This window comes from Lactococcus garvieae (assembly GCF_016027715.1).
GTDB classification, from domain to species: domain Bacteria; phylum Bacillota; class Bacilli; order Lactobacillales; family Streptococcaceae; genus Lactococcus; species Lactococcus garvieae_A.
In genome coordinates this window covers 634385-692055 of record NZ_CP065691.1, presented here as the reverse complement: position 1 = coordinate 692055, position 57671 = coordinate 634385, and the positions used below count along the sequence as shown (strand labels likewise).

Below are 57671 nucleotides of genomic sequence, written 5' to 3'. Positions count from 1 at the left end.
CCGTTGTGTTAAAGTCTGAAGTTTAAATATTTTCGAGACACTGAGAACACGCCACAATATCATCGTTGACATCCAGGGGCCTAAGCCAAGAGAAAATAAAGAAAGTCTATTAATGGAGAAACCAGTTGCACTTAATGCTAGAGAGAGACCTGGGGTATTTGAGAGTAAGTTCACCAGACTTGTGGAGTCTATTCCAGGCAAAACTATGTTGCTCCCAATAATATAAATTAAAATAATAAAGAGACTGAAAAACACTCTATCTATAGCTGAGCGTTTATAGAAGTTCGACGCCTGTGAGATTTTCATTTCTATTCACCTTCTCTCTTAGTTACATACTCAGTATAATTCGAGCTAAACCAACTATAATACCTAAAAGAAGTAATGTAGAGGTACATACCACGAGGACATTTACCGTTTTTGACTTTTTCTTAAGCCTAACTTCACTCATGATTTTAACCTCTTGTTCTTCTATCTTTTGTAATACAGGGTCCTTTTCTTCTATCATTTTATAATCTCCTTATAATCTTCAATTGTAGATTCTCCTGCTTCCCAAAGTTGTTGGCCTAAAGCTTTATGATAGTCTTTTTTTGTTTCTGTAGATGCTTTCACTTTTTTTATGAACTCAAGATACTTGTCAGATTCAAAAATATTACTTTTACTCATAAATTTTGACTGATGCACTGTATTTTTAAATGCAAATATGAGTAAGTGATATTCAAATGCCTTCCTGATTATTTGGTTCACCTCTGTTCCGTGGTTAATATCAAAGTAAAGACTACTTTTTAAAAGTAAACTTTCTAACTCTTCAGTAGTAACAGTAGGAAATAACTGGACATTGGAATAGTGGTCAAACTTCATTAATTTTGCTGACATTTCTGTACGCGCAGCAATATTTATCTCAAAATTAGGAAGTTGTTCTACAATATCTTGAAGTTTCTCAATCTGATCGGAATGGGTGACAATTAATACAGATTTCTTTAGAGTCATATCTTTTTTAAATTCGTAAAGATATCCTAAATAATTAAGGTTTACTTTAGTATTTAGAGGGAGTTGATTTTTAATACATAAATATTCTTCTCGATCTTGAATGATAATATTTTTAGTCATAGTTTTAGAATCATTCAAAATTGCTTTCATATTTCCAGGAATAATACCCAATTTTTCTTGCCAAAATAATGTATGAGCATAGGAAGTTTCTGGTTTTTCTTTGCCTAAAGCAAGTGTTATAAAGAAAGGAAGACCTAAAGAGTTATAATTAATTTTCGAAGAATCGATTTGGGCGCATTTGAAATAAAATAAAACAAATTCTACATATGACGTAAAAATAAAATATTTCTTGTTGTAAAAGAGCTGGATGGTATTAGTAATATGGTTGAAGAGAATAACTTCATGTCCTCCATCGTTCAAAAATGTTGTAAGTACAAGCGCTCCATCACTAAAAGTTTTTTTTCCAAACAAGCTTCCATTCTGATTATAAAGGTCAGTCATTCTCAATCGGCCTTCATCATTGAACCAGTCTACAGATTGAACAATTCTATAGTCATCTTTTCTATCGCTATAATGAATTTCGCCTCTTTTTTTATACCCTTCATATATCTCTGCCTTATGATTATCTCCTCTTATTTCCCAATAATTTGGAATGTCAACCTCATTGAAAAATTTTGGAGATGTTGAGGATAATCTTTCTCCCTCATTTGCTAAGAAAAATTTTAAAGGAGTTTGAACATGAGGTGGTAAAAAGCCATTATCGTTGATTACTACTGTTTCAAGCTTATAACCCGCGCGTACTAAAGAATATTCCAAATCAATTGCAAGTTGAGAGTAATTTTCAAATAGATTTATCATGATGCAAGTCTCCTTCAAGTTCTAACCATTTTTGTTGTATATTCTTTGTCAAATATTTAGAAGCAATCTTATAAGAATAGTGCTGCACAGTCTCTAAGTTCCTCTTTTCTTTTCTCTGAAGTTGGACTATAGCACGCGTTAAATTTAAGATATTTTGTTCTCTGTCATTTTTTACAAAGTCAGCTAAATATCCATTCTTACCTTCTTTTATGAAGGTTTGATTACCATAACGAACATCAAATCCTACCATCCCTAAACCTGAACCAACTGCTTCGAGAAGAGTAAGCCCAAATCCTTCACTAGTTGATGCAGAAACATACGATGTATAGTTTTTATAAACTTCTTTAAGTTGTTGCTGTCCTTTTAGTACAATATATTCTTGTGCTCCTAATTCTGTAATTAAATCTTTTAGTTTTTGCTCTTCTCCTCCACGGCCATAGATATCTAATGTAAGGTTAGGTATATATTTTTTTGCGTTTACCACTGCTTGAACTAGCCAATCAAGATGCTTTTCTCCAGCCAAACGTGAAGCAGTAATCAAAGAATTCTCTTGACGCTTTACTTGCTTTTTCAACTCATCAAGGCTTCCCACGGGAATTTCATAAACATTTATCTTACGGTTTTTATATTTTGAAAACTGATCTTCTAAAATAGTTTTTTGTGTATTTGTTGCTACGACAAAAAAATCAATACTAGTTTCATTTTTAAACTGATATTCGTAATAATTATTCCAAAGAATCTTCTCTTTATTAGTGAGGGACTCATTAAAATGTTCCGCGTGGATGACTACTCCAATTTTAGCCCTTCCTTTTTCTTTTAAGATTTCGGGTCCTATATGAGTAGAACGGTCTAAAATGACGGTATCATTTTCACTTAATTCAAGTAATTGCATAAAATATAAAAGCAAGTTTTCCTTAGAATATATTGTCTTATCTGGGAAAATAAACAAGCTCTCTTTTCCATTCAAAAGCTCCTCATACGCTATTGAACCGTCTTCATTAAAAAAACGCCTTTGATAGAGATTAGCTTGATTATTTACTGGTTTGAAATATTCTGTAAAAACCTTAGTAGAAGTGTAATAATCTTTCTGAATCAAGTTGCCATTAACTACCATCTCCGTTTTATAAACCATTTTGGGATTATATTTATCTAAATAAGCAGTTAATCGCATATGCGGTTTCTCAAAATAATACACGATTTCACATTGCTTATTTTCTACGCGAGAAATAGCCCCAGAAAAACTTTCTTTTAATTTCTCAATGCTAAATGTATTAGGACCAATGGTAATATTAGTAAAATACTGATAAAACCAAATGATTTCGTCATCTTTGAATCCCATATTTTTTGTCATTGGCTCAATATTTTCATGAAACATATCCATAAAAATAAATTTGGCTTTTTGACCATTTTCCCGAAAAATATTGGCACGGTATGCTTGGGCATACTCAACTCCACTGCTTGCCCAGCCAATACCTAAATTAAAGTTATAGATTGTCATAACTTGCTCCCCTATAGAAATAACTCTTTCTGAATATCAAGGAGTAATTGTTTAGTAAAGTACCCCTCTTTGATTAAATATGAAACCTTCCTCACATTTGTTATATAAGCTTGATATTCTCTTGGTGTCATAGTTTTTACGTGATTTATTGCCTCTTCTAAGTTTTCCACTACTAAACCTAAGCCATACTTCCTTACAAATTCTTCCTTTGCAAGTCCTTTATTTACTATGATTGGTAAACCAGCTGCTAGATATGTGCTAAATTTATGAGAAACATTCATTTCAGAATATTCCCTTTCATATTGATTCTCAATATTTTCACTCCATACTAAGCCAAAACCACCTCTATTAAGCTCTCTCAACAATTGATCATCAGGTAACCATCCTTTCAATGTTAAAAACCCATCTGCTTTTATATTTCCTTGACTAAATACTTCTAGTTCTAAATCACTTTTCCAATTTCCTACAAACGGAAACCTTGAACTATTCCCAATAAATTTAATCTTACGGTAAAATTGAGGATAGTGATCCAGTTGTAAAGAAACAATATGATCCCAAATACTTTGAATTATTGTCACTGTGTTAAGCCCTCGTCCACGTAGAATTTCTTCCATTTTTTTAGAGGGAACAATCACTAAATCTGCAAAATTATAAGCAAGTAAATAACGCTCAAATAAATATTCATTATTTACAAACATGAGTGGGACAAAATCATGGATGAAAATAACGAGATGATTTGTTTTTTCTCTAGCTTTTTTTAAAAACACTTCATCAAAAGCAATACCGTTCCACGTAGGCAGTTGTACAATAAGTAAACTTTCTTTTGGGATACCTGATAAAATTCCTTCAATACGTTTTTCTTTTTCTACTTCTGTATCACTTTCTTGCACTGGATAAGCTTGAATACGAATCTCAGAGTATCCATCATTTTCCGCAATTTTTGTTACTGTATTTTGTGCTAGCATCGCTGTGCTACTCTCACTCTGTCCATACAAATTCGTAATATACTTTTTCAACACACTTAATCCTCTTTCTATGGAAAAGTAACCACTAATTCACTATTTTTAATATCTAATAAGCTCAAACTTACGTTTTTCAAAATCAGCTTGGTTATTTCATTCCGCATCAAATCATAACTTCTCATCGCTTCCTGCTCGTATTCTAAAATGGGATGTTTTTGTGCGCTTGTTCTAGATTGAACGATAAAGCGTAATTGATTGAGCGCATCGACTTGTTGGCTCCATGAAACATCAATAGCTTTCAAAATTGAAATTTTTAAATATTGCAAAAAAGCTTCATCATCTCTAATTCTTATTTTCTTTTTCTTAATATTATTTTTAAATACTTCATTGATAACTATTGAAACTTCTTCAACCGAACTGGTATGTTTTTCATTCTCACCTTTGAAATTATAATCAATATTATCTAGGATAAATCGCTTTATTTCTCTATAAGTATTTAATTTCTCCTCAACTATACTTTTATTAATAACAATTTCGAGTACCCTTGATACTATGCTTAAGGCAGTGGAAACATCCTCTAATTCTATGATTTTTCTTCGTGCTTGATCTATCTGCCTTTTTTGTAATCTTAATACTTCATCATATTGTAAAGCCTTCTTCCGCTCAGTATAAGCTCTGTCTTCAGACAGTTTTTGTGCTCGTTCCAGATAGCGTTTAATGCGTCTACTCTTTATTTGCTTATTGCTCTTCCAATGATGATCGTAATATCGCTGAACACTTTCTTGTACATAAAGCTTTACAATCTCATCTTCTAGCGATTCAAAAGAGTAACTAGATCCTGGTTCTCCCTGACGTCCTGCACGTCCTCTAGCTTGCATTTCTATTCGTTTATTAGGCATTCGTTCGCTAATTATAACTGCTAACCCTCCTCTTTGAATAGCACCTGAGGTCATTTGTATATCTGTTCCTCGGCCTGCCATGGCTGTTGAAACAGTGACTGCATTAATTTTCCCAGCTTCTTTTATAATTTGTGCTTCTTTAACGCTGCTTTTTGCATTTAGTATATTATGGGGAATTCCGAGATTTAATAGATGGGTTGAAATCAATTCTGATGCATCCAAAGAACCTGTTATAACTAAGACAGGACGTCCTTCACTGTAAAGTTCTTGTATTTTCGCAAGAACAGCTTCAGTTTTTGATTTAAAATTGGGATATATTTGAGAAGGATAATCAATTCTTATATTTTTTTTGTGTGTATTTACTTTTTTCACAGGTAAATTATAGGTTTCAATAAATTCGCCTTCTGAAACTTTAGCTGTACCAGACATACCTGATATTTGCTTAAATTGTCTAAATAAATTTTGGTATGTAATAGAAGAAATCGTTTGGGTTTCAGGAGTAATCTCTACCCTCTCTTTAGCTTGAACCGCTTGATGTAAACCACTCTGTAAGTTAGTTCCCTTTAAAATCCGTCCATCTTTTCTATCTAAGAGCTTTACTTTTCCATCTTCCACGAGATAATCTCGCTCTTTTTTTAAAATACGATGCGCTTTTAAAGCTAAAATAATATGCTGATATATTTGATAGTTTTCTACTTCTAACAGATTTGGAATTGAAAAATAGTGTTTCGCTTTTTCGATTCCTTTTTCTGTGAGCCATACATTAGTTGACTCTTCATCTAAAGAATAGTCAATTTCTTCTTGTAGTATCTCTATAAAATCATTAGAAATTTGAAAATAATTTGATTGTACCTTTGGGGCACCAGAGATAATTAAAGGCATTTGAGCACTATCTAATAAAATCTCATCTACTTCATCTAAAAGTGCAAATTTTAGCTCAGGAAGGAAGGTATCTTCTTGCCTTTCAACAAGACCATTAATCAAAAAGTCAAATCCAAAAGTTGAGTTAGAAAGATATACAATATCTGCTGAGTATATTTGCTTTTTTCTCGTAAAATTAAATTCTGCTTCTTCAGCCTCATTAGTCCCATCCGCCGCCTTTAAACCAAGGTATTCATATACTTTGCAAAACTTCAAAAAATCTCGTTTAGCTAAATAATCATTTGTAGTAATTAAAAATACAGTTCCTTCATAAAGAGCTTTCAAATACAAGGGCATTGTTGCTACTAAGCTTTTCCCTTCACCCGTTTTCATCTCAACTATATTTCCAAAATAAATTGCAATAGCTGCGTAAACTTGTTCGTTTGTTGGATAAAGTCCCAAAATTCTTTTATCTACTTCCCTTACTAAAGCAAATGCTTCAATCATTACTTTATCCCGTTTTTCTTTTAATTCAGTAGATTTTTTTATTGACAAAGCAATCTCTTCTAATTGACTATCTGTTTTACCAGCCATCACGGGAGATAGTTGATTCACTTTTTTTAATATTTTAGTGTATCTCATTTTATTCATTTCTATTTATTTATAATATGTCAGTAAAATTTAGGTTTTTCGGAGATTATAACGAGAAACATCTACTAATTCCCCCTAAATATGTGAATAAAATTTTATTTTTTTATGATAAAATAAAATAAGTCGAATTACTTGACTTGAAAATTAAATAAGTATATTATAGAAACGTTCTTTTTTGTACATAGTAATTGAATATGTATAAAAACATCAGGTATTCTATATAAAATACTCTAGGATATGTCCGAAAAACCTAAATTTTATTGACAAACATTTGATAGATTAAACTACCTTTTAGTCTCATTTTAGCCTTTTTATTTTTGTATAAAAGGTACTACTATTTATCTACACATAAAAAGCTCTCCGCAATGTTTGCGGAGAGCTTTTTATGATTTTATTTTTCCAAAATAGTATGTGGTTTTATTCTAGCAGAGACACAACTTTAAGGAGATTTAGGTATTTCACCTCCTATTTATTACTCCAAAAGCTTCGGGGACGATTTTGAAATATGGAGAAAGATTGGCTAAAATTAATCACTCTTTCCAGGTCTTCAAATCATCCTGTAGAATTTCTTTTTTTGAGATTCGAGAAACTTGAGAGTTTCCTTTTACATAAAACCCCAAGGGTTCATCTCTCCATTCATCCGTACAGGTTATTCCAATCCTCTTTCGGCTTACTATTTCTTTTGGAATTTTATCTGTTTCCAAAGTTAAAGTTGAGTCAGTAAAATGTTGCCCATCTAACGCTTTAGTTATTCCAAATGCTTTGGTTAATTTTCCAGGTCCACTAACATCCATTGTCGGAATATGTGATTGAACTGCACGAATTAAAACGGCCTCTGGCTCATTTTCCCCCATAGTTACTAGATTTAACATAAAGTGACCATGAATCTGGTACACATACCAGTGTCCAGAAGAAAGATACATAGATTCATTTCGAGGTGTTCTTTTACCATTAAAACTATGGCATGCACTATCGAGAGTGCCAAGATAGGCCTCGGTTTCGACAATATTGCCAAGAATTTGAGTCTCACCATCTCTTTTCCATAAGAGTCTCATTCCTAGTAGACTTTTTGCTGTCTCAATTGTACTTTTACTTATTGTATCTAAAAAATTTTTATTTTCCATAAATTAACGAACCTCTCATTTACCAAATATTGAATACTTTCCCGCAAATCTCACTTAGCTTTTAAAGGCATTTTTTTAATTGATTGTATCTCAGTTACAGTTCTTCTTCCTTCTGATAAATGCTTATATTATTGTGATTATAGCATGTTTTTATATAAATTTTCTTCTCAGTTTGTCAAAAAAAGCGCTCCTTCGGAGCACTTTATAATTATGTTTTGCTGCTTATCATCTATAGAAACTTCGTTCCTAGACACATAGTAAACTTTAGTCTTTCATTTTTCCTAAGAAGAAAGATACAACCACTACGACGATTACTGCCCCAATGATTGAGGGGATAAGCGCCATTCCGGCTAAAGAAGGGCCCCAGCTACCTAAGAGTGCTTGACCAACCGCAGAACCAACAAGCCCTGCCAAGATGTTTGCGATCCATCCCATAGATCCGCCTTTGTGAGTGAGAGCTCCTGCAATCACACCAATAATAGCTCCGACAATTAATGACCAAATCATAAAAATACCTCTTTCTTTTATTATAATTTAATAACATATTCATTTTAACAAATACATAATCTTCCTACAAATAAGTTGTTTATTATTTTATGAGCAAATAATAAATTATATTTTCATGCGTATATTTCTGTACGATAACCTGTACTATTGGATTATGTTTTGCTTAGTTTACAGAGTTATTTTATTGCCTTTTTAAAAACATCCACATTGTCTTTAAAAACATATTTACTGAGCTGTTTGCTTATTAATGCACTTACGTTTCTGTATGCAATTGAGGGTGTATTTGGTACACAGTAATAATAAATGCCATCTTTTTCGTATATTGAATCCCCCATTGAGGTAAAGTGATTGGCTTCGATTGTATTCCCTGCATCGGCTGCTGTATCTATGATAAAAGTACCTTTTTTGAGATGCTTTTGATCATCTAAAGACAAGATTGGTTCGCTTCCAGCACTTATTTCTATCCCGTTTACGATTATGTCATAAGAAGAAAAACTTTCCTTAAATACTGGCAATGTCCGTCTATAGTACATTTTTACATTTGAAGAAAATTTTGAAATACCATGAAACGCACCTTGCGAAACATTGCCGGAACCAAGTACGGCAATTTTAGTACTTTCATCAGGCAAAATCCCAAATTTAAGCAAGGCATCGAGAACGCCCGCATATCCTGCATAAAAACTATTACGTTCGAGTATTCCTGAAGGCAGATTCGTTCTAATAACCTCATCTTTATAATAAATCGCTGGGTAACGATTATCTAAATCCACAACAATAAGCTCTTTAGGGTAAGCTTGATCTTTCATAAATGATTTACCAGAGCCATAAGGATGCGTCCAGCCGATAATTAATTGACCTTTCTTGATGTAATCATAGTCGCTTGGCTGGATAAGTTTCAAAGAAAAAATAGCATCTGATTGCTTAAATACTTCTTCTCGGGATAAAATTTTACACCCAGCTTTCTCATATTCAGCATCATCAATGTCTAATAAGCTCCCAAAGCCTGTTTCAACTAGCAATTGATTATCAAAATCAACAATGTCTTTTGGTAGTAATGGAACACGTCGTTCTCCTGGAAAGTTTGCTTTAATAAAACCTAGTATCATATTTTTCTCCTTCTTTCTAATACTTGAGTGACTTTTGTTAAAAAATGAATACCCTTACATTATTCTATCACTTTTATTTTTTTAATCCTAATAATTTATTTTGCGAATCTTCGGAACATTCCATCTTATAGTTTTAACATAAGCTTTATCCTTGATTATTCTAAAATAACAAGACAAATTATTTGAATGCGTTTTCGAGATGTGTTAGATTATTATTAGAAGCGTATGTAAGAGCATACTAGAAAAGAGGTGGTTTATGATTTGGTCGTTAATTGTCGGAGCTATTATTGGTGTGATTGCGGGAGCAATTACTCACAAAGGCGGTTCAATGGGTTGGATCGCGAACATCTTAGCAGGGCTTGTCGGTTCTGCAGTTGGTCAAGCACTCTTAGGAAGCTGGGGCCCTTCTTTAGCCGGAATGGCACTTATCCCCTCAATCATTGGGGCAGTAATCGTCGTTGCTGTAGTTTCCTTCGTGCTTGCAAAAATGAATCATTGAGTTAAAGAATCTAGAAAGGAGGCCCTGTGTCATCTGGAAAGAAATTTATACTTATAGTGTTTGACATCCTTTTACTTTCCATTGTGGTGCCTGTTGCTTGGGATTACTACAATGTCGTGGAGTATAATGACATGATGAGCACTTCAAGCCAACTTCTCTATGTTGGGGAATACATGCCTATGTACTTATTCTGGGGAAATGCTATCTTAGCGGGTATCTTAATTTTAGCTTTGATCATCATTGCATTCTATCCTCGCACCTATATAGACATTACACTCTCCAACCGGGGAGGAAAGCTTACTTTAAAACGTTCTGCTATTGAGGGACTTGTTCGTGAAAAAGTTATTGAGAACGACTACCTCAAATCGCCAAACATTGATGTTATTTTACATCGAAATAAAATAGATATTGATGTGAAAGGGGAGATCATCCCTCGGGTAGATATCGCAGAGAAGGCTCAATTATTGGAACAGGAAATAGTTGATAGCTTAAAACTTTTCTTTGGGGTAGATCAACCCGTAAAAATAAAAGTTGAAGTGAATGCTATAAATAAAGAAGCGAGTTCAAACCGCTCTCGTGTAATATAGGAGGTGTCAATGGATTATCTAGAAAGATATCGATATCCAATTATTGGAGGCATTATCGGCGGTATAGCAGCCATTGCCATCTTCACAATTGGATTCTGGAAAATGATTCTTCTCTTGATTTTAATAAGCTTAGGCATAATGGCGGGTTTATTTTTACAAAAGACAGGCATCATTGAACAACTTAAAAATCGTAAATAACTTATAAATAAAGGAGAATTTAATGGTACAAGAAAACATGAAATCGTTTGGAACAATGGCCGAAAATGATAAAGTGGATACTCAAACTCATGAGCATGACATCAAAGGTGAATTGACTTATGAAGATAAAGTCGTTCAAAAAATTGTAGGCTTGGCCCTAGAAACCGTGGATGGTCTTCTCTCTATCGAAGGTGGCTTCTTCTCTAACTTAACAGGCAAACTTGTGAACACTGATAATGTGACTTCAGGAGTGGATGTAGAAGTTGGAAAAACTCAAGTTGCGGTAGATTTGAAAGTCATTACAGAATACCGTAAAAATGTTCCTGAGATTTATGATCAAATCAAAGATGTTATCCGTAAAGAAGTCGCAAATATGACCGACTTAGATGTCGTTGAAGTGAATGTTACAGTTACAGATATCAAGACCAAAGAGCAACAAAGAGAGGACGAAGTTACCGTTCAAGATCGCGTTGTGGATGCGGCTCAAAGTACAGGTAAATTCACTTCGAAACAAGTGGATAAAGTAAAAGATAAAGTGGATGAGGGTACTTCAGAAAATAGTCGAGTAGATTAATATCATAAGCTTTATAATAATGAATATAATAAAAAAGAGCCCGCTATATTGAATATAGCGGGCTCTTTCTTGTTGCAATATAAAGCTTTTACAGCTTCTTGTACTTCTTAATAAGGTTCTGATATTCCTCTTGGACATCTTTGGGTGCACGTGTAGCGACAGAGCCCTCTTTTTCAGTGTAATTATTTTTATCACTAAAATAAACGATACCATTCGTAGCAGGATAAACAGCTATTGTATCAGATGATTTAACAATGTTGTTTTGATAGAAATAGGCTGTAGCACTTGCTTCATTTTGAGCATTGGCTGGAACGTGTTTCCAAATATAGTCCTGTTCATCCTCGATGATACCAGTTTCCCCATTAGCTAGAGTGTATATGGAGAAACCATTCGTAGTCGCAATTGAACTTTCATCTTTTATTTCTCTAGATACTCCGAGGAGAGAAAACTTATATTCACTTATTTGATTAAGAAATTGTTGCCGTGTTTTTGGTGGATAAGCGAGGGAAGCTATTTGGTCTGTGATATCGGACATTTTTGTTCCACCAATCCACCAAATGCCTTGCAAGAGTTTGCCATCCTCTGTGTCTAGGTCTACTATAGTTGGAGAACCTGCTCCATGATACCAACTCAGCCCTTTTTTAGCTATTGCCTTCTTTTCACCATAAGTGCTTTGAGCAAACCATTGAGCGAGTTCGTCATTAATTTTTTCAGCAGACTCATCAGAAAGCCCTTCCGCATTTTCAATATTGCTTTCTGACTTTGTAGAATCATTCGGGATCTGAGAGGTACTGCTCCTTGAAACATTCGAGCTGCTACTCGATATGGAGGTAGGCTCTTTTGCACCACATGCACTCAATGTAAACAAACCCGTTGCCATCACTCCTAAAATAAAATAAAAATTTTGTCTTTTCATATTATACCTCTTATTCTAATTATACCAAAAATTTTATTAAAGTATTTAGGAGTTTATCTGCCAATTTTTCGACAGAAATTTAGTATTATCTATTTTATAGTTCCTTACAGGTGCTTGTTTCATAAATTCTTCGATTTTATGGTTCACTGCTACCCATCCCCGATCATTTAAATGAATGGTATCTCCAATATAATATTTATCACTGAATTTATCCGTCATATCGTATATATTATGAAAGCCTTGGGCGTTTAATTGATATTTTATCTTCTTACTAAATTGCTGTAGCATTTCATAGGATAGGCCTGAGTACTTATACCATGCTCCATTAACAGGAGGAATAATAAATTGTACATCATTACTGTTTTGAGCAAATTGATTTAAAAGCTGTTGAAAATCTAGGAATTCTGGGCTTTGAAGATAACTTACATCCTTCATAACTTCTTTACGTTCTTCAAAAACTTTGGATAAGTTCTTCGTCCAAACCTGATCGGCAATTTGAAATTGATTAGTTGATGAATTTTCCTTGCCTCTTCTATACGCGGCTTGGTCTAATTGATTGAAGTCCTGTGTTTTCGGAAGTTGCTCACTTACATATTTAACTTTTTTAAAAGCCTCTTTTTGCTGTCCTTCAAATTTAGATAAGCTTGTAAAAATCGCATCTTGCTTCGTCCAAAACTGGTTAGCAATTTTAATAGCTGTTAAGGTTATTGCATCGAGTCTTTGCCCTTTTGCTAAAGATGTCAAAGCATTAGAAATAAGAATATCTTCCGGGAAGTTTTCAAATTTTAGTAAGCGTTGTGCCAATTTTTGCGTTGCTTTATCTGATGGTTTTGCCGACTTTAGCCAAGCGTATATTTCGCCTTTAGTAACAAATTGACTAAACTCGGAACTTCCGATTCCTTTTGGTGTAAACCACTGAGGACTAATGATAAAAATAATTTTACGGCCATGTAACTGCTTTTCAACTGAATTCATATAGAAAAAATGTGTCAAGGATTGTGTGCCTGGCTGTCCAGCTAGAAAGGGTGTGAATCCTTTGTAATTTTTCATGAAAAAACTACTTGGATGAAAAGGATCAATGTGTTCCAGTTCTGATGAGCCTAAAATGGGCAGATAACTTGTATCAGAAAAAGCCTGTGATTTTATAGCCTCGCTTACAAATGTTGTTCTATTTTTCGGATTTACGGCCAATTCTCTGAGATCTTGTTTTTTAAATTTTGTAAAAACAGATATGGGCGAAAAAAAGAGTATAGCAAGTAAAATCAGTGCTGTGATTAGCGGTCCTAATTCGCGAAGTACTTTATCCTTCTTCATCCATTTTTTCCTTGATACGCTCTGCAATTTTATTTGCTGTATTCCATAATTCACGATCCATTTCTGATGGTGGCAGACTTAAACTGAACGCATTTTCCAACTCAACAATAAGCATGATTGCCTTCATTGAATCTAAGATACCCTCTTCAAATAGATCCATATCCAAATTTTCATGAAATTCGTCTGTTCCAGTTACTTCTTCTATTATATTTAAAACTTCATTTTTCATTGTTTTCTTCTTTCATTTTATTATTTAAAAGTTAGGTAAAGGGGTTCCTGGACCCTCTAGTCCGTACATAATAGCATAGTTTGGTATTCCTGAAAAAATAAGAAAGCTAAACATTACAGCATTAAAGGTTATGAATACTGCTAAAGCTCGTGTCCCGTTATTATCAGGAATGTTCCATTTGTGTTTCTTTTTCGCTCTATTCCAAGCATCATAAATAATCATCAGGCAGGCATGGTAAATTCCATAGAGAATATAATACCAGGTTAAACCATGCCAGCAACCCATAATAAACATATTTACAAGATAGCCGACATTCGATATGCTCACCATATTTTTTGACCATTTCTTTACCATAATCCATTTCACCAAGCGCATAAACACAAAGTCACGAAACCAAAAGGACAGAGAAATGTGCCAGCGTTGCCAGAAATCATTGATATTTCTAGCAAGAAAGGGTTTATTAAAGTTGATGGGGATTTTATAACCCATGATAAGTGAAACTCCCATAGCAAAGAGAGAGTAACCTGCAAAGTTGAAAAAGAGATAAAATCCATAAGCATACATACTCCCCATCATATTCCAAAAATTGGGATGTACAGTCGCTTTAATAGCAAGACCATGCAGTAAATAGTGAGAAATTAAATAAGAGATGATGAAATTATAGAGAAAGCCTTGGAAAATATAGAAAATTCCTTTTCCTAAATACTCCGAATACTGATCAGTTAAAGGTGCGCTCAATTCTTTTTGAAAACGTCTGAAGCGATCAATGGGTCCAGAAGATATTGTTGGGAAAAAATATAAAAAGTAAAAATAGTCTTTTAGAGGAACTTTTTTAATCAAACCATCTCGCAACTCCAATATCAGACTTACAGTTTTAAAAGTCACATAGGATATGCCTAAGAATCCTAATACAGATTGAGGGTGCAACGGGTCTAAAAGGGAGGTTATTTTAACAATAATCAAAGGGAAAAGTGATGCCAAAACGGCAAGAACAAATACCCAAGTCTGATTAGAATTTCGTCGATAACTCTCATAGAGCTTAATTAAAACTGTTTCAAATATCCCAAATCCAAGGAGGGTCCAAAGACTAAGCTTACCTCCAAAAGTTAGCCAAAGAAACGCAACCGTCAAAAAAACTTGGTAGCCCATCCATTTTTTTCCATAGGAATGCGCTATAACGAGTGGGATGAGTGCTAAACCTAAGATGACGAAGTAAAAAGGCGTGCCATAAGGTTCCACTAGCCGTCACCTCCAAATATTTGCTCAGTTACCCGTTTACGATCAATTTTACCATTGGAATTAAGAGGAAACTCGTCAAGATAAACAAACTTTGTGGGTATCATATAATCCATAATCATCTTGGAGAGTTTTGCTTTTATTGTTTTACTAAAATGACGTTCTTCTGCTTTGCTGCTAAAACACACTGATGAGTGAATAACCGCAACTAATCCTGTAATCTTATCCTGTTGATTTTTTTGGGGAATGACCAATGCTTTTTCGATTTCAGCGATTTCCAGTAAATGGGCTTCAATATCTTGAAGTTCAATGCGAAAACCATTAAATTTTACTTGAAAATCGATACGTCCATTATAATTAAGAACTGAATGCGCATCAAAGAAACCTGAATCGCCTGTACGATAGGCTGATTTCCCCTGAAGTTCGAAGAAAGATTCTGCTGTTTTATCAGGGTTTTCAAAATATCCTTTAGCAACAGAATCTCCTGTTATGATAATTTCATCTTCAATGATTTTAATTTCAACTCCAGGTTTTGCTAGCCCGATAGGGACACGATTATAATGGCTTAGGAGCTGGGGAGTCACTTGGATACTTGTAACAGCGCCGGTGGTTTCAGTTGGCCCATAAGTATTCCAAACGATAGCTTGAGGGAATCTTTCCAAAAGTTTTTTTGCCACTTTGTGCGGCAATTCTTCACCGCAGAAAATAAATTGCTGCAGTGTTTGATGATTTTCAGCTGTAAATGATGGATCAAGCAAACAAATTTCAACAAAGGAAGGAGTGGAAACCCATGTATTGATTTCACTTGAATTAAGTCGTTCAAAAAGTAGCTTAAAGTTGCTTGTCTCTTCACGGCTTAGAGAAACTAATGTCCCTCCACTTGTCAAACTAGGATATAAACTAAAAATAGATAAGTCAAAACTATATAAAGCTTGAGACAAAATATGATTATGAGTAATCGAACTAAAGTCAGTATTCATCCACTGCGTAAATGTAAGTAAATTATCATGTGTGACTGAAACACCTTTAGGAATTCCAGTCGTACCTGAAGTGTAGATAATATAATTTATATCATCACCAGATACAGCTTGTTTACAGTCTATTTGTGAGAGTTTAAAATCTTTGTTCTCCTCATAGTCTGTAAAATCTATCGTATTATCAAAAAGTTTTGAAAAAGATTCATCAAGACTTACTGTCGTAATCACTATAGAAGGCTGTGAAGCTTGATTAATAAGCAGAGTGCGTGCATACGGTGTATGTGCATCAACTGGTATGTAAGCATGGCCTGTAAGAGAAACGCCAAGCATAGCAGCTAATGACAAGAAACCATTTTTTCCAAAAATAAGAATAGGCCGTTGTGATACGGGGAGCTTATTTATTTTTGTAGCAACTTGGAATGCTGCATCAAGTAGCTGATGATAAGTATAGTTAGCTTCACACTCCAAAATAGCAAAGTGTTCTGGCTGTTTCTTTGCCACTGATAAAATATTTTGAAGAATATTCATAGACTCTCCCTTCTAAAATTCATTATAGATAAAGTGTGCTCCACCGGTCTTACTGTAAGAGTAAAGATAAAGGAGAACTAAAATGACTACAAGATAAAAAAATGTTTTTCCTAAAAAAATTAATAGTTCTTTATATTTAACATTCATAATTTTAAATTTTACTATAAATAATCAATCAATAATCTTACACTTTGGTAAGCTTATTGGTAAAAGTATTTTTCAATAAAATGTTGTACTTTGGGCATCTTCCAAACAGTACCATGAGAATAATTTTCTCCTCTAGCATTGCTCAAAGTAAAACGTTCTGTCTTATTACCATTTTTGTTGAATAAGTTATAAACAGAAAACAAATCTGACCAAGGAAGAACGCCGTCAAATTGTGCTCCACTAGGAACATCTAAGCCCATTAATGCAACTTCTATATTCTTATCTATTTTTTTATAATTATCTTGAAAATAGCGATAGTCGACACTTTTATTTATGGGGCCATCTTGGTAGACATTTTCCATAGTCTCATTTGCTTTTAATTTCCCCTTTCTATTGAATTCGCCATCTAGAGCGATAAATTTTTTTACAGGAGGTAAATTTTTATCTTGAGAATAATTAATGAGATATCGCATTGCGCCACCTCCAGCGGAAGAGTAACCTAAAATATTGTACCAAGGGATATTATAATGAGAGACTAAATACTCCATTACAGCTTTTATAGTGTACTGGTAAATCTCGTGGTCATTTGTACCTTTATCCATGCCAACGATAATCGTCGGAAATTTATTCTCTTTTTCAACTTTTCCAGAGACACTCACTTTATATTTGTCTCTGGTGTTTACTATAATCGTCAAACCTGTTTTTGCTGGGTTATTCCTATCAGCTGTAATCGATTTAACCAAATGCTGTATGTTATTTTTAGGAGTGCCACTGGATCCAGTAATAAAAAGCGTGGGAAATATCTTTAACTCTGCTTTTAACTTTTCGGGACTCTTCACAATAACGCGCATTTCGGGGGTTCCCGGACTGACTTTCATTCTTTGATAAACCAATATAAACATAATTGCTCCAATCAAAGTACTCAGTAAAATAATTAAGGGTATATTGAGTATTTTTCTTCTTTGATGTTTGTATTTTTTCATGATCCACAAGGCTTTCTTAGTACTTCGACAAAATAACACTTTTCTCTTTCACTTATAAGTTATTTATATTCTATACCTTCTCCCTTTCACTACCCTTACATTTTTGTAATAAAAAAAAAACAATCTCATAGGATTGTCTTTTGATTAAGAAAATTAACGGATTTGTCCATTGCCATCAATTAAATATTTTGTTGAAGTGAGCGCTTCTAGTCCCATAGGACCTCTAGCATGAAGTTTTTGAGTTGAAATCCCAATTTCCGCACCTAAGCCAAAAACAAAACCATCTGTAAAACGTGTAGAGGCATTCACATATACTGCTGCGGCATCAATCTCATCTTGAAATTTTTGAGCGTTAAAATAATCGTGAGTTACAATACTTTCAGAATGACGGCTTGAATAACGGTTGATATGTTCAATAGCTTCATCTATGTCGTTCACAGTCTTCACAGACATAATGTAATCAAGATACTCTGTTCCAAAATCTTCAATACCTGCTGCAACGGCTGAATGTACAGCATGATCTTGGAAGATTTTTAAAGCAGTTTTGTCTGCTCTAAATTCAACTTCATGTACTTTTCTCAACTCTTTATCTAACTGTGGTAAAAATTCAGCAGCAATCTTAGTATGTACGACTAAGCTTTCTGCTGCGTTACAGACACTTGGTCGCTGGGTTTTGGCATTGACTACTATTTTAACTGCCATATCTAAGTCTGCAGTTTCATCGACAAAAATTGTACAATTTCCTACACCAGTTTCAATCACAGGAACAGTTGCTTTTTCCTTGACCCTATTAATCAGTCGAGCTGAACCACGAGGAATGAGCACATCTAAGTACTCGTCTGCTTGCATCATTTTTTCTGCTTCCGCATGGCTCGTATCAGACAAAAGCTCAACGGCACTTTCATTAATACCTTGTTCCAACAAGCATTCCTTAATGATCTCAACCAAAATCATATTAGAGAAAAGTGCATCTGAACCTCCTCTTAATAAAACAGTATTTCCCGTTTTAAAGCACAGCGAAAAAGCATCAACCGTTACATTCGGGCGGCTTTCAAAAATCATCCCAACGGTACCTATTGGTACTCTTTTTTGCAAAATCTTAAGTCCATCAAGATTAGTGAAGCCTTGCAGCACTTGTCCAACTGGATCAGGTAATTCAGCAATTTGTCGTAGTCCTAATGCCATATCGGAAATTCTGTTTGCTGATAGACGTAGACGGTCTACCATAATCTCAGAAATACCATGTTCTTTAGCTTTAGCTAGATCTCGATTATTTTCAGAGATAACTCTGTCGGTATTTTGCTCAAGAGAATCTGCTAATTTTAGTAAAAAAGTATTTTTAGTTGTCGATGATAATTTTGAAATTTCTTTACTTGCTGATTTAATCTTTATTCCTAATTCTTCAATCATAATATTTCCACTTCTTTCTCATAGTTTTTGGTAAAAATAAGTACCGATTTCCTGCCCTTTAATAATGTCGTGAATGTCTCGAATTCTTTTACCATTCGTTAGAACCATTTCTTGACTATTTTCGAATAAAATCTGCGCTGCATCAAGCTTTGAAGTCATCCCACCCGTACCAAAACGACTTCCTGCGCCTCCTGCCATTTGTCGCAACTCATCCGTAATCTCGTGTACTTCTTTAAAAATTTCTGCATCATCATAAATATTGGGGTTTTTATCAAAAAGACCATCAATATCAGACAACATGATTAGTAAGTCCGCATCTATGAGTTTAGAAACAATCGCTCCAAGCTTGTCATTATCTCCAAACTTTGTTTGATGATCCATTTCTTCTACAGCGATAGCATCATTTTCATTAATAATAGGAATAATATCTAGAGAGAGTAGAGCGTTCAGTGCGTTCTCGGCATTCTCAGAACTTATAGGAAAATCAGTAACATCCCGTGTTAAAAGCAACTGAGAAACTTTCTGTGAGTAGCGACGGAACATCTGTGTATAAAGACTCATTAGTTCAACTTGGCCAATACTAGCAAGTGCTTGTTGCTGAGCGATATCTTTCGGACGTTCTTCCATGCCAAGGACATTTAGACCTACTCCGACTGCACCAGAAGTCACTAAAATTACTTCGTAACCCCTGTTATTAATATCAGATAACACAAAGGCCAGTTCATCAATATTCGATAAATTTATTTTTCCATTCGGCAGAATCAACGAACTCGTTCCAATTTTAACCACGATTCGATGAGCTTTCAAAATATTTTTTCTTGTCATAATTTTTAATTATACCAATATCTGTTCACAAATACACTTATCTACTTCTTTGCAATATAAAATCCACACCTATAGATTGTGCGGATTTTTGAAATATTCATCTTTTTCGTTTAATTTCTTTTGTAAAAATAAACGACTAAAGCAAGGATAGCCAAAATACTTGAGGAAAGAATTATCCCGAGAAGCCCATTACCTCCTGTATAAGGTAAAACAAAATTTTTAGCTAAAACAATACTAATGGTAATATCGCTTGTCCCAGAGCTATGCACGGTTTGTAGTTCTGTAAGCGTACGATATATTTTAGTATCGCCGGGATATTGATATCCTTCTATAAAATAGCCATTAGGCGAAGACGCATTTGGGTTTATAAGTGGTGCGCCTGTCAGAATCCCTGGCTGAACAATATCAGCTGGAGTACTTGGGGGATTTGAAACACTGGAATCAAAAGTATAGTGCCAAGTTACTTTATTAGCAACTGGTATATAAGTGATTATAAAGTTGTTCGCCGCTGCCCCATCCTTGAAGACATTGGCTTGAGTAGCCGCAGCGATTGGCGTGGCAGACTTGACCAAGTTTGTACTAGAAACCGCATTTGGATCTGACGTATAGGTGATACCATTAGGAGCCTGTATGGTCACCGTGTAACCTGCTAAACTCATATCTGAGGGCGGAGCTACAAAAGTTGAATAGGTATTTCCTGGACTGTTTACTCCGGCTGTATTTCTAGAGATTGTATCACCGAAACCGCCTTTTGAAGTGGCTGCTAGGGGAAGATTTCCAAAGGTTTTTCCTGGATTGCCATTATAACCAGGCGTGTTATTTGCCCAAGCATAGGTATAATTTGCAGTTTCTGCATTTGCAGTGAGCATCACCATCACGTTATTATCGTAGGCACCTTGAATATTTATCGTTGGTGGACTCGCTAAAGATGTTGTCCCAAAATACATCCCCCCGTTTTGTTGAGTAATTGCAGCAACTAGTGCTGCATTAATATTAGCATAATAAGGTGTCGGTGTATTCGCTGCTCCTGTTTCGGGATTGGCGGTATCCACCCAAGAAGTTCCTTTGCTGCTCACTGCTGCTGAATAATGATAACCATTAGTTACCGTAGCTAAACCAGTGGTAACCAGTGGCGCTCCTGTCAGACCCGACTGAGCATAGGGACTAGCAGGAAAGCTCGGAACATTCCCAAAATTCATGAACAGATAACCAAAATTCATATAAAAGGTTTGTGTCTGGGCACTAAGAATAACCTGAAAGTCATTCGTAGAGGGGGTATAAATATCTGGTGAGGCAGTGTTTGAACTTGACCCAAATACATTGTTTACAGAAGCTAAGGCTGCAGAAAGAGTACTATAAATCGTGCCATTAGGGGCTTTATAGCCAGAGATATAATAACCAGTAGGTGCTGCTGGTAGACTGGGGGCTGGCAAAGCAGATCCTACATTTCCTTGCTGTGTTACACGCGCGGGGAGTTGACCGAGCAACGTACCGGCTACACTATTTTGTCCAGGGACATTTGCAGCCCAAGCATAAGTAAAATTAGCTTGAGCGGGTGAGACCAAATTAAACTCAAGTTGTGCTGCATTTTGGTAAGTAGTGATTTCTGAAGCTGTTGGAATCTTTTGTCCTACAAGTTTGTTCAAATCAGCCAGATTACTGTGAAATGTGCCTGTTACTCCGTAAGCACCAACTGTGGAACTTGCAGTTATTGTTGAAACTGCTGAACTATTGTAGCCATTAATAGCATAAGCCGCTGGTGCACTTGCATTTAAGAGAAAGGGCATGGCGCTTGCATCTGTTCCTAATATACTTCCACCAGAAGTTTTGCTGGTATTAAATCTTACGTGCTTAGAGGAATTCAAAGTAAAGCTATCTGTTGCTGCTGGACTACCAGTAAAGGTATTGGTAGTATTTCCTGTGCTGTAGTCAAAAGTTGCCCCTTGACCAATTGTTGTTTTAAAAGCACCACTTGTTGCATTGTAGTCAAAGAATCCAGGCGCGGTAATCGTGCTGCTGGAGTTTGTTCCATAATTCATCGTAATGGCAGACATCGCCGTATTACTATAAAAATTATTACTGGTTGGGCCAGCCATGCTTAATCTTAAAGTACCATTATTATTTATAGTAAAAGTAGGATTATTATCTAAATATATAAACCCACGGCCTGTGGAGCTCCCTGTGAAGTCTAAAGTCGCACCTGAGGCGATACTGATAGAAACTGCAGATTGCGCCCACAGTGGAGCATTTCCTCCAGACCCATGCACAATCGTTGTGGTACCATCCAGCACATTTATCCCTGTCCCTTCCATAAATTCTTGTCCTGAATTATAGTTAAAATAATTTGTTCCAGAAAAATTCACTGAACTACCAATATTATAAAAAGGTTGTCCGCCTGTCCCCCAGTTTGTTATTGTTCGCAGGTCTTGCACTACATTTTTATAAGTCAAAGTGACATTAGATATATTACTGGAACTAAAGAGACCATAGTAATAGTTATAGACACCTGTTATAGTTCCTATCCCAAGAGGACTTGGTACTGTTCTAGAATTGGTAGTGCCTGTGGAAACCACATTCTCGTTTTGAAAAGTGATATTATTTCCCACACTAGGGGTAATGACTGCAGTGCCAGAGTTGTATAATGCGTGACCACCCATATCAAATACTAAAGTAACATTTATAGGTATTACTGCTGTAAGTCCCAATGTTAGATCGTTGGCAGCCTTGATATTCAGTGTGGAGCCAGGTAGAGCTGTTGTAATTAAGGTGTTGATATCATTACCTGTAGTAATAACATTCCAAGTGACGCCTGCCCCATCTGTTTGCTGAGTAATAGCCGCTTTAGCAGAGATGGGGGTTGGTTCAGGAAATAAAGAGTTTAGGGGTGAATGAGAACTCAGAGTAAGAAAAAGGAAAGTCATTATATAGAGTGGGATTTTAAAAATTTCTTGTCTTAAAATTCTTTTTAATGAACTTCCTTGCTTTACCTTTCTGATGTTCACGGTGAATTTTTCAATAGTGCGATTTACTGCTTCTTGTTTCTTTATTCTCAAAAATCTTCACCTTCATCCTTTCTTTAAATTACTTACGAATCGTTGTCTCGTCTACTTTTTCCCTATGGTTAAGAGTAACTGCTAAAATCATTAATAACACTGCACCAAGAATCATCAAAATCCAAGAAACAATTTCCCCTGTAGACGGGAGATTTTGGACATGCTGTGGTGGGCGATAGGTCAACTCCTTTTTTGGAGGAACAGTTGTTGTTTTAATAACACTTGACTTAGGATAAATATAGACTTCATCCAGCTCATCTACAGTTGGAAAAGCAAGTAGCAGAGGATCTGCTGGCTGAGTCAAGCCTTGATTTTTATTTGGCTGTTCCTCCAAAATGTAATTTCCATCCTCGAGGATGACACTCGCCACTCCCTTTTGATCAGTAACAATCTTTAGGGGGGCACCAACTTCAGTATATGTTGAATAATCAGAGATAAGGATGGGATTCACTCCTGGGGGGATAATCTTCTGTACTGTATACGTAATATTAGGTACAGTTTTTAGTTGATTCCCCAAATCATCAACTATTATATTATTAATTTTTAAACCACTATTATCTGTTTGTTTTTGAGAAAATCCGTTTGAATTTTGGCTGAGTCCATATTTTACAACGATTAACTTTTGAGTGTGTCCTTCATCAGCCCCGACTGCGTGTATGCCAAAGCCTAACATAGTTATTGAAAAAAAGAATGTCAGGGCTAATTTTAGTCTTTTTTTCATCAAAATCCTTTCTAGAAGTTTACCTTTTTACTTTAATTTCAAGGAAAACATAATTTTCGGGAAGCAAACTTGTGCCTAGACGTTGCTTTGCTAATTTTTCTGCTGCTTCAATAAAGGAAGTTGGAAGAAGACTATCGGAGTTTTCTTTCAAGTTATTAAACTCTTGAGCGCTAATAACGCGAGTTATCTCACCTTTTTGTTGTTCAGCATATTTTCTTTTTTCTATTTTTTCCCAAGTAAACTTATCTTTTTTGGTAAAATACTGTCGTGTTTCTTGAAGATTTCCTTGAACATCTCGTGAATGAATTACTTCTGCGGCAGTCAAAACAATTTTATCCTTTAACTTATATTTACTAGAGGGATTACGAGCTGGACGTGCAGACGCGATGACAATGGTTTGATTTCCTTGGTAGATAGCATCAAATTGAATTCTATCGATTCGCATATTATGAGTATGCTTTCCAAATATATTTCGGATAATCAAGTAAAGGGCCACAAGAGCGAGTGCGCTCGCAAGTAACATTACCCAAAAGTTATAGCCGTACTTGTTACGTTGAATATGTTCCTGAGGTTGTCTACTATCGTTTGGTAGTCGTGTGCCTGTCACAAGAAGACGTTTATTATTTATACCTGTTGGCCAACATGTCACGAGAGTCACTAAATCTTTTCCATTGACAATATTTATTGCATCCGTCTCATCAGGATTAACAATTTTACGGTCAATGATTTTATACTTCAATGTTTTATCTAAAACATGAATGTAGAAAACATCTTTCAGTTTCAAATCTTCTAAATCAGAAAACAATGTATTATTAACATGACCTGAATGAGCAGAGAGGACTGAGTGGGTATTATGGCCTCCCACGGGTAAGCTTGTTTGTGGAATATGACCTATACCAGCTGCTAAAGTTTCCGCACTGTCACCACTATATACAGGAACATTTTCAACTTTAATCTGCGGGATCGTTAAATAGGCAATAACTTTAGTTTTATCAGTAATAAGTTGCTCATCGTAATCGGGGATAGGTTTGTCCCAAGTCTTATATTGACTTTTTGTATAGATATATTGATTGTAAAGATGAGCCGATTGTAACAACTGTTGGACTTTTTGGGGATTCATTTTATCCACTGATTGATTATAATTTTGAATCGTAGTTTTATTTTGCTGACTAACCATATAATTAACGATTATTGGATAAAACAGGATTCCTAAAGCAAACACCAAAAGAACCGTCGAAATAATATTCCTTACCGAAAAATTTCTTTTCGTTATTTTGGTCGGTTTGCTGGATTTGTACGTCATTCCGTCCCCCTTAGTTCCCTATTATTTTGCGTCTTCTTCTGCTTCCTCTTTCTTTTTACGTATAACCAGTGCAGCAAAGCCAGTTACACCCGCTACAAGGACAATAGCTACAATCCCAGCACCACCAGTAAAGGGTAGAGGGAAGGGTCTGTTATTTACAATGTCATTATTATGAGCTGAAGGTGTAGTTGAAGCATTCACTTTGGTTACATTGGCCGCAGTTGTAGCTGTTGGCAATTGATAACCATCTGGGGCAATTACTTCGACTGCATAATAGTTCGTTGTATTTTCTGTATCAGTATTGGTATCAACAAGGTTTAAACCAGAGAAGGTAGCAACTCCTGAAGTACCTGTACCTTCTACTGCTATTGAGCCATCTGCTTTGGCTACAAATGATGCGTTCTCTGTTGCCGAATATGCTACAGGTAAAGTCGAAAGTTCTGATGTTGAGCCATTGAATGCTGAAGCATATTTTTTCACTAGTGCATCAGCGGCCGCTTCATTTTTTGCTCTAACCAATACAAAAGTCGATGGGGAAGCAGTAATTGCTGCAGTCCCATTCGTCTTTGTGATTTGAACACCACCAATATTAACAGAAGAATTCTTCGGTGTAGAGCTCAGATCTACACCATAGGCATTTGTGATAACTGTTTTGGCACTGTCACGATAGGTACCTGCAGTAACTGTGCCTGAAACTGTTGTAGGAATATAGAGGTTCATATTAATTGTAGGAGTACTCGAATCCAGTAAAGCCGCAACTTTTTTAATTCCAGCTGTTGTTAAAGAAACTGACACAACTTGGTTTGTTACTGTCATTGTATAGTCAGTTTCGGGCACTAAGGCAGTTGTCCCTGCTCTAAGGGATGGAGTTCCAATAGTAAATCCTGTAGGAATAGTATCCTCAATTGTGAATTTAGCTTTCACATTATCTGGAATGTCAGGCGCAGTAACAACGTCTGAGGTGTTTGTCCATTGAGACTTATCAAACGTTGTATTGACGTTCCAGCCTACTCTGCTTCCAGCACTTGCTGTTGTTGTGTTCGAGCCATCAGCTGCATTTGTGTCAATCAGAGTCGTATTATCTGCGTTTGGAGAAACAAGTTCATTAGGCGTTTTACCGTTATAGTTATCATCGGCATTTGTAGCAACGATATCAAAAAGATTTTTAACTTTTGACATATCTTGCTTAGGATAGACATTCAGAGGACCTTTATTGGCAGTATCAGAAGTATTAACCGTGACGATAAAGTCTTTGACGGTTTGGACACCACCAACTAAAGTAATCTGATGAAAAAGCCAATAACCATCTGTTAAGCCTGTGAAATCAGTCATACCATTGACATTAGTTTTTTGTATTTTTCTGGAAGCAGCATCAGATGTAAAAGCTGATGGAACGACATCACCTGTGCTATTGACCATTGCTGATGCAGCACCTGTTGGGGTAATCTTTGTTGCAGAGAATTCAACGTTAGACATGGTTAAATTATTTGTGGCTGTTGATGTTGAGGACTCTCCCGCACTTTGCTGTGTACCGTCATTGTTACCAATCGCATTTCCTGTAGCAGTTGAACTTGAGGGACCAGCTTGTTGCGCATAAATCACAACTTCTCCATTTGAGACTTGGTTTTTTATGGTGGTAGTAACAGCCCATACAGATGAGCTAGGGATAATTATGTTTGATACCGCAGCAAGTAACACTACTGAAGCTAAGGTAAACTTTTTGTTCATTGGGTTCACTTTCATATCATTCTCCAATCTTTTGATGATAGCGCTTTATATTTATATTGTATAGAATTCACAGAATAAAGGCTAATAAAATGACTGAATATTTAATCTATTACTTCTATCTCCCTTACTTGTACATTTTAGCTCTATAACTGTGTGAAAAAGATTTCAAACTATTCTATATTTAAGACTTCACTCTTTTAGTAATGTTGACTTTTCAATAAAATGGCGTTAAAATAAAGAAAATTCAATAAAAGGAGAGAGACATGCTTGACTTAAAAAAGATTTTAGAAGAAAATAATATCTATTTTGAACTTTATCATCATCATGCTATATATACAAATGAAGATGCCGTTTTAATGAAAGAGGAATACGGCTTTCAAGGTACTGAAACAAAGAGCCTTTTTTTGAAAGACAAGCAAGGAAAGCATCTTATTTATTTCACTTTTACAACAAAACGAACAGACTTCAAAGCCCTAAAAAAACTTGTAGGAAAAAAGTTATCCGTAGTCGTTGCTGAAGAAATGGAAAGTCTCACAGGACAAAAAGCTGGCGCAGTTTCTCCTTTTGGCTATGAAGAGGTGGTACCTGTGATTATTGACAAAGAACTTCTTCTCCAAGAAAAACTTGTCTTTGCACCAGGACGCCCCGATCAGACGATGGTAATAAAAAGCAGCCAACTCTTTGATATATTGCATCTACTCAAAATAGAATATTATATCTTTGACTCAGAGGAGGAGGCAGTTGACTAAAGTTTTAAGAAAGATAGGAAATATATTTAGAGGGCTTGCTACTATAAGTAACATAGAGTTTAAACCACTTGGCTTACATAATGGCAGTTATCTTTATCTTAATCGCATTGCAGAAAATCCTGGCATTATCAATGATGAGTTAGCAGAAATCACGCGCACTGACCGTACCACAACGGCCAAAACTGTTAAAAGACTTATTGATGTTGGTTTAGTACATAAAGCCCTTGATCCATCTAATAAAAAAGTTAGAAGACTTTTTACGACTGAAGAAGGAAAAAGCTTATATCAGCAGCTTATCAAGGAAGAAAATTATTCAGAAATTCAAGCTCTTTCAGGCTTAAGTTACGCAGAACAAGCAGAACTTCTTCGTCTCTTGCGTATCGTGGAAAAAAATGTAGCAAAAGATTTGCTTTATGTAAAAAATGGAAAATCCAGAAAATATGGTATATAGTAATCAAAATCAAATGCAACTTGCTGCAAAGAATCTCTGATAAGAAGTTCCACTAAAAAGGATTCAGGACACAAATCAAAAGACATGACTCCACTATTCAATGGGAGTCATGTCTTTTTAATAAATTTTATTACCAGAGGCATCGCATAGCTACTCGACATAAGAACACTTATGCCGGACTTACTGTACTCATCGTACCTTCAATATTCATAATATCCTTTACCTTTTTTTGTAAAGCTTTAATTGCTAAAAGTGAACGCTCTTGTTGTTCAGGAGTGATCGCTTCTATGACTAAGATGGCGTTCTTAGTATCTTCGGTGAGCATTGTTCGCTGCGCTTCACGCCAATTTAATGAGCGACAAATGGCCCCGTCTTTATCATAATATATAAGTTCTTGAGGAAGAGCAGGTTCATTATCGTTTGCACCTAAAGGATAGAATTCTTCTCCACCCTGAGCAAAACCTAAGTGGAGATCACCAACAATTTTGTCTAAATCTTCCCCTCCACAAGGCACTCCATATTCTAATGAGATGCTATTATAAATGTCAACTAATGGATTAATAGGCTCCAGCTTTTTCCCTTGTGCAACTCTTTTTAAAAGGGCTTCAATCGAAGAACGGGCTCCTTTTTTCTTTTTAAACTGAGTAAATATCTCTCGCCATTCCGATATTATAAAATTATCTTTGAAGTCTTCCTCTGTCAAAAATTTTTCTGAAGATTTTATTGCAGAATCAAGCATTTCCTGATAGATAGCTTTATTGTTTGAATGATTATCAATATTATTTAATGTCAAAGTATATATTTTAGTATCTGGGAAAAGTTCCCCCAAATTTTTATCTACAGTTACGGTTTCCATAATTTATTTTCCTATTTTTTTCATCATTATTAAATCATTTTGCGGTAAAGTTCCTAAATTAAAAACACGTTTACCTGATTCAATAAATTCTTGTCTCTTGTAAAATCCCAATGCCTTTTCGTTTTTTTCCCAGACACTGAGATAAACATAATCTTTGTGAAGTTGTCGCCCTTTATTACAGGCATATTCTAATAAATATTTGCCTATACCACACCCTTGGAATTCTTTTTTTACATAGATGCGTTCTACTTCAAGCGTATTATAATGCACTAAATTCCTATGTATTTTTGTTTCCTTCAACTTTATATAGCCCACAAGAAATTCTTCATAAAAAACAAAATAAAATTTGTTATTAGGGTTATCTAATTCCTGTCTTAACTTGTGTATGCTGAATGCTGTTTTCAAATATAAGTTTAGATCAGCTTTAGGATTTTGTTCGCCAAAAGTCTCTGTAAAAGTTTCGATACTAAGTCCTTGTAAAGCCGTCACTTCTTTGCGAGTGATTGGGATGATCTTGAGTTTATTATTATTTATTTCTTTCCTTAATATATACGTTTCTCTCCTTTCTTCACTTCAATCCAATTCTCTTTGATATTCTGACTTACTTTAGAAAGCAAAATATTTATCTGAGCAATTTCTAATTCATCTAGTCCTTGTAAGGCTATTTGAGTAGAATATTGGAGTTCTCTAAAAATTACGGGATAGACCTCTTCACCATAAGGGGTGACGTAAAGTAATTTATTTTTTTTATTATTTACATCCTCAACTTTTTGAATTAATTTTTTTTCAACGAGTTGATTGATTGCTCGGCTTGCTGTACTTTTGTCAACACACAATAGTTCCGATATTTGTTTTTGATTGATGCCTGGATTTTCAAAAATACGACTTAAATAAAGATATTGTCCTTTAGCCAGTTCAATATCTTTAAACTCAATATTACTGATAGAATCCAATGCGCGAGCAATGGTTCCTATATCTCTTAAAATATTATTTTGGATTATTGTCTCCTTTCTATTCATCATTAATGTCTACATAATCAAGTATAAACAAAAATAGTTGCATTTGCAACTATAATTATTAAGTTTATCGTTTTAAAAAAGACACAAGTCTTTACGACCTGCATCTATTAAACTTAGTATATATGCTTGTTTTTTTGTTTTAAAGCTTTACGAGCATGTTTCATCCCGCCAATTTCCTTAAACATGGCATCCAGTTTACTGCGCTCAATCTCTTTGCTATTCATACCTTCATAACCGACTTCTTTCATTAATTTTTGATAATTTAAAAAGCGATTTTCGGAAAGCCTTCCTTCTTCTATTGCTTCACGAACTGCACAACCAGGTTCTTTTTCATGAGCACAATCTGAAAATTTACAAAAAGTTGCTAAGCGCTCAATATCAGAAAAAGTTTCCGTAAAGTTTGCTGTATCAAGGCCCACTTCTCTGATACCTGGTGTATCAATAATCATTCCTCCAGAAGGAATTTTAAATAGTTTGCGCTGAGTCGTCGTATGCTTACCTTTACCATCATTACGTAAGCCATTGGTTTGGAGTACGTTTTCTCCCAGCAAACAATTGACCAATGTTGACTTGCCTACACCAGATGACCCAATAAGAACAATCGTTTCTCCTTCTTTAATATAATCTAAAAGGAAACGATAGTCTGCTTCATTAAGCGAACTTGTCAAGAAAATATCAACTCCAAAACTTATTTCTTGTAAGTCTTTGAGTTTTTTATCTAAATCTTGGGCAATATCTGTCTTGGTTAATACAAAAACCGGAATCGCTCCAGATTCCCAGACTAATGAGAGATAACGCTCTGCTCTACGTAAGTTAAAATCTTCATTGAGTGACATACAAATAAGCACTTTATCAATGTTGGAAGCGATAATTTGTCGCTCATGAGCCGTACCTGCGGCTTTTCGGATAAGCTTAGATTGACGATTTAAACAATACTGAATTTGTGCTATTCCTATATCATTTGTCACTCTGTCGAGCATGACAAAGTCGCCCACGGTAGGAAATCCTGCCAAATCTAAAGCTTCATAGCGAAATTTTCCTGATACTTCCGCAGTTATTTCACCATAATCTGTCGCCACCTTGTATAATTCTCTTGTTTGCTCAGTAATTCGTCCAGGATACAAAGTAGGATATTCTTCAGCTTGTGTTTTAAATTTTTCTTTAAAACCGAGTTCTTTTAAGTTGTAAGTTGTGTTCAATTTTTTGTTCCTCCAAAAGTAGTTTAAACTTATTGGGAGGCTACATGGTTCAGACTAAAACTAGTGCCTCCCCATATACTACAATATCCTTATTTTTTCGCATACTATGCTCCTTTCTTTTATATTAAGTATATCATATTTAGAAAAGGTTATTTAAGCGTTTTAGGGTTTAAAATAATAAAAAGGCAACTGTTTTTTCAGCTGCATTTTTATATTAAATAGTAACAGTAATCGTCGCTGCAATAATGATTAAAAGCAGACCCAGGAGTGTTAAAAGCATTTCTTTTTTAGTTTTTCTTTGATTCAAGAACCAAATACCTGTCAATGTAGCCAAGACAACTGACGTTTGTGAAAGAATGAAACCAGTAGCTAAACCATTCATATCCGGTTGCGCTGAGATAAGATAAGTCAACGCTGCAAAAGCAAAGAAGAAACCGGAGAGAATGTGCTTGTATGAAACACTTTCGAAGATGGCCATTTTAGACTTCTCTTTGAAAGAAACGACTATGCTATAGATAAGAGCTGTCAAAAGCATACCGATAGCTTGAGGCAGAAAAGCTTCTTGCCCTGAAAGACTACTTGCTTGTGGTGCTGCAGAGTAACCCCAGTAACCAATTGTACCGATTGCTAAGAAAATAACAACTTTTCTTAAGAGATCCGTGCTGGCTGGTGTTTTTTTCTCAGACCAAACTGTCAAGCTGGCCCCAAAAATAATAAGGATGAGAGAAAAGCCACCTAAAATTTTAGCGCTTACGCCCGGCCAGTTGCCAAGTGCAATAACGCCCCATAATGAAGCAGCCAACAGTTGAAATGCTGTCGTAATTGGCATTACTTTTGAAGAACCGATGAGGCTGAAACAGTAAAAAGTAACGATTTGTCCAGCAGCCCAACCGATACCTGATAAAATACCGAGAAATAAGTTCATACCTGAAGCAAAATGAATGCCTTGAGACATTGAAAATACAATTGCAAAAATTAAGGTACCTAAAGTTGAACCTAAGATTTGATTGACAGGTTTCCCACCAATTTTAGAAACGATAGTGGGGTAAAGTCCCCAACCAAGAAGTGGGCCAAGGCCGATTAATAGTGCGGTTGTGTTCATATTTTTTATTTTCTCCTAGTTGTCTTTAAAATACAACATTACTTTCTAATAAAATATTTGCATAGGGTGTCATTTCACCTGTACGAATAAAAGCATGGCAATTATTCAACTCTGATTTCATCTCAGCATGAGGGATAAATTCAATAGGCGTGTCAGGTAAACGATCTTTGATTTGATCCAAAATAACTGGATTATTCTCTTTGATTTCTTCAGCAAGATAAACTTTTTGAACTTCTAATTCTTCAAGAACATTATTCAAAACATCCATAAAGCTCGGAATCCCATTGTCAACAGCTAAATCTATTTTTTCTGTTCCCTTAGGTACAGGCATACCTGCATCACCGATACTCAGTTTATCAAAATGACCCATTTGGGCAATCACACGTGAAATATCAGAATTTATAACTTTTGTTTTTTTCATTGAGATGACTCCTAAACTAATTCGTTTTTATAGGGAATTGATGGTTGAGCACCATATCTTTGTACAGTTATAGAGGAGGCTCTACTACCATAAGTAATTGCTTCTATGATATTGCTGAAGTCCGCTTTTAAAACTGTACTCATAGCACCAATGAAAGTATCACCCGCAGCAGTTGTATCCACTGCATTGACCTTAAATGCGGGAACAATGCCAGATTTTCCACCATCGATATCATAATAAGCGCCCTTACTGCCAAGAGTAATAATTACGGCTTTGATACCAATATTATGGAAATAATCGGCTGCTGCTTTAAGACTCTCATTATCCGTCACTTTAATACCTGTAATAAGCTCTGCTTCTGTCTCGTTAGGCACGATGATGTCGGTAGTTGCCAATAAATCTTGGGGAATATCTGTTCGAGCGGGTGCTGGATTCAGAATCGTTCTTACTTGGTTTTTCTTGGCAACTTTGAATGCAGCGACAGTACTATCCAATGAACTTTCAAATTGTGCAATCAAGAAATCACTTTTTTTGATAATATCTTGGGATTTTTCTACATGTTCTGGTGTAAAAGCATTATTTGCTCCTGAAAAAATCATAATACTGTTTTCACCAGAATCATCAACTGTAATGAAGGCTTGACCAGTAGATTGGCTCTCTAAGACTTCAACGGCTGATGTATCAATTTCTTCGTACTCGAGAAGCTCACTCATCATTTGACCCGCTCCATCTTTCCCAATAGCACCAATAAAGTAAGTGTCTGCACCCGAACGTTTAGCAGCAACCGCTTGGTTTGCGCCTTTACCACCACCAGCAGTAAAATGTTCTTTAGCGTGTAAAGTTTCACCAGGCTTAGGCATATTACTTACTCTCAAGGTGGTATCTAGATTAATACTTCCAATAATTGTAATCTTATTCATTTTCCTTCTCCTTTATTTTTTTGTGCTGTCACGTTCAACATAAGAAACTTTCAGCTTAATTTGCTTTTGCTCTATGGGTTCATCATTCGCCAGTTTATAGATTAACTGTGCGGCTTCATACCCCATCTCATAAGCAGGTTGATGAATGGTAGATAAGGCGGGATAAATGTATTGGCTCATCAAAATATCATCATAACCAATCACTTGAATATCTTCAGGAATCTGCTTATTCAAACGATGAATTTCTTGAATATAAGCTACAGCATGAATATCTGAGGGTAAAATAATAGTATCAAATGTATTATGCTCTTTCAAAAGCTGTTCAGCTTCTGCTTGAATCTCAGAAAAATCATAGCTCCTGCTTTGAAAGATTTGATAAGTGACTGATACTTTATCCAAATATTTAACACTCGAATTAAACCGCTCATTGGTATTATCAGTTGTAAGTGGACCACGAATTATCGCAATTTTTTCTGCTCCAGCATCAACCACTGCCTTGGCTGCTAAAAGACCGCCTTGACTGTTGTCCGAAAAGACACCAAATTCACTTTTTTTACTTACACGATCTACTGTTACAGCTGGAAGGTCAAATTCAGGAAATTCATCCTTAAAATCCACAGTAGTAATAACCCCGGCCGCATTACTTTGAACAAGAAATTGCAAGTAGGATTTTGTAATTTTGCTGTCATCATTAACATTGCCTAAAATTACTTGATAGCCTTTTTCACGGAGAAATTCCTCAACTCCTTTAGCTAACATAGGGAAGAAAGGATTTGATATATCTGGTAATAAAAGACCAACCAGTTTACTTTTCTTATTTTTAAGCGACTGTGCTGAGATATTGGGCGAATAATTCAAAATATCAATGGCTTTTTTTATTTTTGCTTCTGCTTCCGAACTTACATAGCCTTTTTGAGTGATATATCGTGAAACAGTCGATACGGATACACCAGCTTCTAAAGCAACCTGTTTGATTGTAACCAATATTTCCCCCTTATGTTAGAATGTGGAAACGTTCTCACATTTCATATAACTATTGTAATCGCTCTCTAAGGATATGTCAAGTAGAAACTAAAAATGGTTAGATTAATTAAGAAAATAAAAAAAGAGCCTAAAATAGGCCCTTCTCCCGTTTTAATCAATATAAATAGAACAAATCACTGGCGATCGTAGGATAAGCCATGATCATATTTTGAAATTTGTCTAAATTTATTTTTTGATTTATACAAAAATTCAAGATATTTACGAGCTCTTCCGCAACAGTTGACAAGATGGTAGCGCCCAGTATCTCATCCTTTTGATTTACAATAATTTTTATTTTTGAAAGCGGGTCAGCTATACGCTTATAAGTATACCAATCCGTCATATCTAAACTTCGTTCATTTTTTGCATCAAGTATTTCGGTTTGTCCAATCGTAGCTAATTTACTTGAACCAAAAATAACAGTAGCTAAGGCTGGATAATTAATGGCAGATTTTGTTTCAGATTTCTCAGAGAAATAATCTGCTAAATATCGAGCTTCATATCCCGAAACTGGTGTTAATTTTGGTGTTTTTTTGTATAAAACATCACCTAAAGCATAGATATTCGGATTTGCTGTTTGTAAAAATTCGTTGACACGAATACCTTTTTCATCACCCTTTATGCCCACTGCTTTAAGATTAAGGTCTTCAATATTGGCCACACGGCCCACCGCTGATACCACGGCGTCTGCTGTAAATTCACGGCCGTCTTCAGCACTAATTTGTAGTCCAGAGGTAGTCTGCTCAACTTTTTTCGTAGAAAATTTCTCGATAAAAGTAATTCCCTCTTTTTGCAATTGCTGTATATAAGAAGTTGCAAATTCCTCATCAAAGCCTTTGATGGATAAGCTTCCGTGTGTGATGACTGTAACCTTTGAACCTGCAGCATTAGCAATTTGAGCGAGTTCGAGAGAGACATAACCAGAACCTAAAAAAATCAGATGTTTTGGTAATTCTTCTAACTCTAAAAACTGATTGGAGTTCAGCAAAAGTTCATGGCCCTCAATATCTAAGACACGTGGACGCGCACCAGTAGCTATGATATACGTATCCGCTGTGTACTCTTCATCAGAAACCATCAGTTTTCCCGATTCAGTAAACCGAGCAGCTCCATACGCGAGATCAATCTCAGCAGCTTTTAGCCCTTCCTTGGTTCCGGACGGGATCGTATCACTGTAAGCATTTTTACGCGCGAGCATTTCCTTCCAGTCAATATGTAAACTACCATGTAGACCTGCAACAGCAAGGTTTTCTGCTCTTTGCTTGGTTTCCACAAGAGCCATCATTATTTTTGTTGGGTCACAGCCATAATTTGGGCAAGTGCCTCCCCATTTGTCTTTCTCTACGATAAGCACAGAATGTCCCTGTGCTTTTAAAGCATAGGCTAAGGCATTACCACCTGGTCCAGAACCAATCACGATATAATCATATTTCTTCATTGCTACCTCCTTTTTACTCTTTTAGTGTCATAATTCTATATTAATAGGAAAAAAGCCAAAACGCTAATGTTTTGACTTATTTCTTTTTACTTTAAAACATCTTGTAGTTCTTCTTTATGCGCTCTAAAATAGTTAGCTGCATAAGGACAGGTTGCTTGTAACTTCAAATTCTCTTTACGCGCTTTTTCTATTCCCGCTTTTATAAGTAGTTTCGCTAAACCTTGACCACGGTATTCAATAGCTACACCTGTATGAGTAACAACAATATTGTTCCCCATCTTCATTAATGTCATTTCTCCAATACGCTCATTTTCATCATTATATAAGACGATATTGTTTTCCTCTTCAACAGTTTTCATACACTCCTCCGTTTTCTATTTGATATATTTTAAAGCACCAGATGGGCAACGATTAATTATACGTTGGTTATCTAACTTTTCACCATTATTTGGTAATATCCAAGGTTTACGCCCTACCTCCCATACTGCAGCATTACCACGTACACACTCTCCCACATGTTCACAGATATTGACATTGTAATAGATATCCATCTCATCGCCTTGGTAGCGACGATACCCTGCTTCTTCTAGATTTTCAACAGTCGCTTCGTGATTATTTATTTTTGAGTTATCCATATTTTCTCCTAGGCTTTCTAAAATCCACCTAAATCGGTTGCTTTTCCAGCTTCAATCAAACCTTCTTCTTCCATAAATACAGCGAAAGGTTGTAATATTTCTGCGTGAAAACGTTTTTTGAAAGAGTCAATTGTTTCTTGCGAATATTTTTTAGGGTCAAGTTGCAATCGTTCGACTGGGATAGGGCTCTCCCCAGTTATTTTTGCATCAATCAAAACAGGAAGGCCGGATTCAGCCAGTTGTGTAGCTTCAGCAAAAACAGTGTATAACTCCTCCACTTTTCTGACCGTAAATCCACGAACGCCCATTGCTTCTGCTACCTTGGCAAAATCAATGCCAGTAAATTCTACTCCAAGATAGCCTTTATTAGTTGTTTCTTGCTCATCTTTAATAAAGCCAAACTGCTCATTAGAAAAAACAACATTGATGATGGCTAACTTTTCTTGAGCCTGAGTTGCCAAGTCTTGCATAACCATAGAAAACGCGCCATCCCCTGAGAGTGACCATACTTGACGATTTGGAAAGTCCAGTTTTGCTGAGATAGCTCCCGGAAGACCGACACCCATAGTGGCAAATAAGCCAGAGGTACGCCATAACTGACCCTTACCTAAATGTAAATGACGTACGGAAGTCATCGTTACATCACCGACATCAGTTGAAAAGAGAGCATCATTTTTAGCTACGTTATTGATAGCATGATAAACTTGGTAAAGATTTAATGGTTCTTGTTTATCCGTTTCTAGAGAAGTTGTATAGTCTTTCCAGTTACGAACATTTTTTATATTTGCGCGCCACCAAGGTGTTGCTTCGCGTTCATTCATTTGTTGAGTTAAGGCAAGAACTACTTTCTTAGCATCCGCTAAAATACTAAGCTCGGTGCGTTGGCGTTTGCCAAGTTTAGCTGGATCAATATCCACTTGTATTACATGCTTTACATGTTCAAACATATTAGTCACATCAATAAAAGGTTGATTTGTTCCCAGCATCAAGACTGTATCTGCATTGGCGATTGCATCATTAGCAGGCTTTCTTGAAACACGGGTAGGAGAGCCAAGAAAAGCTTCGTAATCATCATCGACCATGTCAATAGCAAGGGCTGATACCATAATCGGCGCTTTAATTTTTCTTGAAAATTCTACCAACTCAGAGTTGGCACCTCTCATACCAATACCTGCAAAAATAACAGGACGTTCAGCATTTTGCAAAAGCTCTGCCGCTTTGTCAAGAACAGGTTGTTGGGGATCAGCAAATTCTGGTTGTATATATGCTTGACTGGCGTCAAACCATGAACCAACTGCAATATCTTGCCAACCTAAATCAACGGGAAGCTGTACAACAGCTACACCTTTTTTACTATAGGCTTGACGAATAGCTTCATCAATAATATGAGGCAAAGATTGTGCTGTCATAACGACCCGATGATAAACAGAAACATCAGCATAAATAGGATCTTCGTTCATTTCTTGGAAAGTATCCATATTCATACCTGTTGTGCCAAATTGCCCAATAATTGCCAGCAAGGGAACGTGATCTTCTTTTGCATCATACAATCCATTCATCAAGTGTGTACCACCAGGTCCTGCAGAGCCAAAAGCTACACCAATATGTCCTGTAAATTTAGCATGCATGCTGGCTGCCATTGCACCGACTTCTTCATGACGGACTTGGACAAAGCGTATGCGGTCTTTTTCTTCCAAAAGGGCATCCATCAAAGAATTTATTGATCCACCAGGAAGTCCATAGATGTCTTTCACGCCCCAGTTTTCTAGGACTTTAACTGCTGCTACAGCGGCCTTAACTGTTTCTACCATAACTCATTCCTCTCATTTCTAAAATATATCCGCTCGAAGTTTAGACTTTGAGAACAACTCTCCTAAGAAAGCCTTTTCTTTTTGTATATACCTATTATACTATTAAAAATCAGGAAAAGGTAAAGATACCCTGTCGGTATTTTGTCGAGAAAGAGAAATTTCGAACAAACATTTTATCTTATTTTTATTTCTTTAATTAAAGTAACTCTGTCTTTTTGACAGCTTCAATGTCTTTGGCTCCAGCTAACTGCATTGTAATAGAAAGCTCTTTATTTAGATGTTCAAATACAGATTTTACGCCTTCTTTTCCACCGAGATTCAAACCATAAAGAACAGGGCGCCCAACTGCGACTAAGTCCGCACCGCTGGCAAGAGCTTTGAAGACGTGAGCACCACGACGGACCCCGCTATCAAAGATAATAGGTACGCGTTTATTGACAACTTTCGCAATATTGGGAAGCACAGTGAATGACGCTGGTCCTCCATCTAATTGACGCCCACCATGATTTGATACCCAAATACCATCGGCACCCGCCGCAATTGCTTCCATCGCGTCTGTAGGGTCTTGAATGCCTTTAACGATGACTGGAAGATTTGTCCACTTCTTAATCTTTTGGATATCTGAAAGGACAAGACCTTGTTTTGCTGCCGCATATATTTCAAAAATACCTTTGCCCACTCCGTCAGTTTCAGAAAAGGCAGCTAAATTAGGCATAGGTAGTGGAAACTGAAAATGATTGATAACATCTTCTTCGCGATAACCACCCAGCGTTGAATCTGCTGTTAAAATTATAGCTTTCACCCCTGCTTGAACAGCTTTTTCAAGCAGGAACTGATTAAACTGATCATCTTTACTCATATAGAGTTGGAAGAATTGCGGAGCGCCATTTACAGCCTTAGCTGCGTCTTCTACAGATGTAGAGCCGTATGTAGAAATTGAAAAAAGAGAGCCTACTTCTTCCATAGCTTTTGCAGTATCAACTTCTCCTGCCACATGTGCCAAACCTTGAGCTGCTACAGGTGCTTGGATGATAGGAGTTTTAAGATTTATTCCAAAAATACAGGTACTCAAGTCTGCAGAATCAATTCCTTGTAAAATACGAGGCACAATCGTTTTAGTATTAAAAGAGGCTGTGTTTTCACGCATTGTCCATTCATCTTCAGAACCACCACGCATATAACCAAAGGCGCCCTTGTTTCCTTGCTCCTCCATTCGGTTTTTGACACGAGCTTCTAATGATGCAATATTAACTATTTCTACTTTTTGTTCATCTTTACTTGTAACGTATGTCATGGTTATTTCCTCTTTCATTTTTATATGGGTTGCTTACTAAGCCACCGCAGTCTTTGTTTCTTGCAATTCAATCTGACGGTATTCTCTCGAAAAGAAACTACGCAACTGATCTTCGTTGAAGCCCGCTTGGAGTTGTTGATCTTTGACAAGAAGTGGGCGACGAAGCAGCTCTGAATGTGCTGAGATGAATTTTGTCCATTCTTTTACAGTCATGTCTTCTACATTCACGTTCAAATTTTTAAAAGCTTGAGAACGTGTGGAAATAAGATCTTCTGTACCGTTTTCAGTTTTAGCTAACAATTCACTAATTTCTTCATCTGATAAAGGTTGAGCAAATAAATTGTGTTCGGTGTATTCGAGATTGTGTTTTTCAAGCCAAGCTTTTGCTTTTCGGCAACTGTTACATGAGGGAGTATAGTAAAATTTAATCATTTTTAAGTTCTCCATTTTATATTCTATTGAACAGTTCTCTTTTTTATAAATAACAAAAAAGAAAAGTTAATTATTGTTTACGTTTGTAAACACAACTATATAATAACTCCTTTTCCTAAAAATATCAATAATAAAGTAATAATCTAACTTTAAATTATCAATATCTAAATAACAAAAGGAAGTCATAAACGTGCTTTTTTGATTTTATTATTTCTCTTGAAATTTTATATTTGCTTTTTTGATACTTTCTCGTTATAATATAAAAGTTGAAATTTTCGTACAGATAACATGTAATACATGTTGATATTATACAGAGGCGAAATTATTATTCTAGGATAATAATTTTCGTCTCTTTTTGTTTAAAATTAGGAGGACATACTTACATGAAGAAAACTAAAGAATTTAATCTTATAGGAGCTGTGATTGCAGCAGGATTACTGTCATTTTCAGGCGTGCTTATCGAAACAGCCATGAATGTGACCTTTCCTCAGCTCCTCAATGAGTTCGGACTAAGTACATCAAAGATACAGTGGGTAACAACGATATACTTATTAGCTATTGCTATCATTATCCCTTTGTCGTCTTATTTTAACCAACGCTTCTCCTCTCGAAAGCTATTTTTAGCTGGTAATATTTTCTTCTTCTTAGGGGTATTAATAAATTGCTTCTCACCTAACTTTTTCCTTTTATTAGTGGGACGACTTTTACAAGGTGTAGGTACAGGTATTGCCTTGCCCTTGATGTTCCACCTGATCTTAACAAAAGCGCCCCTAGAAAAAAGAGGAATGATGATGGGGTTGGGAACAGTAACGACTTCCATTGCCCCTGCGATTGGTCCTACTTATGGCGGCATCATTTCCAATGCTCTTGATTGGCGTTATATTTATATATTCCTTCTTCCATTAATTGTGGTATCACTTATTCTGGGACTTTCTTCACTTCCAGAAGAAAAAAAGAGCCTTCCAAAAAAACTGGCACTTCGTCCAGTCTTGGCTCTTTCTATAATGTTTTTCGTCTTCATCTCTGCCCTGAGTGCGGAGCGTCTCCTTACCTTTATCCTACTCTTTATTATTGGTACAGTGTGCGCTGCATTATTTGTCCGCTTCAATCGTAAAGAGACACTGATTAACCTAGGCATATTAGGTAATCGCAAGTTTGTGGCTCTCCTTTTTAGTCTTCTTGTTTATCAAGGTTTACTTTTAGGACTTTCATTCATTTTGCCTAACTTTATCCAAGTTTCAGCTGGATATAGCTCTGCGATTGCTGGTATCTTTATGTTTCCTGGTGCACTCCTTGGCGCTGTTTTAGCTCCGATTTCAGGTAAAATTTTAGACAGAGTCGGAGCGAAAAAGCCGATTACATTTGGTCTACTGACAACGAGTCTAGGTCTCGTTCTGCTTTTCGCCTTTATTCCAACGCAATCTTTATACCTCCTTCTCGCTGCCCATGTGGTAATGATGCTAGGCTTAGGGATGTCTTATAGTAACTTGATGACAAGTAGCCTTAGCCTTCTTTCAACAAAAGAGCTCTCAGATGGGAATGCCTTAGTCAATACTTCACAACAATTTATCGGTGCTGTTGCAACTGCGATAGTAGCAAATATTCTTTCACTCTTCCAGCACAATCAAGGGTTTAAAGAAGGCACAAGCTTGGGTACATCTGTTATCTTAATTATCTTCTTTTTATTAGTAATAGCGGGCTTGTTCGTAAGCAATACTGCACTTAAAAAGAAAAAAATTTAAAAAGGATATAGCCCTTTTTAACATATATTTAATTATGTAAAAATCTCAAGAACCAGTTATAATAGTTCTTGAGATTTTTTATGCTTATAAAACTACTGCGTCTGACAGTCTAAAAGTTACCAAAGTTTCTGAAGGATAGGCTGCTAACTGACTAGCAAAGCTATCATCGTCGTCTTTTTTAACTTTCGCTTTAAGGTTGATACTCACCTTGTAATGTTCTTCGGACAATAAATCATAGAGGGAGCGGAGATCAGCGATATCTTGACTGCTTGCTTTAGGTAAAACAGTATATTTAGCATATTCAGCATCAAACCAAGAGCTTTCCTTTTCAAAATCCACAGGTGAATTCTCATTGATTTGGAGCTTTACTGAAATACTGTAATCATAGCCTTGCTGCTCAATCATTTTAGCAATTTTAACCATATCTTCATAGCTTCCAGAAGCTTTGAGTTTTAAAGTCGCCTTATAGGTTATACCGGCAAGTTCAAAGCTCTCTGCTATTTTAAAGGGATCTTGCTCGCCCCCTTCTTTATCAATTTGTGGGGGTGTAAAATTCACTGAGATTGAATAACCCTCTGTCAGGAGTTGTTCATATTGAGTGATTACTTCGGCTGCTTCTAGTTCATCCATATACTCATTAAAGGTACGTTCAGTTAGTTTATTGCTCTCAAGAGCTTCTTCTTTGGGGTAGATTATTTTTACTTGGTAAGTCATATTTCTATTATAACATAAGTCACCCAGTGACTCTGATTTACTATTGAACAAGTAGAGCGAAAATCATATTTTACTTAAAAAAATGAAAACTCACTTTTCTCGTGTGATATATTCTTCTATCTTTTTTTCATAATCTCCCATCTCCCATTTACTTTTGGAGTTATTAAGATACTCTGCCAAAAGATAGGCAATATAGGGTCCCGTGGTTAAGCCTGAAGATCCTAAACCACTAGCTACCAGCAAGCCTTTCTCTGTATCTATTGGACCAAAAAACGGAGAGAAATCCGGTGTATAAGCACGAGTGCCGACACGGTACTCATAGGAAGAATTCAAGAAAGTTTCATCTTTCAAAAATAGTTTTACTCCCTTTGTGAGCTGTTCAAATGCTTCCTTTGTTGGGGCCAAGTCCCATCCACCATCGTTTTCATGAGTGGCTCCTAGAAGCAACCGTCCATCTTGAAAAGGAATCAAATCGGCTTCACCTTCTAAAAAAGCTACAGGCCATTTTCCTGTTTCTAGCTTGGTTTCAAAAGATAGCAACTGTCCTTTTTGAGGGGAAACGTTTGTGATATATCCTATTTGTTCTAACAGATTTTTTAGTGCAGGCCCAGGGGCTAAAACTAATTCATCTACCAGGTAGGCCTCTTGACCAGCTGTGACTCTCCAGCTTGTCTCTTGCTTCTTGATGTGTGCTACATCCGTAATTATTTTAACGCCTCGCTGCTCTGCACGCGCACGCAAATGCTTTAAATAAGCTTTACCATCAAGCCGCGCGCCACCAGAAATATACAAACTTTCCGCAGGTTTTAACAGAGGAAGTTTCTCTGTTGTTTCCTCTGCGCGAAGTAAACGAATCTCCCCAATCTCTGGAGCATCCAATTTCCTCTCGATAGCCAGTTGTTCGAGCTCTTTTAGACTCTCAGAATCTCTCAAAAATAAAGTACCACTTTTTTCATAAACACTTGCGTCTAGCTCAAAGTCTGTTACCAACTTATCAAAAAAAGCTGCGCCATCGCGTGCTAAAGCATACCATTTTTTATTTCTCCGTTTTGATAACCAAGGAGAAATAATGCCCGCACTTGCACCAGTTGCTTGATTTTTTCCTGAATCAAACAGTATAACTTCAAATTGTTCTGTATCTATATAATTGGCCAAAGTCATACCTATGATTCCTCCGCCAATAATTGCTAATTTCTTCATAAACTTATTATACAAAAAATAGCACTTCTTGGTGGGTTGTCTGGTCCTTTATTTTACTTTTAGCAAAAAGCCAGTCTCTAAACTGGCAGACTTAACTTTTTATTTTTTCCTTGTTACTTTTCCTTCCCAGGCCGCCATACCACCTATAACGTTCGTTACTCTATACCCCTTTTTGCTTAATTCCTTGTAAGCTTTTCTAGATCTCATACCTGATTGACAGATGATAAAATATTCCTTGTCTACTGATAACGTGCAAGAAGAAATTTGGGCTAATGGAATGTTTCTTGCGCCCATGATATGCCCATTGTTGTATTCGTAAGGTTCTCTGACATCAATTAATGCGCCAAAGTTCTTCTTTGTCCTTATCTGTGCCGCTAGATCTGCAGTCGTGATATTATTTATTTTTGAAAGTAAACCAAACATAGTTTCTCCTTATACTGCTAAACAGCCTTCCCAAGCATTTGTTCCACCTATGACATTTGTCACATCAATCTTCTTAGATGTAAGCCATTGACAAGCTTGTGCAGACCGTGCACCGGCTTGACAGATAATATAACTGCCATTCTTTATTTCTCCGTAACGTTCATTCATTTCGCTCATTGGAATATTGCGAGCTGTAGGCACATGTCCTGCCTCATATTCAAAGGTTTCCCGTACATCAATAATATCTGCACTATTTTTCATTACCTCAACGAGGTTTGCCATGCTGATTGTTTTCATTCTTTTTTCCTTTACATTTGATAAAACCATTATATACCCCGAGGGGTATATAATGGTTTTATCAAATGTAAAGTTTATAGGAACGAGTTCTTAGCTTCATTTTATTAGGGTGGCCTTATTTTATTGAAAAATAATTAAGGTCGTGCTATAATATGCTTGTTATGATATGAAGGAGAGAATGAATTGATAAAACTAACCAAGAATGAACAGGATTATCTCAAGGCTATTTATACACTAGAACATTTAGGAGAGGAATCAGCGGTCAGCATCCAGTTGGTGGCTAAAAAATTATCTGTCGCTGCACCTAGTGCGACAGAGATGATTAAACGCTTGTCAAAAAAAGAGCTGGTACTTTATGCTCCTTATCGTGGTGTTAGCTTGTCTGACCAAGGCATTGCACAGGCTCGCTTTATCATTAAGAGCCATCGAATTTGGGAAACCTTCTTAGTGGATAAACTTGGCTACTCTGCTGAAGAAGTTCATGATGAGGCGGAAAATTTAGAGCATGCTTCTTCTCCTAAACTTGTTGAATATCTGTATGCTTTACTCGATTATCCTGAAACAGATCCTCATGGTTCAAATATCCCTTCTGAAGTTTTTTGGAAAAAAGATGAAGTAGAAATTCCTCTATCACAAGCTAAAGAGGATGGGAGCTACTACATCACAGCATTAAACACAGAGGCTAAAAACTTTTTTAATAAACTAAATATAAAAAAACCACATTTTATTCGAGTAATTGAACGTCTACAAGATGGCTCAATTATCATTAAGGAAGACAATACTCAGATAACTGTCATTCCTCAATTTTTACAAGAAAGTATACTGCTAATGAAAAGAGCAGGCAGTGTTACTTCTTCTTTAAAGACAGAGGAGATTTAATCTATATCTTATTAAAAACAACTGTTGATTTTTTTCAACTTAGAAAAGGTAAAAATGAACGATCTTAAAAATCAACCTCACAAGTTGATTTACCATACAAATGGGAAATCCCTTCAAGAGATTAATGGGACTGTAAAAGTTCCAAAAGATGGTAAATTTTTCAGAACACTTCTGGCTTATTCCGGGCCTGGAGCTTTGGTAGCCGTAGGTTACATGGACCCGGGGAACTGGTCAACATCAATTACTGGTGGACAAAACTTCCAATATTTATTGATTTCGGTTATTTTGATGTCGAGTTTAATCGCTATGCTCCTCCAATATATGTCGGCTAAGCTAGGTATTGTAAGTCAGATGGATCTTGCTCAAGCTATTCGCGCTCGGACCAGCGCAACTCTTGGCGTCGTTTTATGGGTACTCACAGAGCTTGCAATTATGGCAACAGATATTGCCGAAGTTATCGGTGCAGCAATCGCTCTCTACTTGCTCTTTGACATCCCTTTAATTTTGGCGGTATTTATTACAGTATTTGATGTCTTTATTTTGTTACTTTTAACAAAGGTTGGCTTTAGAAAAATAGAAGCACTTGTGGTCTGTCTGATTTTAGTTATCTTAGTTATTTTCACTTATCAGGTCGCTTTATCTAATCCTGATTGGAAAGGGTTGGTTGAAGGTTTTATTCCAAACACAAGAACTTTTTCAACTTCTCCTGAAATTGCAGGGATGACACCCTTAACTGGTGCTTTAGGTATTATTGGTGCCACAGTGATGCCGCATAATCTCTTTCTTCATTCTTCAATTTCCCAAAGCCGAAAGATTGATCATAGTGATGAAAAAGACATTGCTAGAGCGGTCCGTTTTTCTACTTGGGATTCTAATATTCAGCTTACGATGGCTTTTGTGGTTAATTCTCTCCTATTGATTATGGGTGTAGCGGTCTTCAAAACAGGTGTCATTGATGACCCTTCTTTCTTTGGTCTATATGATGCACTTTCGACCCCTTCTTTGTTGAGTAATGGTATCCTTGCCGATGTGGCCAAGACTGGTGCTTTGTCTACCTTGTTTGCTGTTGCTCTCTTAGCTTCAGGCCAAAATTCAACAATAACAGGTACATTAACTGGACAGATTATTATGGAAGGCTTTATTCATATGCGGATGCCGATGTGGGCGCGTCGACTGGTTACACGCTTGCTTTCAGTTGTCCCTGTACTAATTTGTGTGTTGATGACACGAGGTTACAGCCTTAAAGCTCAACATGAAGCGATTAATAACTTGATGAACAATTCCCAAGTCTTTCTGGCTTTTGCACTTCCTTTCTCCATTATTCCTTTATTGATGTTGACAAACAGCAAAAATGAGATGGGCAAATTTAAAAACAATTGGTTGGTTCAACTGTTTGGCTGGTTCTCCGTCATTGCTTTGACCTATCTCAATCTTATCAGTCTTCCTGCTCAGATAGAAAGTCTTTTCCCTAAAAATTTAAATTATCTCGCAGATGGTATTGCGACTTTCCTTATTATTTTAGTATTTGTTTTGTTGATTTGGACAGTCGTGGAGCTTTACCGAGGGAATAGAAAACTTTCTCTTATCAAGCAGCACCTCTCTGATTAAACAAGTATAAAAAAGCTATGTCTCCATAGCTTTTTTATTTTAACCGTTACTTGGAAGAAAAGGAATAATTGATTTTGCCAAGGCTTCAATATTACGACTCTGAATTAACACCGTACCACGTCCTCTGAACTTGTTAACTAATCCTTCACCTGTTTTAAATCCAAAAGTTCCCGATGCTACTTCAATCGAATAATCAAGGGTTTTACTCCATGCAAGTACATGATGGTTATCAACGATATATTCTTCTGAACCATCTAAGACAATTTCTACAATATCGCCATAGCCATTGATGAGCATACGTCCGTTTCCTTGCGTTTCCATAACAAAAAGGCCACCAGTACCACCGAGAATAGCTCCACTTAATTTTTGGCGCTCCATTGTATAATGTACGTCACCATCACTTGCAAGAAAGGCACCAGTATTTAGACGCCACTGCTCTTGGCCGATGTTCAGCTCTTTTACAGTTCCTGCAGTTGCTGGTGCCAAAGTGATTTGACCGTTAGGACTACTTGACTTAACCTTTGTGATAAAGAAACTTTCCCCACTTGTCATAGAACGTCCAAGAGCTTTTAAGGCACCACCCAAGCCGCCTTTGCCATTGCTGTTCATCTTTCCTTCTAACGTGATTGATGGATTATGATAAACCATTGACCCAGATTCAATCTGGATTTCTTCATTATTTTTTAATGAAACATGGACTAAAGGAAATGCCGAAGTTGAGCTCAATTGATATTCCATAATTTTTATACCTACTTTCTTATTTTTTTCATTATATCATAAACGAACAAGTAGCTAAAAGCCCTTGCTCAGTGCAAAGGGCTTAAATTTGTACAAATATGTTATTTATAATTCACTGTTTTTATCAGTTGACCTTGGCTATCTGTTAATTTTAGGACAAGTTGTGGTTGTTCTACTCCTGCAGACTTCATGGAATCAAGGACTTTATTTGCAATGTCTTCAATTTGGTCACCGTTTGTTGCTAAAAGGCCATTCGCCAAGAGTCCGTTGAGTTTAGATGAGCTCACTTTGTATTCGACTGTTTGCCCATCTGTGGTCGCTTGAGCAGAATCAATAAAACCTTGTGAACGATCCACTATACTGCTGGCATTCCCATTAAGTGTAGATACTATTGCTTCAGGACTAGCGGAAGCAATTTTTCCTGAAGCATCCGTTAAGGATTGAGAATAAGGAATTACTTTAGATATGATATTATTAGAGCTGCTTTCTATAACATAGCGTCCCAGCATTACTAGTCCAAAAAGGATAATGGCAATAATAATAGCAAGTCCCAAAAAGAAACCGATTAATCTCCCTCCTATTCCTTTTTTACTTTTTCTTAACTTTCTTGAAGCCATGATTTCTCCTTCGTCTAACCTTGTTTACTTTTATTTTACATGTAATTATAGCACTTCTTAAAAAAGGAAGCTAGAGTTATACTATCTTGCTTCACACATTAGTACTCTAATATACTACTTCAATCTTATTGACTCTGTAATTGTAAAACTTGGGCATTATTAATTTCTTTAAAAAGTTTATTGCTTGTTTCTTTAGAAATAATACCTGCTTTGACTTGATCCAAGATAAATTGATATTCAAGTTGAAAGGCTTCTATGAGTAACTCATTAGGAATGACTGTTTCCTCTTGGATTTCATTACGAATACGAGAATGTCTATTTTCAAAAACGCGCTTAATTTCCTCAATATCGCTAAAATCAATTACCTTATTCTCTAAACGTTCTTTTTCAAGTCTATCCAGTTTTTCCATAGTTTGTTGGTAAAGTAAATCTTCTAAGTGCCCTAGCTCATTCCTTGTCAGGGCAAGTTCTTGCATTTTATCGGGATCGAATTTTCTTACACGTTTTCGTCTTGTAAAAAGACGTCTTATTTTTTTACTGGTTGAACGCTTGCTACTATTTTCCAAATAGATCCTAAAGTAATCAATAACGGTTGGAGAAAATTGTGCTTGAACCATCTCGGTATCAAGTAAAGTTTCTTGCCAAGCTACTATATCTTCCATCAGCTGTCTGCTCTTATTGTGATCAGGAATTTGTAACCCTTTTTGAGACTGCAACTGCTTTGTGAGACTGCTACGCATCTTGCTGTCTTGAACTACTTGCGCCATATGTAAAATGGCATAGTCAACCATATCATTTCGAATGTGGTCAATATCATCTGAACTTGATGCCGTAAGTTCTGGCAAAAATTTTGGAAGAACAAAGGTTGGTACAATAAGACTAAGGAGGATAACAATAGCCGCCATCGTAATTATAATTTCTCTGTTTTCGCTACTTAAAATAGTAGCATTAATTGGTAAAGAGAAAGCCATGGCTAGGGTCATCGTTCCATGTGCTCCCGAGAGAGCAAAAATGCTGGAATCCTTGCTGCGTTCTGCTTTATCATTAGAAAAAAAGTGTTGTATTGACCGATTTCCTCTTTGATTAGTCCAAAATTTACGAATAAATAACATAAGAAAATAGACTAAAATACTGATAAAGAAGAGCACTATCGATTGACGCCAGCCAAGGGTTCTAAAGATTTCCCAGATTCCAAATAAACTCACCCCTAGAAGGATAAACACGAAGTTATTGAGAATATCACTTAGTATATCCCAAATCGTGTTATTTGTTAATTGAACATTCGTTGAAGTAAGCTTAAGCATATCACCTTCAAAGTTATGAATCAATCCAGCAGCAACGACTGCTAAGATTCCTGAAGTGCCCAAATGTTCAGCTAACAGATATAGAAAGAAAGGTGTCAAAATTGAGATAGGAATGATTGTTGCTTCGGGACGTGTCGCACGGAGATTGATCGCAGTTCTAATACGTACTAAAAATGCACCAACTACTAAACCAATAAGGGTTCCCCCAATAGACACAAAGGCAAACTGCCCAAGTCCCTCCCAGATACTGAAATGCCCACTTTCTAAAACAGATAGACCTAAACTTAGTAAAACAAGACCTGTCGCATCATTAAATAGAGATTCAAACTCCACAGCCTCATTAACCCCTTCGGGCATTTTTTTGCCCGCTATAATGGACTTAACTGCAACAGCATCGGTAGGTGTAACAATCGCTGCAAAACATATTGCCAGAGGAAAGACCCAGCTTCCCATGATATTGTTCATTAAGGCTGCAACAAAAAGTACAGTAACTACTGCTAAAGTTATCGACAGGAAAAAAATGCCTCTAAAATTTTTCCTTACCTCTTTTAATGAAGTCTTGCTTCCCTCATAGAACATGAGCGGAGCAATGATAAGCATCATAAAGAATTCAGGTTCTAACTCAAAGTGCCGAAATTCCGGCAGAAAACTTAATAAGATACCAACTCCAATCAGGATAAAAGTTTCGGATATTTTTGGGAAAAATTCTTTAATTATATTTGCGACAATGACCGCTACCATCATCACAGCTATAAAGCTTACTGCTGACATAAAACACCTTTTTCTAATTTTTCTATTCTTTCAGTATAACACATCCCCTAAATAGCTTTCAAGATTCTATACAATAAGAAGAAAACTCTGGAAAGTTTTCTTTCCAGAGTATTTTCTATACCTTTTTGACAGAGAGGAGCAGCATCATTGGACGTCTTAGTTCATCCTGCATTCCTTCTAAATGAAGCATATTTTTAGGCGGTCGAGGCTCAATCACATATTGGAGTTCAAAGCCCAACTGAAGTAAGGTATTGATATAAGTAGTCAAAGTACGGTGGTATTTAGTAACAGCCTCACCTAAGAAGAAAACTTCACGTTTTCCTTCATAGTAATACTTGTCTACAGGATAATGTGAGATTTCACCCTTTTCATTATAAATCCAATCCTGATGTCCAGAGGCTGTAAAAATTGGATGTTCAACAGAAAAGACAAACTCACCTCCTACGGCTAGCCACTCGTAGATATGAGAAAAAAGAGTAGTTATATCCTCAATATAATGTAAAGCTAAGGAACTTAGCACCACATCAAAAGAATCAGGTGCAAGTTTTAAATCTTCCATTGCAATACATTGATAATTAATTTTAGAGTCAAAATTTTTATTCTTAGCAATTTCCAACATTTTACTTGATATGTCGGTGCCTAACACATAGCTTGCGCCATGTTCGGTTGCATACTTACAATGCCAGCCATAGCCACATCCAAGATCCAGTACCTTTTTATTTTGAAAATCTGGTAGAATCTTTTGTAACTCTGTCCATTCTCCTGCTCCGCTTAGACCTTCTTTTGAACGCGACATTTGTGCATATTTAAAAAAGAAGGCTTGATTATTGTATTTATTTTCTTTCATTTATAATTCTCCCATGTAAATTTCATCCTTTATATCTACATGGGTTTAATCAATTTTTTGTGCAATTATTCCTTTAGTCATCGCTTATACTCCCTATATTTATTATAACATTCTCTTTCTAAAAAACTATAGCGCCTCATGCATCCGAATCGCTCGTAATGAAGGTACTATGCCCAGAAGAATGATAACCACCATGATTAGAGCCATACCTACATTACCATAAATGGCTGATAAAGATACCAGTACTCCTGAAAGTACTGCCGCTACAGGTTGGGTGACCGAAAAAGCTCCTGTATAAGTTCCAACATGCTCGCCTTCCATGAGATCGGCTCTCAACGCTTGTGAAAATGGTACAAGAATCATTTCTCCTAGGGTAGCGACTACTGCCGCAGTCACCTCCCAAGTTAAGTTATGTCCTAAGAAGGCAATAATAAAACCCAGACCTTGTAAAATGATACCTAAACCAATACCGGTACGGCGCGACCAATTCTTAGTTAAGTGATTCATTTTACTCATAAAAAACACAATAATCAAGGTGTTGATGAGGAGAAAAAGAGTCAGCATTCTTTGACCATAGAGTTCGAATCCTAAAATTCTAGTCGTAGAGAAACTATCACTTAAGTGAACAGGCAAATAATAATCAATTTGATTAAAAATCATAGCAATAAAGACCGATGCAAAAAGATAAGACATAAAGACAGTATCTTTAGCCACGAAGAAATAAGCTTGGATAATATTCGGTGTTTTTTTCTCTTGTTTCTTTTCAGGATCAAATGACTCATCTATCCAAAAGAGCACCACGATGAAACTTAAGATTTCTTCAATAGTAATCACGAGCAAAAGCCAAACCAGATAATCTCGGAAAAACCAACCAGAGAGTCCTGAGCCAATCATGATAGCAAAGTTGATAATCCAGTATTGGATACTGTAAACTGTCCGTCTATTTTCACTTGTTGTCAGATCGACAATCATTGCCTGACTTGCAGTATTAAAAAAACCGAAGCCAAAATTCACAATCAAAAACCCCAAAAATGTTACCCAGGGATTAAAATAAAAGCTAGAGTTAGCAAAGGTCGCCAGCGCGGCCCCTAGTGCTGTAATAGCGGTTGAAAAGAGCATCACGGGGCGACGGCCTTTAATATCCGTTAAGTGACCAGCATAAAGCCCCACCAAAAAAACCATAACTGAACTTACGATGAGCAAGAGTCCTGTTATTCCTGCTCCCATATATTTATTATAGTAGATGGTCATTGATCCACCAACCGTGCTAAAACAAAGTGCTCCTAAAAAGTTCATCACCAGACGAATTTTTATCGTCGGATGAAGCCCCCAAAATTCTTTCATCTTTTCCTTTTTCTCCTTTTTAAATAGCAAACACAAAAAGACCCCCTTTTATGTTTGCAGCATAACAGCTCAAACCTAAACGGAAAGCCTTTGTCCTTAGAAATTATTTCAAGTTATGAAAACCAGAGCGAAATCTCTCGTTCAGCCGATTCAACTGAGTCTGATCCATGGACAATATTTTTAATGGCTTTACCTTTTTCCGGTGACTGAGCAAAGTCTCCACGAATAGTCCCTGGCTGAGCTTGAACTGGATTTGTAGTTCCCATCATCGTACGCCAACAAGATATGGCTTCTACACCTGATATTACACCTACAACAACAGGACCTGAAGTCATGTAATCGCGAATGCTAGGATAAAAATCTTTAGCTACTAGCGCATCGTAATGTTTGTCAATCAATTCTCCATTAGGGGCTGAACGTAATTCTAATTTTTCCAGCTGAAAACCACGTCGCTCGATTCGTTTCAATATTTCGCCTACTAAACCTCGCTCTACTCCGTCTGGTTTAATAATAAAGAAAGTTTTTTCCATGATTGACTCCTTCGTATGTATAATGATTATATTTTACATCTAACAACTATAATTTGTCAAGAATTGTCTGTAAATTTAGGCAATAAACTATATTCTAAACAAAAAAGCCCGGAAAACTCGGACTTTTTTGTAGCCTTCCCTAATCAACGATAGGTTGAATATCAAAGTCTACTTTATTATCTACTAATTTAACTAAAACTTTAGTTTTAGGTGGAATTTTTCCTGAAATGATTAATTTAGCAAGTGGATTTTCAATGGCTTTAGTCAAATAGCGTTTTAATGGACGTGCACCATACGCAGGATCATAAGCATTTTCTGCAATCCACACCTTTACTTCTTCACTCAGTTCAAGCTCTACTGACATTTCTTCTAAGCGTTGAGTCAACTGTCCAGTCATCTTAACAATAATATTCTTGATGTTATTAAGTGACAATGGTTTGAAGAGGATTGTATCATCGATACGGTTTAGGAACTCAGGTTTAAAGTGCAGACGTAATTGTTTCATCACTTCTTCACTAGTTTCTTCAGAGATTTCTCCTCGATCATCTGCATTATCCAGTAGATATTGTGAGCCTACATTTGAAGTCATAATCAAGACAGTATTCTTGAAATCCACCAAGACACCTTTAGAATCTGTCAAGCGACCATCATCTAAGACTTGTAAGAGGATATTGAAGACATCAGGATGTGCTTTCTCAATCTCATCAAGCAAGATAATGGTATATGGATTACGTCGGACAGCTTCTGTTAATTGTCCACCTTCATCATAACCGACATATCCTGGAGGCGCTCCGACAAGTCGTGACACACTATGTTTTTCCATGTATTCACTCATGTCGATACGCACCATATGCTCTTCGGAGTCAAACAGATTTTCTGCCAGAGCTTTAGCCAATTCGGTTTTACCTACACCTGTTGGGCCCAAGAAGAGGAAAGAACCGAGTGGACGATTTGGATCTTGAATACCAGCACGTGCACGGATAATAGCATCCGATACAGCTTCCACAGCTTCATCTTGCCCCACAACACGTTGATGTAAAGTTTCGGGTAAATGGAGCAGTTTTTCGCGCTCACCTTCCACTAATTTTGTCACAGGGATACCTGTCATACGACCGACAACTTCAGCAATCTGTTCTTCCGTAACTGATTCTTGAACTAAGCTAAGATCATCAGATTTTGCTTTACTTTCTAACTCTTTTAAGGCCTTTTCGATTTCTGGGATTTTACCATAACGTAAAGCTGCAGCCTTTTCGAAGTCGCCTTCATTTTGAGCTTCTTCTAGTTCATGACGAGCACGTTCAAGCTCATTTCTTTTTTCAGAAATGTTACCAACTTCTTTTTTCTCAGCTTCCCATTGAGCTTTGAGTTGATTATTTTCTTCACGCAGCTCCGCAATTTCTTCACGAATAATAGCCAGACGTTTCTTAGAAGCATCATCTCGTTCTTTTTTGAGCGCTGCTTCTTCGATTTCCAACTGCATCAGGCGACGGTTTGCTTGGTCGAGCTCTGTTGGTAAAGAATTCATTTCGACACGAATAGTCGCACTGGCCTCATCGACCAAATCAATCGCTTTATCGGGAAGGAAACGGTCAGTGATATAGCGATCAGAAAGGGTTGCTGCCGCAACTAAAGCATTGTCATGGATTGTAACTCCATGGTGAATCTCAAAACGCTCTTTCAAACCACGAAGGATGGAGATGGTATCTTCAACTGTGGGTTCTGTGACTAAAACTTTTTGGAAACGACGCTCTAAGGCTTTATCTGTTTCCATATATTTACGGTATTCATCAAGAGTTGTCGCCCCAATCAGATGAAGTTCCCCACGCGCAAGCATCGGCTTCAAAAGGTTACCTGCATCCATTGAACCCTCAGTTTTACCTGCACCAACAATCGTATGGAGTTCGTCAATAAAAAGAATGATTTGACCATCTGCTTTTTTCACTTCATTCAGTACAGCTTTTAGCCGCTCTTCAAATTCCCCACGGTATTTTGCACCAGCGATAAGTGCACCCATATCCAGTGAGAAGACAGTCTTGTCTTTTAGATTTTCAGGGACGTCTTTACGTACGATACGTTGAGCCAACCCTTCAACAATTGCCGTTTTACCTACACCAGGTTCACCGATAAGAACAGGGTTGTTTTTTGTTTTACGTGAGAGCACACGAATAATATCACGGATTTCTTCATCACGTCCGATCACAGGGTCTTGTTTTCCAGATTTGACTTGAGCGACAAGGTCTACCCCATATTTCTCAAGTGCTTTGTATGTTTCTTCTGCATTTTGACTTGTCACTTTATCACCTCCTCGTAAGTTTTCAATTGCTAATTTTGTTTTTTCTTTGTTCAGTCCATTGTGCACCAAATATTCAGTTAAAGGATTTTTCTTTAACTCAAAGAGAGCCAAGAGAACAACTTCCGTTGAGAGATATCCATCGCCCATCTCTTTTGCTATCTTATCTGCTGCAGTAAAAATTGTAAATAGATCTGAACTTAAGTTTTGTCCATAAGTTATGTTACTTCCCTCAATAGAAGAAATTTTATCAATTTCCTTTTCGATAAGGTTAGTAAATTCTTCAATATCAATTTCTAAATCTTTGTAAAAATTAAAAGCAAAACTATTTGGTTGTACAAAAATCCGCCATAAATGTGGTACTTCAATCACTTGATGATGGCGAGTCTGCGCAATTTGTTGCGCTTCATAAAGTGCTTGTTGCATAGTCGTTGTCATTTTTTCGATGTCCATAATGCACCTCGATTCATTTCATATTAATGTAGTAATTTTCTCATTTTTCTTACTACCTTTTTATTATATCTCTTTGGTCAGTAAAGGTCAAACAATTTGCTCACTCTTTTACATCTGTTTTATAACAAAAATAAAGGGAAATCACTTAAGATAACCCTTTATTTTTGTTATTTTTGAAAAACACTAATACGTTGACCAACGTAATTACCTTCAAGAGCAATGTTAATCATCGCTTTAGCATAGTCCGCATAACTGATAATGCTTTCACCTTTATCGTTGAGAGTAAATTCCTCACCAGCAATCACATAGTCGCCTGTTGGTTCACCATCCGCTTGGAAATCAGCAGCAGGGCTCACGTACGTCCATTTTACGTTATTACGCTTTCTTAATTCTACAAGAGAATCAGACATAGCTGTAGCTAATGGCTTGAAAGCTTCTGGGAACCCTTCGGACTGATAGAGCGCCAAATCATGTTCTGGAGTGAGATAAAGACTCCCAGCGCCACCTACGATTAACAAGCGTTTGTCTGTATCTTCAACTAAATCAGCGAGATGTTGAATAGATGTTGTATGTTGTACAAGACTGTCCTCCGCCCAAGTGCCAAACGCATCGATAATAACATCAAAATCCTTGATGTCTTCTTTGGTCAAATCAAACAAATCTTTCTGAAGTGTTGACTGAGCTGCTGTTTTATTTTCACCACGGACAATGGCTGTAACATCCAGACCTTTATCTACTGCCTCTTGAACAATGTGACGACCGGCTTTACCATTTGCTGCTACTACTGCTAATTTCATATTTGACCTCCATGTCATTCTTTGTTGTAATGTTTTTTGTTACAACTAATTCTACATAAGCTGCCTGTAAAAGTCAACGATTTTGTTTTTAAGGATTAATAGCTACATAATGATCAATATCTGTCATAACCTCTTGCAAGGACATGGCTTTCATTTGGTCTTCCATTGCTTTTTGGATTAAATCAAGTTTACCGTCAAGTACCTGATGGATGTTTTTCCCTACAGAACAGTTAGGGCTTGGATGCTCATGAAAATGGAACAGTCCTTTTTTATTCACTACCTCTACAGCATTGTAAACATCAAATAAAGAAATCTCAACCACGGGTTTAGCAATCTCTGCGCCACCACTTCCTCTAGTCACAGTAACCAACTCGTTTGCTTTAAGTTGCTGAAGTACTCTTCTGATGATAACAGGATTAACATTGATGCTCGTCGCCAAAAAATCACTGGTAATCTTATGTTTTCCTTCAAACGTGTGGATACAAGCGAAAATATGAAGCGCAATGGTAAACCGACTCGATATTTGCATTATTTTCTCCTTAAACTCTCAATTTACTTTAAGTATAAATGTCCGCTCTCCGAATGTCAATTATAATAACTAACGAAATGAATTGTACGCTTTCCATTCAAAAATAAGTTATAATTAAGATATCAGAAAAGAAAGGGGTATTAATATGTTTTCTGAAGATTTTTCAAAAAAATTACGTAAAAACGTCGGAATTAACGGTCTTATTTCCACACTTATTGGACTGCTTATCCTCTTCTGGCCTGGACGTACTGCACAGGTAGGTACCGTTCTAATTGGGATTTCCTTTATTTTAATTGGAATTTCTTATCTTGTATCTATTTTTGCTTTGATGAATGAAAATCCATGGTCAAGATTTGGACACCTTCTCTTAGGGACTGTCTATTTGATTGCTGGCCTTTTCTCCTTAATCAATTTGGCTGCGGCAACAACAACCTTATTTATTATTATTGGGATTTTAGTTGGTTTCACTTGGATAACAGAAGGCTTTGTATCTTTCGGCTACGTGCCTTACTCACCATCAAAGCCCTGGACAATTTTATCTGGACTGCTCAGTGTAG

Annotated in this window: 59 protein-coding genes (2 of these 59 running past the window's edge); 10 read left to right on the top strand and 49 right to left on the bottom strand. The window is 36.4% G+C overall.

Annotation, left to right across the window (positions count from 1 at the left end; translation table 11 throughout):
• From secY2 to I6G50_RS03505, 9 genes are all read right to left on the bottom strand, one after another.
• Positions 1–306, bottom strand: the beginning of a protein-coding gene (secY2, locus tag I6G50_RS03545) for an accessory Sec system protein translocase subunit SecY2 (RefSeq protein ID WP_197909192.1). The gene continues 939 nt to the left of window position 1, outside the view; only the first 306 of its 1245 coding nucleotides appear in the window; the start codon lies at positions 304–306; its stop codon lies beyond the left edge, outside the window.
• Between the two features lie 22 nt (positions 307–328).
• Positions 329–505: a hypothetical protein gene (locus I6G50_RS03540; protein ID WP_197909435.1), complete on the bottom strand. Its 177-nt coding sequence runs from the start codon at positions 503–505 to the stop codon at positions 329–331.
• A complete protein-coding gene (gtfB, locus tag I6G50_RS03535) occupies positions 502–1845 on the bottom strand; it encodes an accessory Sec system glycosylation chaperone GtfB (protein ID WP_197909191.1) in 1344 nt (447 codons plus the stop codon). The genes I6G50_RS03540 and gtfB overlap by 4 nt, the downstream gene beginning before the upstream one ends.
• Positions 1829–3343: an accessory Sec system glycosyltransferase GtfA gene (gene gtfA, locus I6G50_RS03530; RefSeq protein ID WP_197909190.1), complete on the bottom strand. Its 1515-nt coding sequence runs from the start codon at positions 3341–3343 to the stop codon at positions 1829–1831. The genes gtfB and gtfA overlap by 17 nt, the downstream gene beginning before the upstream one ends.
• A gap of 11 nt (positions 3344–3354) precedes the next feature.
• Positions 3355–4362: a beta-1,6-galactofuranosyltransferase gene (locus I6G50_RS03525; RefSeq protein WP_232252372.1), complete on the bottom strand. Its 1008-nt coding sequence runs from the start codon at positions 4360–4362 to the stop codon at positions 3355–3357.
• 14 nt (positions 4363–4376) lie between these two features.
• Positions 4377–6716, bottom strand: a complete 2340-nt coding sequence (locus I6G50_RS03520) for a DEAD/DEAH box helicase (protein WP_232252371.1) — start codon at positions 6714–6716, stop codon at positions 4377–4379.
• 530 nt (positions 6717–7246) lie between these two features.
• A complete protein-coding gene (locus tag I6G50_RS03515) occupies positions 7247–7840 on the bottom strand; it encodes a DNA-3-methyladenine glycosylase (RefSeq protein WP_197909188.1) in 594 nt (197 codons plus the stop codon).
• 264 nt (positions 7841–8104) lie between these two features.
• Complete coding sequence (locus I6G50_RS03510; RefSeq protein WP_003136180.1) at positions 8105–8347, bottom strand: GlsB/YeaQ/YmgE family stress response membrane protein; 243 nt, start codon at positions 8345–8347, stop codon at positions 8105–8107.
• A 176-nt stretch (positions 8348–8523) separates the two neighbouring features.
• Complete coding sequence (locus I6G50_RS03505; RefSeq protein ID WP_197909187.1) at positions 8524–9453, bottom strand: N(5)-(carboxyethyl)ornithine synthase; 930 nt, start codon at positions 9451–9453, stop codon at positions 8524–8526.
• Positions 9454–9709: 256 nt separating this feature from the next.
• Between I6G50_RS03505 and I6G50_RS03500 the strand changes: the two genes are divergently transcribed.
• Genes I6G50_RS03500 through I6G50_RS03485 form a run of 4 tightly spaced genes read left to right on the top strand, consistent with a single transcriptional unit; the run spans position 9710 to position 11311 of the window.
• On the top strand, positions 9710–9952 hold the full coding sequence (locus tag I6G50_RS03500; protein WP_081167244.1) for a GlsB/YeaQ/YmgE family stress response membrane protein: 243 nt from the start codon (positions 9710–9712) through the stop codon (positions 9950–9952).
• A gap of 26 nt (positions 9953–9978) precedes the next feature.
• A complete protein-coding gene (amaP, locus tag I6G50_RS03495; protein ID WP_197909186.1) occupies positions 9979–10539 on the top strand; it encodes an alkaline shock response membrane anchor protein AmaP in 561 nt (186 codons plus the stop codon).
• Positions 10540–10548: 9 nt separating this feature from the next.
• Positions 10549–10737, top strand: coding sequence for a DUF2273 domain-containing protein (locus I6G50_RS03490; RefSeq protein WP_003136918.1), 189 nt, complete (start codon positions 10549–10551; stop codon positions 10735–10737).
• Positions 10738–10759: 22 nt separating this feature from the next.
• A complete protein-coding gene (locus I6G50_RS03485) occupies positions 10760–11311 on the top strand; it encodes an Asp23/Gls24 family envelope stress response protein (RefSeq protein ID WP_197909185.1) in 552 nt (183 codons plus the stop codon).
• A gap of 88 nt (positions 11312–11399) precedes the next feature.
• Here I6G50_RS03485 and I6G50_RS03480 read toward each other — a convergent pair whose 3' ends face one another.
• From I6G50_RS03480 to I6G50_RS03420, 13 genes are all read right to left on the bottom strand, one after another.
• Positions 11400–12227, bottom strand: a complete 828-nt coding sequence (locus I6G50_RS03480) for a hypothetical protein (RefSeq protein ID WP_197909184.1) — start codon at positions 12225–12227, stop codon at positions 11400–11402.
• Between the two features lie 45 nt (positions 12228–12272).
• Positions 12273–13541: a D-alanyl-lipoteichoic acid biosynthesis protein DltD gene (dltD, locus tag I6G50_RS03475; RefSeq protein WP_197909183.1), complete on the bottom strand. Its 1269-nt coding sequence runs from the start codon at positions 13539–13541 to the stop codon at positions 12273–12275.
• The gene (gene dltC / locus I6G50_RS03470) at positions 13528–13770 is read right to left on the bottom strand and encodes a D-alanine--poly(phosphoribitol) ligase subunit DltC (RefSeq protein ID WP_197909182.1); all 243 of its coding nucleotides are present in this window, start codon (positions 13768–13770) and stop codon (positions 13528–13530) included. Before dltC ends, dltD begins: the two co-directional genes overlap by 14 nt.
• 24 nt (positions 13771–13794) lie before the next feature.
• Complete coding sequence (gene dltB / locus I6G50_RS03465; protein ID WP_197909181.1) at positions 13795–15009, bottom strand: D-alanyl-lipoteichoic acid biosynthesis protein DltB; 1215 nt, start codon at positions 15007–15009, stop codon at positions 13795–13797.
• Positions 15009–16511: a D-alanine--poly(phosphoribitol) ligase subunit DltA gene (gene dltA, locus I6G50_RS03460; RefSeq protein WP_197909180.1), complete on the bottom strand. Its 1503-nt coding sequence runs from the start codon at positions 16509–16511 to the stop codon at positions 15009–15011. Before dltA ends, dltB begins: the two co-directional genes overlap by 1 nt.
• 12 nt (positions 16512–16523) lie before the next feature.
• Positions 16524–16658 carry a teichoic acid D-Ala incorporation-associated protein DltX gene (dltX, locus tag I6G50_RS03455; protein WP_197909179.1) on the bottom strand — a complete coding sequence of 45 codons (135 nt, stop codon included), beginning with the start codon at positions 16656–16658 and terminating at the stop codon, positions 16524–16526.
• Between the two features lie 53 nt (positions 16659–16711).
• Entirely contained in the window at positions 16712–17641 is a 930-nt protein-coding gene (locus tag I6G50_RS03450; RefSeq protein ID WP_197909178.1) for an alpha/beta hydrolase, read from the bottom strand.
• Between the two features lie 153 nt (positions 17642–17794).
• Positions 17795–19051 (bottom strand): glutamate-5-semialdehyde dehydrogenase, encoded by a 1257-nt coding sequence (locus I6G50_RS03445; RefSeq protein ID WP_197909177.1) that lies wholly within the window; start codon positions 19049–19051, stop codon positions 17795–17797.
• A gap of 18 nt (positions 19052–19069) precedes the next feature.
• A complete protein-coding gene (proB, locus tag I6G50_RS03440) occupies positions 19070–19876 on the bottom strand; it encodes a glutamate 5-kinase (RefSeq protein WP_081167947.1) in 807 nt (268 codons plus the stop codon).
• A 110-nt stretch (positions 19877–19986) separates the two neighbouring features.
• Positions 19987–22929: a beta strand repeat-containing protein gene (locus I6G50_RS03435; protein WP_197909176.1), complete on the bottom strand. Its 2943-nt coding sequence runs from the start codon at positions 22927–22929 to the stop codon at positions 19987–19989.
• A 28-nt stretch (positions 22930–22957) separates the two neighbouring features.
• On the bottom strand, positions 22958–23650 hold the full coding sequence (locus I6G50_RS03430; RefSeq protein ID WP_197909175.1) for an LPXTG cell wall anchor domain-containing protein: 693 nt from the start codon (positions 23648–23650) through the stop codon (positions 22958–22960).
• 19 nt (positions 23651–23669) lie between these two features.
• Complete coding sequence (locus I6G50_RS03425) at positions 23670–24953, bottom strand: class C sortase (RefSeq protein ID WP_197909174.1); 1284 nt, start codon at positions 24951–24953, stop codon at positions 23670–23672.
• A 21-nt stretch (positions 24954–24974) separates the two neighbouring features.
• On the bottom strand, positions 24975–26696 hold the full coding sequence (locus I6G50_RS03420) for a SpaH/EbpB family LPXTG-anchored major pilin (RefSeq protein WP_197909173.1): 1722 nt from the start codon (positions 26694–26696) through the stop codon (positions 24975–24977).
• Positions 26697–26944: 248 nt separating this feature from the next.
• On the opposite strand from I6G50_RS03420, the gene I6G50_RS03415 reads away from it, so the two are divergent.
• Together I6G50_RS03415 and I6G50_RS03410 are read left to right on the top strand one after the other, a co-directional pair.
• A complete protein-coding gene (locus I6G50_RS03415; protein WP_197909172.1) occupies positions 26945–27430 on the top strand; it encodes a YbaK/EbsC family protein in 486 nt (161 codons plus the stop codon).
• Positions 27423–27881, top strand: coding sequence for a MarR family winged helix-turn-helix transcriptional regulator (locus I6G50_RS03410; protein WP_197909171.1), 459 nt, complete (start codon positions 27423–27425; stop codon positions 27879–27881). Before I6G50_RS03415 ends, I6G50_RS03410 begins: the two co-directional genes overlap by 8 nt.
• 169 nt (positions 27882–28050) lie before the next feature.
• Here I6G50_RS03410 and I6G50_RS03405 read toward each other — a convergent pair whose 3' ends face one another.
• From I6G50_RS03405 to spx, 14 genes are all read right to left on the bottom strand, one after another.
• A complete protein-coding gene (locus tag I6G50_RS03405) occupies positions 28051–28737 on the bottom strand; it encodes a B3/4 domain-containing protein (RefSeq protein ID WP_197909170.1) in 687 nt (228 codons plus the stop codon).
• A 3-nt stretch (positions 28738–28740) separates the two neighbouring features.
• The gene (locus I6G50_RS03400; RefSeq protein WP_197909169.1) at positions 28741–29226 is read right to left on the bottom strand and encodes a GNAT family N-acetyltransferase; all 486 of its coding nucleotides are present in this window, start codon (positions 29224–29226) and stop codon (positions 28741–28743) included.
• 53 nt (positions 29227–29279) lie between these two features.
• Positions 29280–29759, bottom strand: a complete 480-nt coding sequence (locus I6G50_RS03395) for a MarR family winged helix-turn-helix transcriptional regulator (RefSeq protein ID WP_197909168.1) — start codon at positions 29757–29759, stop codon at positions 29280–29282.
• A 110-nt stretch (positions 29760–29869) separates the two neighbouring features.
• Positions 29870–30955, bottom strand: a complete 1086-nt coding sequence (gene rsgA, locus I6G50_RS03390; protein WP_197909167.1) for a ribosome small subunit-dependent GTPase A — start codon at positions 30953–30955, stop codon at positions 29870–29872.
• Between the two features lie 214 nt (positions 30956–31169).
• Positions 31170–32057 carry a ribose/proton symporter RbsU gene (gene rbsU, locus I6G50_RS03385; RefSeq protein WP_003134611.1) on the bottom strand — a complete coding sequence of 296 codons (888 nt, stop codon included), beginning with the start codon at positions 32055–32057 and terminating at the stop codon, positions 31170–31172.
• A gap of 25 nt (positions 32058–32082) precedes the next feature.
• On the bottom strand, positions 32083–32478 hold the full coding sequence (gene rbsD / locus I6G50_RS03380; RefSeq protein ID WP_003134612.1) for a D-ribose pyranase: 396 nt from the start codon (positions 32476–32478) through the stop codon (positions 32083–32085).
• Between the two features lie 11 nt (positions 32479–32489).
• Entirely contained in the window at positions 32490–33398 is a 909-nt protein-coding gene (rbsK, locus tag I6G50_RS03375) for a ribokinase (protein ID WP_081167910.1), read from the bottom strand.
• 12 nt (positions 33399–33410) lie between these two features.
• Positions 33411–34382 carry a LacI family DNA-binding transcriptional regulator gene (locus tag I6G50_RS03370; protein ID WP_197909166.1) on the bottom strand — a complete coding sequence of 324 codons (972 nt, stop codon included), beginning with the start codon at positions 34380–34382 and terminating at the stop codon, positions 33411–33413.
• 154 nt (positions 34383–34536) lie between these two features.
• Positions 34537–35859 (bottom strand): dihydrolipoyl dehydrogenase family protein, encoded by a 1323-nt coding sequence (locus I6G50_RS03365; RefSeq protein WP_197909165.1) that lies wholly within the window; start codon positions 35857–35859, stop codon positions 34537–34539.
• 86 nt (positions 35860–35945) lie between these two features.
• Positions 35946–36218 (bottom strand): GNAT family N-acetyltransferase, encoded by a 273-nt coding sequence (locus I6G50_RS03360; protein ID WP_081167901.1) that lies wholly within the window; start codon positions 36216–36218, stop codon positions 35946–35948.
• Between the two features lie 15 nt (positions 36219–36233).
• Entirely contained in the window at positions 36234–36494 is a 261-nt protein-coding gene (locus I6G50_RS03355; protein ID WP_081167898.1) for a (4Fe-4S)-binding protein, read from the bottom strand.
• Positions 36495–36511: 17 nt separating this feature from the next.
• The gene (gene spxB / locus I6G50_RS03350) at positions 36512–38305 is read right to left on the bottom strand and encodes a pyruvate oxidase (RefSeq protein WP_197909164.1); all 1794 of its coding nucleotides are present in this window, start codon (positions 38303–38305) and stop codon (positions 36512–36514) included.
• A gap of 196 nt (positions 38306–38501) precedes the next feature.
• On the bottom strand, positions 38502–39599 hold the full coding sequence (locus I6G50_RS03345; protein WP_197909163.1) for a lactate oxidase: 1098 nt from the start codon (positions 39597–39599) through the stop codon (positions 38502–38504).
• A 36-nt stretch (positions 39600–39635) separates the two neighbouring features.
• Positions 39636–40031, bottom strand: coding sequence for a transcriptional regulator Spx (spx, locus tag I6G50_RS03340; RefSeq protein ID WP_197909162.1), 396 nt, complete (start codon positions 40029–40031; stop codon positions 39636–39638).
• Between the two features lie 383 nt (positions 40032–40414).
• Between spx and I6G50_RS03335 the strand changes: the two genes are divergently transcribed.
• Positions 40415–41773, top strand: a complete 1359-nt coding sequence (locus tag I6G50_RS03335; RefSeq protein ID WP_197909161.1) for an MFS transporter — start codon at positions 40415–40417, stop codon at positions 41771–41773.
• A gap of 84 nt (positions 41774–41857) precedes the next feature.
• Here the strand turns inward: I6G50_RS03335 and I6G50_RS03330 are convergent, their stop codons facing one another.
• The 4 genes from I6G50_RS03330 to I6G50_RS03315 all read right to left on the bottom strand — a co-directional run bounded on the left by I6G50_RS03330 (position 41858) and on the right by I6G50_RS03315 (position 44407).
• The gene (locus I6G50_RS03330) at positions 41858–42487 is read right to left on the bottom strand and encodes a hypothetical protein (protein ID WP_197909160.1); all 630 of its coding nucleotides are present in this window, start codon (positions 42485–42487) and stop codon (positions 41858–41860) included.
• Positions 42488–42577: 90 nt separating this feature from the next.
• Positions 42578–43687 (bottom strand): NAD(P)/FAD-dependent oxidoreductase, encoded by a 1110-nt coding sequence (locus I6G50_RS03325; protein WP_197909159.1) that lies wholly within the window; start codon positions 43685–43687, stop codon positions 42578–42580.
• 99 nt (positions 43688–43786) lie between these two features.
• Positions 43787–44110, bottom strand: a complete 324-nt coding sequence (locus tag I6G50_RS03320) for a rhodanese-like domain-containing protein (protein ID WP_197909158.1) — start codon at positions 44108–44110, stop codon at positions 43787–43789.
• Between the two features lie 9 nt (positions 44111–44119).
• Positions 44120–44407: a rhodanese-like domain-containing protein gene (locus tag I6G50_RS03315; protein WP_197909157.1), complete on the bottom strand. Its 288-nt coding sequence runs from the start codon at positions 44405–44407 to the stop codon at positions 44120–44122.
• A 183-nt stretch (positions 44408–44590) separates the two neighbouring features.
• Here I6G50_RS03315 and I6G50_RS03310 point away from each other — a divergent pair, with 183 nt between their 5' ends.
• Positions 44591–45286 carry a metal-dependent transcriptional regulator gene (locus I6G50_RS03310; protein ID WP_003134628.1) on the top strand — a complete coding sequence of 232 codons (696 nt, stop codon included), beginning with the start codon at positions 44591–44593 and terminating at the stop codon, positions 45284–45286.
• Positions 45287–45340: 54 nt separating this feature from the next.
• On the top strand, positions 45341–46894 hold the full coding sequence (locus tag I6G50_RS03305) for an Nramp family divalent metal transporter (protein WP_003134629.1): 1554 nt from the start codon (positions 45341–45343) through the stop codon (positions 46892–46894).
• 39 nt (positions 46895–46933) lie between these two features.
• Here I6G50_RS03305 and I6G50_RS03300 read toward each other — a convergent pair whose 3' ends face one another.
• The 9 genes from I6G50_RS03300 to I6G50_RS03260 form a co-directional block, all read right to left on the bottom strand.
• Positions 46934–47632: a TIGR00266 family protein gene (locus tag I6G50_RS03300; RefSeq protein ID WP_042753080.1), complete on the bottom strand. Its 699-nt coding sequence runs from the start codon at positions 47630–47632 to the stop codon at positions 46934–46936.
• Positions 47633–47733: 101 nt separating this feature from the next.
• Positions 47734–48249: a hypothetical protein gene (locus I6G50_RS03295; protein WP_197909156.1), complete on the bottom strand. Its 516-nt coding sequence runs from the start codon at positions 48247–48249 to the stop codon at positions 47734–47736.
• Between the two features lie 125 nt (positions 48250–48374).
• A complete protein-coding gene (locus I6G50_RS03290) occupies positions 48375–50324 on the bottom strand; it encodes a cation:proton antiporter (protein WP_197909155.1) in 1950 nt (649 codons plus the stop codon).
• A gap of 115 nt (positions 50325–50439) precedes the next feature.
• The gene (locus I6G50_RS03285; RefSeq protein ID WP_197909154.1) at positions 50440–51171 is read right to left on the bottom strand and encodes a class I SAM-dependent methyltransferase; all 732 of its coding nucleotides are present in this window, start codon (positions 51169–51171) and stop codon (positions 50440–50442) included.
• A 126-nt stretch (positions 51172–51297) separates the two neighbouring features.
• On the bottom strand, positions 51298–52515 hold the full coding sequence (locus tag I6G50_RS03280; RefSeq protein ID WP_197909153.1) for an MDR family MFS transporter: 1218 nt from the start codon (positions 52513–52515) through the stop codon (positions 51298–51300).
• A gap of 113 nt (positions 52516–52628) precedes the next feature.
• The gene (ndk, locus tag I6G50_RS03275) at positions 52629–53045 is read right to left on the bottom strand and encodes a nucleoside-diphosphate kinase (protein WP_003134639.1); all 417 of its coding nucleotides are present in this window, start codon (positions 53043–53045) and stop codon (positions 52629–52631) included.
• A gap of 139 nt (positions 53046–53184) precedes the next feature.
• On the bottom strand, positions 53185–55788 hold the full coding sequence (gene clpB / locus I6G50_RS03270; RefSeq protein WP_197909152.1) for an ATP-dependent chaperone ClpB: 2604 nt from the start codon (positions 55786–55788) through the stop codon (positions 53185–53187).
• A 167-nt stretch (positions 55789–55955) separates the two neighbouring features.
• Entirely contained in the window at positions 55956–56585 is a 630-nt protein-coding gene (locus tag I6G50_RS03265) for an SDR family oxidoreductase (RefSeq protein ID WP_081167862.1), read from the bottom strand.
• Between the two features lie 88 nt (positions 56586–56673).
• Positions 56674–57114 carry an Rrf2 family transcriptional regulator gene (locus I6G50_RS03260; RefSeq protein ID WP_197909151.1) on the bottom strand — a complete coding sequence of 147 codons (441 nt, stop codon included), beginning with the start codon at positions 57112–57114 and terminating at the stop codon, positions 56674–56676.
• A 145-nt stretch (positions 57115–57259) separates the two neighbouring features.
• On the opposite strand from I6G50_RS03260, the gene I6G50_RS03255 reads away from it, so the two are divergent.
• On the top strand, positions 57260–57671 hold the 5' portion of the coding sequence (locus I6G50_RS03255) for an HdeD family acid-resistance protein (protein WP_081167857.1). Its footprint extends 119 nt past the window's final position; 412 of the gene's 531 nt are visible here — the first part of the coding sequence; its start codon is at positions 57260–57262; its stop codon lies beyond the right edge, outside the window.

Bases quoted from the DNA above. Each gene is read 5' to 3' on its own strand.
- I6G50_RS03365 (WP_197909165.1), bottom strand. From the start codon at position 35,859: ATGAAGAAATATGATTATATCGTGATTGGTTCTGGACCAGGTGGTAAT.
- I6G50_RS03420 (WP_197909173.1), bottom strand. From the start codon at position 26,696: ATGAAAGTGAACCCAATGAACAAAAAGTTTACCTTAGCTTCAGTAGTG.
- proB (WP_081167947.1), bottom strand. From the start codon at position 19,876: ATGACAAGAAAAAATATTTTGAAAGCTCATCGAATCGTGGTTAAAATT.
- I6G50_RS03290 (WP_197909155.1), bottom strand. From the start codon at position 50,324: ATGTCAGCAGTAAGCTTTATAGCTGTGATGATGGTAGCGGTCATTGTC.
- I6G50_RS03265 (WP_081167862.1), bottom strand. From the start codon at position 56,585: ATGAAATTAGCAGTAGTAGCAGCAAATGGTAAAGCCGGTCGTCACATT.
- I6G50_RS03515 (WP_197909188.1), bottom strand. From the start codon at position 7,840: ATGGAAAATAAAAATTTTTTAGATACAATAAGTAAAAGTACAATTGAG.
- dltD (WP_197909183.1), bottom strand. From the start codon at position 13,541: ATGAAGAAGGATAAAGTACTTCGCGAATTAGGACCGCTAATCACAGCA.
- I6G50_RS03425 (WP_197909174.1), bottom strand. From the start codon at position 24,953: ATGACGTACAAATCCAGCAAACCGACCAAAATAACGAAAAGAAATTTT.
- I6G50_RS03500 (WP_081167244.1), top strand. From the start codon at position 9,710: ATGATTTGGTCGTTAATTGTCGGAGCTATTATTGGTGTGATTGCGGGA.
- spx (WP_197909162.1), bottom strand. From the start codon at position 40,031: ATGATTAAATTTTACTATACTCCCTCATGTAACAGTTGCCGAAAAGCA.
- I6G50_RS03520 (WP_232252371.1), bottom strand. From the start codon at position 6,716: ATGAATAAAATGAGATACACTAAAATATTAAAAAAAGTGAATCAACTA.
- I6G50_RS03325 (WP_197909159.1), bottom strand. From the start codon at position 43,687: ATGAAGAAATTAGCAATTATTGGCGGAGGAATCATAGGTATGACTTTG.
- I6G50_RS03510 (WP_003136180.1), bottom strand. From the start codon at position 8,347: ATGATTTGGTCATTAATTGTCGGAGCTATTATTGGTGTGATTGCAGGA.
- dltX (WP_197909179.1), bottom strand. From the start codon at position 16,658: ATGAATGTTAAATATAAAGAACTATTAATTTTTTTAGGAAAAACATTT.
- I6G50_RS03490 (WP_003136918.1), top strand. From the start codon at position 10,549: ATGGATTATCTAGAAAGATATCGATATCCAATTATTGGAGGCATTATC.
- I6G50_RS03395 (WP_197909168.1), bottom strand. From the start codon at position 29,759: ATGATGAATAGAAAGGAGACAATAATCCAAAATAATATTTTAAGAGAT.
- rbsD (WP_003134612.1), bottom strand. From the start codon at position 32,478: ATGAAAAAAACAAAAGTTATAAATTCTGATATTTCACGTGTGATTGCC.
- I6G50_RS03360 (WP_081167901.1), bottom strand. From the start codon at position 36,218: ATGAAAACTGTTGAAGAGGAAAACAATATCGTCTTATATAATGATGAA.
- I6G50_RS03505 (WP_197909187.1), bottom strand. From the start codon at position 9,453: ATGATACTAGGTTTTATTAAAGCAAACTTTCCAGGAGAACGACGTGTT.
- I6G50_RS03480 (WP_197909184.1), bottom strand. From the start codon at position 12,227: ATGAAAAGACAAAATTTTTATTTTATTTTAGGAGTGATGGCAACGGGT.
- I6G50_RS03345 (WP_197909163.1), bottom strand. From the start codon at position 39,599: ATGACATACGTTACAAGTAAAGATGAACAAAAAGTAGAAATAGTTAAT.
- gtfB (WP_197909191.1), bottom strand. From the start codon at position 1,845: ATGATAAATCTATTTGAAAATTACTCTCAACTTGCAATTGATTTGGAA.
- dltA (WP_197909180.1), bottom strand. From the start codon at position 16,511: ATGAATATTCTTCAAAATATTTTATCAGTGGCAAAGAAACAGCCAGAA.
- I6G50_RS03280 (WP_197909153.1), bottom strand. From the start codon at position 52,515: ATGAAAGAATTTTGGGGGCTTCATCCGACGATAAAAATTCGTCTGGTG.
- I6G50_RS03415 (WP_197909172.1), top strand. From the start codon at position 26,945: ATGCTTGACTTAAAAAAGATTTTAGAAGAAAATAATATCTATTTTGAA.
- spxB (WP_197909164.1), bottom strand. From the start codon at position 38,305: ATGGTAGAAACAGTTAAGGCCGCTGTAGCAGCAGTTAAAGTCCTAGAA.
- I6G50_RS03335 (WP_197909161.1), top strand. From the start codon at position 40,415: ATGAAGAAAACTAAAGAATTTAATCTTATAGGAGCTGTGATTGCAGCA.
- rbsU (WP_003134611.1), bottom strand. From the start codon at position 32,057: ATGAACACAACCGCACTATTAATCGGCCTTGGCCCACTTCTTGGTTGG.
- I6G50_RS03355 (WP_081167898.1), bottom strand. From the start codon at position 36,494: ATGGATAACTCAAAAATAAATAATCACGAAGCGACTGTTGAAAATCTA.
- clpB (WP_197909152.1), bottom strand. From the start codon at position 55,788: ATGGACATCGAAAAAATGACAACGACTATGCAACAAGCACTTTATGAA.
- rbsK (WP_081167910.1), bottom strand. From the start codon at position 33,398: ATGAATAAGATTACAATTATTGGAAGTATTAATCTAGATACCACCTTG.
- I6G50_RS03485 (WP_197909185.1), top strand. From the start codon at position 10,760: ATGGTACAAGAAAACATGAAATCGTTTGGAACAATGGCCGAAAATGAT.
- I6G50_RS03430 (WP_197909175.1), bottom strand. From the start codon at position 23,650: ATGAAAAAAAGACTAAAATTAGCCCTGACATTCTTTTTTTCAATAACT.
- I6G50_RS03450 (WP_197909178.1), bottom strand. From the start codon at position 17,641: ATGAAAAAATACAAACATCAAAGAAGAAAAATACTCAATATACCCTTA.
- dltC (WP_197909182.1), bottom strand. From the start codon at position 13,770: ATGAAAAATGAAGTTTTAAATATAATAGAAGAAGTAACTGGAACAGAC.
- I6G50_RS03540 (WP_197909435.1), bottom strand. From the start codon at position 505: ATGATAGAAGAAAAGGACCCTGTATTACAAAAGATAGAAGAACAAGAG.
- I6G50_RS03300 (WP_042753080.1), bottom strand. From the start codon at position 47,632: ATGGAATATCAATTGAGCTCAACTTCGGCATTTCCTTTAGTCCATGTT.
- I6G50_RS03295 (WP_197909156.1), bottom strand. From the start codon at position 48,249: ATGGCTTCAAGAAAGTTAAGAAAAAGTAAAAAAGGAATAGGAGGGAGA.
- I6G50_RS03315 (WP_197909157.1), bottom strand. From the start codon at position 44,407: ATGAAAACAATCAGCATGGCAAACCTCGTTGAGGTAATGAAAAATAGT.
- I6G50_RS03305 (WP_003134629.1), top strand. From the start codon at position 45,341: ATGAACGATCTTAAAAATCAACCTCACAAGTTGATTTACCATACAAAT.
- I6G50_RS03405 (WP_197909170.1), bottom strand. From the start codon at position 28,737: ATGGAAACCGTAACTGTAGATAAAAATTTGGGGGAACTTTTCCCAGAT.
- I6G50_RS03330 (WP_197909160.1), bottom strand. From the start codon at position 42,487: ATGACTTACCAAGTAAAAATAATCTACCCCAAAGAAGAAGCTCTTGAG.
- I6G50_RS03320 (WP_197909158.1), bottom strand. From the start codon at position 44,110: ATGTTTGGTTTACTTTCAAAAATAAATAATATCACGACTGCAGATCTA.
- gtfA (WP_197909190.1), bottom strand. From the start codon at position 3,343: ATGACAATCTATAACTTTAATTTAGGTATTGGCTGGGCAAGCAGTGGA.
- I6G50_RS03445 (WP_197909177.1), bottom strand. From the start codon at position 19,051: ATGATTGAAGAATTAGGAATAAAGATTAAATCAGCAAGTAAAGAAATT.
- I6G50_RS03285 (WP_197909154.1), bottom strand. From the start codon at position 51,171: ATGAAAGAAAATAAATACAATAATCAAGCCTTCTTTTTTAAATATGCA.
- ndk (WP_003134639.1), bottom strand. From the start codon at position 53,045: ATGGAAAAAACTTTCTTTATTATTAAACCAGACGGAGTAGAGCGAGGT.
- I6G50_RS03260 (WP_197909151.1), bottom strand. From the start codon at position 57,114: ATGCAAATATCGAGTCGGTTTACCATTGCGCTTCATATTTTCGCTTGT.